Genomic DNA, 56,514 nt, shown 5'->3' with positions numbered 1-56,514 from the left:
TGTGCGCATGAATGGCGAACGCGACGCTGCACGCAATCCCGATCACGATGCCCATCAACAGGTCGGTCAGCAGCACGGCGGCGATCGTCACGATGAATGGTGCGAAACGCGCGAAGCCCTGTCTGGCGGCATCCGCGAACATCGACGGCTTGGCGAGCTTCAGCCCCGTGAAGATGAGAATGGCGGCGAGACTCGCGAGCGGAATCAGATTGATCACCGCTGTCAGCGCGAACACGCTCACGAGCAGCAACACGCCATGCACGACGGCCGACCAGCGGCTTTGCGCACCCGCTTCGACGTTCGCGGAACTGCGGACGATCACGGACGTGATCGGCAGGCCGCCGATCGCACCGGCCACGATGTTGCCGATACCCTGCGCCTTGAGTTCGCGATCCGGCTGCACGGGGCGTTTCTTCGGATCGATTTGCTCGACGGCTTCGAGACAGAGCAGCGTTTCCAGACTCGCGACGATCGCGATCGTCATTGCCAGACGCCAAACGTCCGGGTTCAGCAAGTGCGTCAATTCAGGCCAGTTGAACACTTTGTCCAATGCCGCAAACGAAGCCAGCGACGGTAGCGACACGCGATGCTCGAGTGGCGGCGCGAACGCCGGAGCAACGAAGTCGAGCAACAGCGTGAGCGCAATACCAAACAATACGACCGCCAGCGGCGCGGGCACATGGCGCACGAACGCGAAGCGTCGCGCGGCCCTCGTTTCCCAACTGGCAAGAATAGCCAGCGACACGAGCGCAATCGCGCATGCGGCCACGGACATCGCGCCGAACGGCGTGACGATCGTGCCACTCGTGACGCTCGTCACACTCGCGCTGCCGTCTGCCAGACCTGCCGCGAGCGGCGCCTGTTTGATGATGAGCAACAGGCCGATCGCCGCCAACATGCCCTTGATGACGGAAGACGGCACATAGGCGGCAAAGCGGCCCGCCTTGAGCAGGCCGAATCCGAACTGCATGGCGCCCGCGAGCAGAACCGCGATGAGAAATGAGGAAAAACTGCCGAGCCTCGTCATGCCGTCGACGACGATCACAACGAGTCCGGCCGCCGGACCGCTGACGCTCAGATGCGAACCGCTCAGCAAAGCGACGACAAGGCCGCCGATGATGCCGGAAAGCAGGCCGGCGATCGGATCGACGCCGGATGCATTGGCAATGCCGAGACACAACGGAAGTGCGACGAGAAAGACGACAGTGCCGGCAAACATGTCGCGGGGAAACGATGCAAACTGTTCGCGTAGATTCATGATGATTGTGTATCCAGACGTTTCGTACAAGCGGAAGATGAGACAGGCACTCGAAACAGCGCAAGTCGGTTACCTGAATTTAACGGCCACAGGGTGCGTGTACATGACTGACAAATGAGAAGTCCGTCACTTACGCGTGACGGTTAATGAGCTTGATGAAACAGGGCTGTGAGCGAGCGAAGGGGCGAACGGGACGCTCTGACGGATGTCGGTGCCGTTGATGCTGAACAGGCCGCTCCGGTAAAGACCCGGAACGTGTCTCCAAGTAGTTTTATCGTGCCGATTCGACTGCGCCATGTGTGGGCATTGGCATGGGTTCGCCCCCCCGACGGGCCGCTCGCTCATGAACGAACACAGCGGCGAACTCGGTGCGTCGGGGGCTCCTGCTGTGAGCACGGCATCTATGCCGACACTCCCACGCACGCTCGCCCAAACGACTGACGCGGCGAGCAGACGAACTCCCGCGCATCATCTCGGATGGGCATGGCAGGTTCGCTTTGCCACGTCAGCGGCGGCGCCGTACTCAAGAGCCGGCATCACGAACCTGCGTAGATGTTGCAGAAACTCACCGGCCCAACGCAGTGCGGATTGCCGTCAGGCATCGGCAGTCCGTGCGGCGCGCCGCCGGATTCATGCGACCCTGCCGGCACGCCGCCTTCGTCGCTCTGCACCGATTGTGTCGCGGCCTTGGCCTTTACGTTGTGGGCGAAACTCGGATGCACATCTGGATAGGATGACTCAGTAACGTAGCGCAAGCCATTGGCCTGTGCTTCGGTGAGTTGCTGTTTCACCTCGGCACGTGTCAAGCCCTGAGCCTGAACAGCAGAAGCAACAAGTACGGCAGAAGCCAGGGCAAGACTGATGATCGATTTCATATGCGACTCCATTAGTGTCGAATAATGCCGCGCATGCGCGCGGATTGTTGCGAGAGACAACGACGAGAGGAACACGCACGTCTGCCGATTACTCGAGATAGCGTTGGGATTCGGCAAAGAGTGCCTTATTGCGCTCGATAGTCCGTTTGCTCGGCGGATAGTCGGCTTCGGTCGTCGGTATGAGACCATCCTTATATGCCTGAAGCAGCTCCTGGCGAACTTCAGCGCGTGTCTTTCCCTGAAGCGCCGGTTTGACCACCGGTGCCGCACTCGACGACAGAGTGGTTTGCGATACGCTACCGTAACTCCCAGCTTGCTTGACGGGTGCATGACCGGGGGACGCCTGCCCCACGTCTGCTAAAGCCAATGGGGATAAAAAAGCGCCAAGCAGACCAATAACAAATACTTCTCGAACCTTCATCTGAACCTCCTTTCAATCCGGTGTCGTTATTGACTCGACTCCAGTTTGGCGCGCGGAGGAAACGTCAGGATGATTGCAAGATGATGTTTTTGTCAGGAGGCCGCGCGGTCATACGCGCGTCACATGTTGCTGCCCGCGTTGCCAATGGTTTGTGTGTCAGCGGGGGTTCGCCGATGCGACGGTTGATGCGCGAGATGTGCGCTGCGAAGGGACAGGGAGAAGTGGAGCACTCCATCGCCTGCCCCGGCGAACGCGCGAACCAACTCGCGCCGAACATCCCGCGAGTCGATATGTCCGAAAAGAAGAAGCGTCAGATAAGAAACGTTAGGATGTTCAGCGCTAACAAAGTGGGGGACGCCGATTCTCTCCAGTCATCGGTAGCGGCGTTTGCGCGACCGCTCACCGGACTTCTGACTCCGCCTCCGCAGCGAGGGCCGCCTGAACCGAAGGACGTTCGTCCAGGCGATGCATGAATTGACTCAGCCGGGGCCATTGATGCAGGTCAATATTGAGGTGCTCGGTCCAGCGAACGACCACGAACAGGTATATGTCCGCCACCGACACTTTGTCACCAAGCAGGTAATGCCTACTATCCGCGAATAGTGACTCGACAAAGCCGAGCCGCGCAGACACTTTGGCCCTTGCTCTGGTTTCTCCCTCCGGAGTCTCGGGATGGAACAGCGAACCAAACGCTTGATGCAGTTCAGCCGCGATATAGATCAGCAACTCGTGCAAGCGGGCCCGCTCCATTGTTCCCACGGGCGGCACGAGATCTGTGCCCTCGCCCAGGTACAGTGCAATTGCCGCTCCTTCAGTCAACACCTCGCCGTTGTCAAGCTTCAGAGCGGCTACATACCCCTTGGGATTGATCGCAAGAAAATCTTCTCCGTTCTCAGTGAGTTTGGTCGCGAGATCGACCCGCTCCAGTTCGAACTTGACACCCAGCTCGCGTAAGATGATGTGAGGGGAAAGAGAACATGTTCCGGTCGCAAAGTACAGTTTCATCAGGCATCCTTGTGATTGCAAAGTGCCTGCAACGATGCCACATTCGATTACGTGAGGAAACCCTCTTTCTTTCAGTTACCAGCAATCTGTGGTAACCATTTGGTAACCTCGAATCCGCGAATGGAGGAAAGAATTTGTCTCTGAAGCTCAGAAAAAACCGCTCACCAGCACCTGAAAACATCTGCCCGCTCAGCAAGTGTATGGCCCTGCTCGGGGGCGCCTGGACTACGGAAATCATCTGGTGTCTAAGTGCCGCACCACGCCGATTCAGTGAACTCCGTGTGGACATTCCCGCGATCTCAGCCAAGGTCCTCACAGCACGTTTGCGGGATCTCGAAAAAAAAGGGATTGCCAGCCGGCAGGTCATGCCGACATCTCCGCCGTCGGTGGAATACAGCCTCACCGCCTTGGGCGCCGAATTTCTGCCCGCCATCGCAGCCATAGCCAAGGTAGGTGACAAGCTAAAATTTCCTTAGAAGCCGCGCACGCAGGCCGGCCGTCAAATGAAATGCGGGGCGGGCGCGACCCATGCGCCCGCCTTGCGTGAAGTTCTTGAATCGGGTGAATCGGGTAGATTGCACAACTCACACCACTCCCGTCACCAACGCCACTCGTATCACTTGCGCCAACGCAACGGCCGGCGCAAGTGATGGCGCTCCAGCCTCACACCCGCGCCCGCATGCAAGAAAGACGGCATGCCGCCCAACTCGACGCCCGCGGCGCGCTCGCGCTCCTCATCGGCTTCGACGGTCTTGCTGGTGTCGATGAAAAGCGCCGCCAGGATGCCGACCGCGAGCAGTCCCGCGGAGATGTTGAACGGCACGTTGTAGCTGCCGGTTTTCTCGATCAGGTAGCCGAACACCACCGGCGACACCATCCCCGCGACACCGAAGCCCGTGTTCATCATGCCGCCGGCCGTGCCCGCATACTTGCCGGCGATGTCGAGCGGCAGCGTCCACAACACCGGGTTGGTGATTTCGAGGAAAAAGAACGAAGCCGACAGGAACCACACGGCCGTGAGCGGATTGGTGGCGGACACCATCGGCAGCAGAAACACCAAGGAACCGCCCATGCCCACCACCAGCACCGCACAGCGCGCAAAGCGCAAGCGGCCCGTGAGCTTGTAGAGCTTGTCCGACACGACGCCGCCGAGCGTGTCGCCAATCACGCCGGCCAGCAGCGGCAGCGCGGTGAAAAGCGCGAGTTGCTTGAGATCGAATCCACGCGACTCACGCAGATAGGACGGCAGCCACGTCAGATAAACCCACAGCAGCCAGCCATAGCAGAAGTCGACGAACGTGACGAGCCACATGCGGCGCACAAGCTTGCGCCACGGCGTGGCCGCATGTTTGGCGCGGTCGCAATCGCCGGCGCGGTAGCCGATTTCCGCGGTTTCCTCCGGCGTGATGCGCCGGTTCTGTTCCGGCGAATTGGTGAACACGAAGAGATAGAGCACGGTCCACGCGAGGCTCGCGATGCCGAGCAGGATGAACGCGTCGCGCCAGCCGCCGGTCGCCACCACGGCCAGCACCAGCGGCGGCGTGATCGCACCGCCCAGCCGCGCGAAACTGTGCGTGATGCCTTGCGCAAAACCGCGCTCGGCCACCGGCATCCAGTAGGTGAAGGCGCGCGTCGCGGTAGGAAATGCACCGCCTTCGCCGATGCCGAGCGCGAAGCGCATCACCACCAGCATGGTGACGCTGCCCGCGAAACCCGTGGCGAGCGTGGCCACGCCCCAGATCAGCGACAGCACGGTGAGCACCAGTTTCGGCCCGTACTTGTCGGCGAGCCAGCCGCCGATGATCTGCATCGCCGCATACGGATAAGCGAAGGCCGAGAACACCAGCCCGAGTTGAACGGTCGTCAGGCCCATCTCGTGACGAATCAACGGACCGGCGACCGCGATGTTCACGCGATCGATGTACGAGATGAAGTACATCAGGCACATGACCGCCAGGATGATATGGCGTGTCTTGACACGCCGGATACGCGTTTCCATGCTGTCTCCTATCTATTGTATGTATCGATCTCTACCGCACTGCGACCGGGAAGCGGCGCCCCGTCAGGTGGGTACCAGCTTGAGCCGCTGCACCTTGCCGGAAGGTCCGCGCGGCAGTTCATCGACGAAGCGAAACTCTTTCGGTGTCTTGTAGCGTCCGAGTTCGCGCAAGCAGTGCTCGCGCAGATCCGCCGGATCGGGCGCGCCGCGGCCGTCGCTCGTGCGCGGCACCACGAAGGCGACGATGTCCTGGCCGTAGGCCGGGTCGGGCACGCCGACCGCCGCGGCATCCAGCACGTCGGGATGACGCAACAGTGCTTCGTCGATTTCGCGCGGCGCAATGTTTTCGCCGCCTTTGATGATCAGTTCCTTCGCGCGGCCGTTGATGTAGAAGTAGCCGTCCGCGTCGCGATAACCGAGGTCGCCGGTGCGCAGCCAGCCGTCCGAAGTAAAGGCAGCGGCGGTCTCTTCGGGCCGTTTGTAATAGCCGCCCATCACCTGTTCGCCGCGCAACACCAGTTCGCCGCATTCGTTGGCGGCGCACTCGCGCCCTTCGCGATCGATTACCTTCGCCTCGCCGCCCGAAGGCAGGCCGATGCTGCCCACGCGCCGCCGCTCCATTTCATACGGATTACTGAAAACCGGTGCGGCGGTTTCCGTCATGCCCATGGTTTCGATCACGCCGATCCCGAAGCGCGCCTCGAACGCGCGATGATGATCGGCGGGCAACGCGGCCGACGCGCTGCGGCAAAACTTCAGCGCCGACAGATCGTAGGTGCAGGCTTCGTCGGCGTTGAGCAGATAGGCGACGATCGTCGGCACCACGTTGATCCACGTGCAGGCATGCAGCGCGACGTCGCGCCAGAACGTGCGGGCCGAGAAGCGCGACGTCATGACCGCCGAGCCGCCATGAAACAGCGGTGCGAGCAGCGTCACGACCAGGCCGTTGATGTGATAGAGCGGCAATGACGCGAGCACGCGATCGTCCGATGTGAGCCGGTGTTCGGCGCTGATATTGCGTGCGTTCGCCACCAGGTTGCGATGCGTCAGCAGGACGCCTTTGGGCGTGCCCGTGGTGCCCGAGGTGTACATCAGCAACGCGACGTCGTCGGCTGTTGGTTCGTGGGCCGTCGCGCGGTCCGTCACAGGTCGCGGCGCGCCGCCGCGCTTCGCGAGCGGCGGCGCCGTGGCAGTGCTCGCGCCATGTGCCGCGGCTTCGACTAACGCAGGTTCATGCTTCGCCAGCGAAGGCGGTTCGGCATCATCCGGTTCGGTCTGGATCAGCGCAATTTCGCGCGTCAGCCCGGCGGCGCGCAATTCGGCGACTGCCGCGCCGATCACCGCATGCGTGTCGCTCGCGGCGAAGATCATCCGCGTGTCGGAGTGATCGACGATATAGCGCACCTGCGAGGGCTGGCACAGCAGATTGAGCGGATTGGCAATCAGTCCGCTGTACATGGCCGCAAGCAGCAGACGAGCCGTCTGAATGCCGTTGCCCATGAACACGGAAATGACTTCGCCCGGTTGCAGACCCGCTTCCCTGAAGCGTGCCTCGAGCACGCGGCAATCGTCGCGCAGTTCGCGAAACGTCAGGACGGTCGCGCGCCGATCGGGGACCGGTGTTGCATCGTCGTCGAGTGCGGCGAGCAGGAAGGGCTTGTCCGGATGCTGCGCGGCGCGCTCGTCGATCAGCGCGCGAAGAGTGGCGGGCGTGTTCATCGGCCGTACCTCGCGAAGAAGTCGCCGAGCAATTCATCCGTTTCCGGCACGCGCTCTTCGATCGGATAGGCGACCCGCGTGGTGTTCAGATAGTGGCGGAACCCCAGATTGCCCGAGAAGTTGTTGCGGCCCCACGTGCCGCAGCCCATCGACAGCGAAAACGGCAAGCCGTTGTCGAAGTTGCCGCCGGTGGCAAGGCAATGCGCCTGATTCACGATCACGCGCGCGACGGGCAAGCTCACGCCGAGCTGGACCGCTTGCGCGGCATCGCTCGAATGCAATCCGACCGAATGGCCCGCGCCCATGTAGGCGTAGATGCGGCGCACGACTTCCGCCGCGGCATCGAAGCCGGCGGCGCGATACACGGTGAGGACCGGCGCGAGTTTCTCGCCTGAGAACGGATAGTCGCTGCCCGCCCCGCTTTCTTCCACCATCAGGAAGGCGGGATGACGCACGGCGACTTCCTCCAGACCCGCCACGCGCGCGATCACCTCGGCGGATTTAGCGGTGCACTGTTCGGAGAGCTTGCCGTTGACCCACATCGCCGCCTGCAGGCGGGCCTTTTGCGCGGCGTCGAGCAGTACGCCGCCGCACGCGGTCAGTTCGGACAGCATCGGCTGATAGACGGCGTCTTCGATCACGACGCTGTTTTCGGACGAACAGCTTGTCGCGTTGTCGAAGGTCTTCGAGCGCAGGATCTTGCGCGCCGCATCATGCAGATCCGCGGACGCCGTGACGATCGAAGCCACGTTGCCCGCGCCCACGCCGAACGCTGGCGTGCCGCTCGCGTAAGCCATGCGCACGTTCGCCTGGGAACCGGTGGCAACGACCAGATCGCACTGTCGCATCAACGCAGCGGTCGCCGCCTTGCTGATCGGCGCGGGCAGCATCTGCACGAGGTCGGGATCGATGCCGGCCTTCGCGAATTGCGCGTGAATGAACTCGATCAGCAGCGCGCAAGACGAGTAACCTTTGGGGGACGGCGCGACGATTACTGCATTGCCGCATTTGAGCGCGTTGATGATCTTGTTGGCCGGCGTCGCCGCCGGATTGGTCGATGGCGTGATGGCCGCCACCACGCCGACCGCGCGTGCGATCTCGACGAGGCCGCTTGCTTTGTCTTCCAAAATCACGCCGGTGGTCTTTTGTCCGTGCAAATCGCGCAGCAGGCCCAGCGTTTTGCGATAGTTCTTGCGGAACTTGTCGTCGGCGTTGCCGAGGCCCGTATCGTGCACCGCGCGTTCCGCCAGTTGCCGGTTGCGCTCGGGCTCCATGATGGCCCACGCGGCAGCGTCGGCGGCGGTGTCGAGCGCCTGTTGTCCTGCATGCTCGAAAGCGCGCTGCGCCGCGCGCGCCTTCGCAACGAGCGTGGCGACCATGCGCTCGGCTTCGCCGTCCGCATGGTGGCCCGCGATTTCGGCTCCTGTGGCCCTGACGTTCATATGGGTTCGCTCCGCGTGAATAGATTGATTGCAGTGCTATCAATCTAGCCAGCCGCGCTTAGGGCGAAGTCCCGTTTTTCGAGCTATCCATTGCAGTGGGTTCGCCAGCATCGGAAAACGCAAAATTCGGTACTTTCCACAGTCCCGAAAAGCAATGAAGTCGATGCAAAATCAACTCTGTGAATACGCTGGCGAGGGAGTGGGATGTCGACGTCAAACCAGTCGAATGCAGCCGCGGTGCGCGCGTTTCGCGTACTCGAAACGCTTGCCGAAGCGGGCAGCCCGCTTTCGATGACGGAGCTCGTCAATGCGCTCGGTCTGCCCAAGCAGACCGTTCACCGCATCCTCGTGCAATTGATGGATGCGTGGCTCGTCACACGCGGCGCGGGCGATCGGCTTTACGAATGTTCGCCACGCGTGCGCATGCTCGCGGTCAATGTGCTGATGCATGCGGGACCGGCCGCCGCGCGTCATGTGCTGCTCGAACAACTGGTGGCGAAAATCGGTGAGACCTGCAATCTGACCATGCTGTCGGGCAACGATGTGGTTTACGTGGATCGTGTCGAAACCGAGTGGCCGCTGCGCATGCATTTGCAGCCGGGTTCCCATGTGCCGCTGCACTGCTCGGCGAGCGGCAAGCTGCTGTTGAGCTTTCTGCCGAAGGACCGGCGCGAACGCGTGATCGAGACATTGCCGTTGCGCGGTTATTCGGAACGGACGATCACCGATCGCGACGCACTGCGCAAGGAATTGACCACCACGCGGCGGCGGTTGCTTGCGATCAACAACCAGGAACATCTGCAAGGGCTGATCGCGATTGCCGTTCCGGTGATGCTGGATCGCAATCGCGCCTGCGCGGCAATTGCCGTGCAGGCGCCGGTGGGCAGAGTCACGCTCGACGATCTGCTCGCGTTTGTGCCTGATTTGCGCCACGCGGCGGAAGAGACGGCGAAGACGTTTCGGGAATGACGCCGCCTCAGGCCACGGTGGTTTAGCAGCGCGGCAGCGCGGCAGCGCGGCAATGCGTCACGCGCCGCGCTCCTACGATTCAAAGCGGGTACAGAATCACGACCGCGCATGCACCACCGAATCGAACGCGCCCACCCGCCTCCTCTCTATCGCCCGCACCGACAGCGCCGATATCAAAGCCGAGAACAGCACATACGCGCAGACAGTCCATGGCTTACCGCCGTTCAACCGCATCAGGATCGTCGCGATGATCGGCGTGAGCCCGCTCGCGAAGATACCCGAGAACTGATACACGAACGAGATACCCGTATAGCGCACTTCGGCGTCGAACAGTTCGGCAAACAATGCCGCCTCCGGGCCGTACACCATCGCGTAGAAAATGCCGAACGGCACCACGATGGCCGCCCAGATCAACAGCGTGTTGGCCGGCTGCATTTCGATAAGCCAGAAAGCCGGAAACACCGACACGCCACAAATCAGCGAGCCCCAGAAATACACCCGCGCGCGGCCGAGCTTATCCGACATGCTGCCGAACAGCGGGATAAAAAGGCACATCACGCCGGCCGCGATCATCACGCCGAGCAAGGCATCGGTGCGGCTCATCGACACGTGCTGCGTGAGGTAGCCGATCGAGAACACGGCGAAGATGTTGAAGAACACGCCGTCGATATAACGCGCGCCCATGCCGAGCACGACGGCGCTGCGATAGCGCGTGATCATGTCGACGAACGGAATCTTCGCTTCGCGCCGATTGCGCTTGAGCGCGAGGAATTCGGGCGTCTCCATCACCTTGGCGCGAATGTACAGGCCAATCAGAACCAGACCGAGCGACGCGCCGAACGCGATCCGCCAGCCCCACGACAGGAAGGCCGTTTCGGGCAATAAGCGTGAGAGCGCGGCGACCATCCCCGATGCGAGACAGAGTCCGATCGACAAACCGATCTGCGGCAGGCTCGCGTACAGGCCGCGCTTTTCAGGCGGCGCGTATTCATACGCCATCAGCACCGCGCCGCCCCATTCGCCGCCGAGCCCGATGCCCTGCAGCACGCGCAGCGACAACAGCAGGATCGGCGCCCAGATGCCGATTTGCGCGTATGTGGGAACGAACGCGACGCCCGCCGTCGAAATCCCCATGATGATGAGCGTCAGAATCAACGCCGATTTACGCCCGATCCGATCGCCGAAGTGACCGAATATCACGCCGCCCAAAGGCCGCGTCACGAAGCCCACTGCAAAGGTCGAATAGGCGAGCAGCGTCGATACGAGCGGATCACTGGCCGGAAAATAGAGCTTGTTGAATACGATGCCGGCGACCACGCCGTAAAGAAAAAAGTCATACCATTCGACGGTTGCGCCGATCACACTGGCGAACGCAACGCGCCGGATAGCGCGGGGATCGATTGCCATAGCAGCAGCTCCTCAGTGGACGGCCATGCCGCGCGTATCGACACGTGCCTGGCCGATAACCCCAGTTGTCTCCTCCGGGGCGGTTTATGTGCAGACCGCGAAACGTCCATTACCTGACGACCCGCGACTGCGTATTGCGGCGGACCTCGCCCGCCGTCGTGTTGCACCTGCTACTTCAATTGCTGGATCAAGCGGCTACTTTCGCCGCGGGCGTCGTCGCCACACCTCGATCGACACCGCTTGCGTCGTGCAGAATCATGTCCGACGCTTTTTCGGCCACCATCACGATCGGCACATTCGTATTACCCGACACGAGCGTCGGCATGATCGAACAATCGACCACGCGCAACCCCTGCGTGCCGTACACGCGCAAACGTTCATCGACCACCGCGAGCGGATCGCCCGCCGGTCCCATCTTCGCTGTACCAGATGGATGGAAAATTGTCTGTCCGTACTCCCGGCAGAACTCGAGCAGTTCGTCATCGGTTTGTGCGTCCGCGCCGGGCCGCACCTCGCGTTTCATCAATCCGGCCATCGGCTGCGCCGCCGCGACGCGGCGCGCGAAACGCACGCCGCCGATAGTCGTGCGCCGATCGAGATCGGTGTTCAGATAATTGGGCTGAATGGACGGCGCCTCACGCGGATCGGCGCTGCGAATGCGCACCGCGCCGCGCGATTCCGGGCGCAACTGACAGATCGAGTACGTACAGCCGGGAAAGTCGTGGACGTTGCCGCCCGCGGAATCCGCCGACAGCGTCGAGAAATGGAACTGGATATCCGGTGTCGCCGATTCCTCAGGCAGCGCGCGACAAAACATGCCGCCCTGGTTGATGCCGACCGCGAGCGGGCCGCTGCGCATCAGCGCCCATTGCAGGCCCATCTTGGCGCGGCCCGTCCATGAGCGCAGTTGATCGTTGGTCGTGATCGGCTTCGTCACTTCATAGATCAGACGGATTTGCAGATGGTCCTGCAAATTCTCGCCGACGCCCGCGCGATTGGCCACCACGGGAATGCCGAACTCGCGCAGCAGCGCAGCCGGTCCCACGCCGGACAGTTGCAGCAATTGCGGCGACTGCAATGCGCCAGCGGTCAGGATCACTTCGCGATTGGCGTGCACTTCGCGCAACTCGCCGTGTTGCCGATACTGCACGCCACATGCGCGGGTGCCTTCGAAAAGAATCTTCGAGGCCATCGCGTCGGTTTCCACGTGCAGGTTCTGGCGCTGCCGTGCGGGTTTGAGATAAGCAACAGCCGTCGAGCAGCGAAACCCGCGGCGCGTGGTCAGCTGATAGTAGCCGACGCCTTCCTGATCGCCCGTATTGAAGTCATCGATGCTTGCCACGCCTAACGAATTCGATGCCGCGATAAACGCATCGACCAGTTCGTGGCGCTGTTTGATCGTCGAGGCCCACAGCGGCCCGCCGACACCACGCGTTGGCCCTTCGCCCAGTTCGTTATGCTCCAGCCGTTTGAAATACGGCAGGCAGTCTTGCCAGCTCCAGCCGCGATTGCCGAGCCGCGCCCAGTTGTCGTAATCGTCCCGTTGTCCGCGCACATAGATCAGACCGTTGATCGAACTGCTGCCGCCCAGCGTGCGGCCGCGCGGCCAATAGAGCCGGCGATTGTGCATGTTCGGATCGGGATCGGTATAGAAGCCCCAGTTGTAGACCGGGTGGAACATCGTCTTGCCATAGCCGATGGGAATATGAATCCACATGAAGCGGTCGGCGGGGCCGGCTTCGAGTAGACACACCGAGTAGCGGCCGCCTTCGGAAAGCCGGTTCGCCAGCACGCAACCCGCGGATCCCGCGCCGACGACGACGAAGTCGAATCGGTCTGCCATGTGACCTGTCTCCTGCATGTTTTATAAAAAACGGTATGTTTCGTTGAAATTTATGTTCAGCCCGTTTCCTGTTCAAGAAATTCCCGCTACTATCGGCTCATCTGAAACAGAAACAGCGTTTTTTGTTTCACTTTTAGAAATGACCGGCCGGCACGCGCGACGTACGCGGACGTCGGACAGCCACCGATCGACAGCCAGGAAGCGTATGCAAGCACTTTGCTCGTCCCCACGTGGAGAACCTCTCGCCGAGGATTCACGGGCGCTGCGCGCATTGGCCGTGCTCGAGCAACTCGCGGGCGCGGGACAGCCGTTTTCGCTTTCGCAACTCTCGCTGCGCCTGCACATTCCCAAGGCCACGCTGATGCGGCTGATCGAATCGCTCGAAGCGCAGGGCTACGTGATGCATCTGCCTGATTCACGCGGCACGGACCGTGGCATCACACTGGGTCCGAAAGCGGCGCAACTCGCGCTCACCACGCTATCCAACAACACTTTCGGACGCGCCTGCCGTTCGCTGCTGCGCTCGCTGGTGGACGCACTCGGGGAAACCTGCAACCTCACCGCGCTCGACCGCGACACCGTGCTCTATCTCGAACGCGTGGAGACCACTGAGCCGCTGCGCCTGCATCTGCAGCCCGGCACGCGCGTGCCGTTGCACTGCACTGCGAGCGGCAAGCTGTTTCTGTCGCAGATGCCACCGGCCGAGCGCCGCCCCGTACTCGCGCGGCTGACGCTGGAACGCAGAACGCAGGGCACGCTGACGGAACTGAATCTGCTGGAAGCGGAACTCGACCGGCTCGCCGCGCGCGGAATCGGTATCGACAACGAGGAGCTGGTGCGCGGCATGGTGGCGGTTGCGGTGCCGGTGCGCGATGCCGCGGCGGGGCATGTGCTGGCCGCGCTGGCGATTCACGCGCCGACCGCGCGCGCGAGTCTGAACGACCTGCTCAAGGCCGTGCCGAAGCTCAAGGATGCAGCGTTGAAGCTGGCTCCTCTGTTATCCGCCGGCCCTTCCACGGAGCATCCGTACCATGAGCGCTGAGGCCTTTCCCATGAGCGAACCGTTGGACGCGGCAGAGTCCCCAACCCGCAACGCCAAGGCCGGGCGGCCTGAAGCCGGGTTGTACAATGACGCCGATCCATTTTCCGGAACGGCAGGCATGACCAAAGCGGATACTCCGACGCTGCGCGCGTTTGCATTGCTCGAACACCTCGTCAACTCGGACGGCCCGGTTTCGCTTGCCGACATCGCGCAAGATGTCGCGCTGCCCAAGGCGTCGCTGCATCGCATGCTCGCTTCGCTCGAGGCGGGCGGGCTCGTGATCCGCGAGCCCGGCCAGAAGAACGCGTACGTGATCGGGCCGCGGCTCGCGCAGCTTGCGTTGGGTGTGGTGAGGCATTCCGGCGCGCGGCGCCTGCGTCATGCGATCCTCGCGCGTCTGGTGGCCGATCTCGGCGAGACCTGCAATCTCACCATGCTGCACGAAACCGAGGTGTTGTACCTCGACCGCATGGAAGCGCCGTGGCCGTTGCGCCTCGATCTCAAACCCGGCTCGCACGTCCCCGCGTATTGCAGCGCGAGCGGCAAGCTGCTGCTCGCCATGCTGCCGCGCGAACAACGCTCGGCGCTGGTGCGCGCGCTGAAGCTCGAACGCTTCACGCAGAACACCATTACCGATCCGGAACTGCTGGAGGCGGAGCTCGACCGCACCGCGCACAAACGCATTGCGATCGATAACGAAGAGTTTCTGGCCGGCATCGTGTGCGTAGCGGCGCCGGTGGTCGATGAGAACGGCACCTGTATCGCCGCAATCGCCGTGCATGCGCCGGTCTCGCGCGCACCGCTCTCGCGCGCGCTCGAATTCGTGCCGCGTCTTCAGGAAGCCGCCAAGGAACTCGCGGCAACCTTCTGATGCGTGGGCGCCCTTAACGCGCGTCTTTGACTTCAGACGCGGTTAAGGCGCGGGCTTCTGCTTGCGCACGAGTTCGGCCAGCAGGCGCACGCCGGCGTCGATCTTGTCGAGCTTGATCGCCGAAAAGCCCATCCGGAAGCAGTTCTTCTGCTCCAGCCCGTCCATGAAGAACACGCCGCCCAGTTCGATCAGAATGCCGTGCTGTTCGGCGTCGTCAGCAAGACGCACTGCGTCGAGCCAGGGCGGACCTTGCACCCAGCACGACGCCCCGCCCGTAATCGGGATGTGACGCGCTTCAGGCAGGTACTTGTCGAGCGCCGCCATCAGCGCCAGCGCGCGCTCGCGATAAGCGTGGGCCAGCCGGCGCAGCAGCGCGTCGTGATGCCCGAGCGAGAGAAACGTCGCGAACGCGCGCTGAATGTAGGCCGCCGGATGCCGCACCATGAGCCGGCGCAACGCGCGCAATTCCTGCACCAGTTCGCGCGGACCGACGATATAGCCGAGCCGCAAGCCAGGCGCGAACGTCTTCGACAGACTGCCGATATAGATCACGCGGTCGGCCTTGTCCAGACTCTTGAGCGCAGGATGCGGCAGGCCCGAAAAATTGTTCTCGCTTTCGTAGTCGTCCTCGATCAGCACGAAGTCGTGCTTCTGCGCGAGTTCCAGCAAGGCATGCCGGCGTTCGATCGGCATGGTGGCCGTGGTCGGACATTGGTGGCTCGGCGTCACGTACACGTAGTCGCATTGGGCGAACAGGTGCGCGTCGTCGACCGGGCGCACGCCGCCTTCATCGACCGGCAGCGGTATCAGTTGCGCGTTGCGGTTCTCGAAGATATTGCGCGCGTCCGGATAGCCGGGGTTCTCAAAGCCTACCGTGGTGCGTTCGCGCGCCAGCAGATCGGCGATCAGATATAACGCCTGTTGGCAGCCCATCGTGATGACGATCTCATCCGGCATCGCAAACACGCCGCGCCGGGGCAGCACGCGCGTGCGGATCTGCTGGATCAGCGTGTCGTCGTCGCGGCCGATCAGATCGGGCGCCCAGTTGCGGATCTCCATCACCGACAGTGACTTCATGCAGCATTCGCGCCAGTCGTTGGTCGGAAAGAGCGACTGGTCGAATTGCCCGTAGATAAAGGGAAATTCGTAATCCTGCCAGTTGCCCGGCTTGACGATGTTGCGCTGCGCGGACGGCCGCCGCTGGACACGCTGAGCCCAATCGGGGCGCGCGCTCGCATGCTCCTGCTCGCTGCCGGGCACCGTCTGCGCCGCTTTGAAGCCGTGGCGGCCCTCCAGCATCGCCGGATTGACGAAGTGCCCGCTGCGCTCGCGCGAAATCAGATAGCCCTCCTCCACGAGTTGCTGGTACGCCAGCACGACCGTATTTCTCGCGACGCTCAGTTGATCGGCCAGTTCCCGGCTGGACGGCAGCGCGGTCTGCGGCGGCAGCTGGCCGTCCAGAATCGCGGCCACCAGCATCTGGCGGATTTGCCCCTGCAGGCTCATGTTCGAGTCGCCCGGACGCTGAAAACGCTGCGTCCAAAGCGCCGTCGCTGTACGGCTGGACATGCTTCCTCCTGAAAGTGAAAGAGCCGCGCCAGTCACGCCAACGCTGCGCGTGACGGCCTTCTGCCGCGTGAGCGGCGACGGCGCGGGCCGGCCAGAACGGTTCGGCGCGCCGATGTGGACTCAACGATCGGCGCCGTCTGGCACTAACTTGCTCTATTTTTTAATGACGATACTCGACTCACCCCGTCCAAGACGATTGGGACAAGCACCCCTCGTGGTCATACGAGTTCCATGCTCCACCGGCAGCCGCTGTTGAAACCCGTTGTTTAAACCGCCGATCAAACCGCTGTTCATACCTATTGTGAGACCTATTATGAAACGCCATAAAAACTCGACATTGCGGCCGTGGTTCCAATGGACGGCGCGCTGCGTCCTTTCGCTGGTTTGCGCCGCCACGGCATGTTTCGCCACGACGCCCGCCCAGGCGCAAGACAAGGAAATCACGATTGCCTACCAGCAGATCGTCGACCCGTGGGTGGTCGGCATCGCGAACGGGTCGATCGAAAAGGCCACGGGTTACAAGATCAACTGGCGGCAATTCGAATCCGGGGCAAAAGTGGCGACCGCGCTCGCATCCGGCGACGTCAAGGTCGGCGTGATCGGTTCCAGCCCACTCGCGGCGGCCGTGAGTCAGGGCCTCGATCTGCAACTCTTCTGGATTCTCGACAACATCAACCAGGCCGAAGCGATGGTGGTGCGCAACGGCTCCGGCATCACCAAGCCCGCGGACCTGAAGGGCAAGACCATCGGCGTGCCGTTCGTTTCGACGACCCACTATCACACCATGTTCGCGCTGCAGCACTGGGGCATCAATCCGTCCGACCTTAAGATTCTCAACATGCAGCCCAATCAGATCGTCGCGGCCTGGTCGCGCGGCGACATCGACGCCGCTTATGTGTGGGACCCCGCGCTCGCCGAACTGAAGAAAAGCGGCAAGGTGCTGATCACCTCCGGCGACCTCTCGAAACTCGGCAAGCCGACCTTCGACGGCATTGCGGTCGATCGCAAATGGGGCGAGGAACACAAGGATTTCATGGCCAAACTCGTCAAGGCGATCGCCGACGCCGACCAGCAATACCGCAGCAATCCTTCGCAATGGAACGCGAGCTCGCCGCAAGCCGCGGCCATCGCCAAGATGATCGGCGGCTCGCCGGCTGACGTGCCGGCCTCGCTGGCGCTCTATGCGTTCCCCACGCTCGAAGAGCAGGCCTCCGCGCAATGGCTTGGCGGCGGTACGACGAGCCGCGCCGCGCTCGCGCTGAAGGACACGTCGGAATTCCTGAAGAGCCAGAAGCAGATCAGCACCGTCTTGCCCGACTACTCGAAATTCGTGACGCCGGCCTATGCCGAAGCAGCCGCTAAACTGAAATGACGTAACCGTGATTCTTGGGGATAGGGAGGCAACATGGAAAACATGACTGTCAGGAACGTGAGCGTGGTGTTTCCGGGGCGACGGCCCGGCCAGACCGTCCAGGCGCTCGACGATATCAACCTGACCATCCGCTCGGGTGACTTCGTGGTCGCGCTGGGCGCATCCGGCTGCGGCAAGACCACGCTGTTATCGCTAATGGCCGGTTTCATCGCGCCGAGCCGCGGCGAATTGCTGCTCGGCGGCGAACCTATCGCGGGGCCGGGGGCGGACCGCGGCGTGGTGTTCCAGAAGCACGCGCTATTGCCGTGGCTCAACGTGATCGACAACGCGGAATTCGGCCTCAAGCTGCAAGGCGTGCCGCGCGCGCAACGGCGCGAAATTGCCGTGCGCAATCTCGCGCTGGTCGGCTTGCAGGACTTCCACAAGCACATGATCTATCAGCTCTCCGGCGGCATGCAGCAGCGCGTCGGCATTGCCCGCGCGCTCACCTGCGATCCGGCGATGCTGCTGATGGACGAACCGATGGCCGCGCTCGACGCGCTCACTCGCGAGACCATTCAGGAGCTTCTGCTCGACGTCTGGAAGAAGACCAACAAGATGTTCTTCTTCATCACGCACAGTGTGGAGGAAGCACTGTTCCTTGCGAGCCGGCTCATCGTGATGTCGCCGCGTCCCGGCCGTATCACGCATACCTACGAACTGGACTTTAACCGTCGTTTTCTCGAAACGCGCGACGCACGGGCGATCAAATCGAGTCCCGATTTCATCGCAATGCGCGAGCAGGTTCTCAACATCATCTACGGCGACGAGAAGATGCATGCCGCCGAGGCCGGAGTCGCTCATGTTTAGTTCTAAATCCGCTCATGCCGTGTTGCACGGCGAGGCCGCGCAAATGGAGACGAACTCGCCGATCCAGCCGCCCCGCAGACCGGGCCGTGGACCTCGTATGCTCGCGAAGAAGCCCGCCCGACCCGGCGACACGTTCGGCGTGCCGGGACAAGGCAGCAGCGTCGCCACGAGCCTGATCACGGTCGCCGCGTTCATCGCGCTCTGGTTCGCGGCGACCAATCTGCACTGGATCAAGCCGCTGTTCCTGCCATCGCCGCAGGCCGTCTACGCGAAGTTCATCTATGTCGCCACGGAGGGCTTCGCCAACTCGACGCTCGCGCAGCACACCGGCATCAGCTTGCTGCGCGTGTTCGGCGCGTTCGCGCTCGCCTGTGTGACGGCAATACCCGTCGGCGTGATGATGGGCGTGTCCCGCTTCGCGCGCGGTGCGTTCGATCCACCGATCGAGTTCTACCGGCCGTTGCCGCCGCTCGCCTATTTGCCGCTCATCATCATCTGGTTCGGCATCGGCGAATTTTCGAAGGTGCTGCTGATCTATCTGGCGATCTTCGCGCCGCTCGCGATTGCGGCGCGCGCAGGCGTGCGCTCGGTGTCGATCGAACAGATTCATGCCGCCTATTCGATGGGCGCCTCGCGTACGCAAGTGGTGCTGTACGTGATCCTGAAGTCGGCGATGCCGGAGATCTTCACCGGCATGCGAATCGGCATCGGCGTGGGTTGGACGACGCTGGTGGCCGCTGAAATGGTCGCCTCGAACAGCGGCCTCGGCTTCATGGTGCTCAACGCGGCGGAATTTCTGGCGAGCGACGTGGTGATCATGGGGATCATCGTGATCGGCTTCTTTGCGCTGTGCTTCGATTTGCTGATGCGTTATATCGAGCGCGTGCTGGTGCCGTGGAAAGGGAAAGTTTGACAACGCTGCACGTATGCTGCTGACAAGGGCCCTTCATTGGGCCCTTGCTCTTTTCCGGACGCGCCGTAGACGCGCCGCGCTGGACTCAGCGACTCCCCCGCACTGGCTCTACCCCGCTGCCGTCCCCAACGGCACTATCGACCTCAACGGTAAGACATTTACCTTCCACGATCGTCAATCCAGCCAGGGGGCCGCGTGAACGCCATTTTCAAACCACGGATGCCTTCCGCAGTCCGGCACGAAGCCATGCGCATCGGCGGTGAAAGGGTCACGCGCGCTGAGGTCATCGAGGTATTCAACCCCTATACGCGCGAACTGGTCGGCACGGTTCCCAAAGCCACCGTGGACGACGCGCGCCACGCTTTCGAGTATGCGCATGCGTATCGCGCCAAACTCACACGCTATGAACGCGCGCAGATCCTGCGCCGCGCGGCGGATATCGTGCGCGAACGGACAAACGAAATCGCCGACCTGATCACCGCGGAATCCGGGCTCTGCAAAAAGGATTCGTTATACGAAGCGGGCCGCGTCAGCGACGTATTGGTTTTCGGCGCCAATGAAGCGTTGAAGGATGACGGCCAGATCTTCTCCTGCGATCTGACGCCGCACGGCAAACAGCGCCGCGTCTACACGCAGCGCGAGCCGCTGCTCGGCGTGATCTGCGCGATTACGCCATTCAATCATCCGATGAACCAGGTGGCGCACAAGATCGTGCCGTCCATCGCGACCAATAACCGGATCGTCGTCAAGCCGTCGGAAAAGGTGCCGCTGTCCACCTGCCTGCTCGCCGAGACTCTCTACAGCGCCGGTCTGCCGCAACAGATGCTGCAGGTGGTAACGGGCGACCCGAAAGACATCGCCGACGAACTCATCACGAACCCGCGCGTCGACCTGATTACGTTCACGGGCGGCGTCGCCATCGGCAAATACATCGCGAACAAGATGGGTTACCGGCGCGCGGTTCTAGAACTGGGCGGCAACGATCCGATCATCGTGATGGAAGACGCGGACCTCGACGAAGCGAGCACGCTGGCTGTTTCCGGCTCGTACAAGAACTCGGGGCAGCGCTGCACCGCCATCAAGCGGATGCTCGTGCATGAGGCGGTGGCGGAGCGCTTCGTCGAATTGCTGGTGGAGAAGACCCGCGCAATACGCTACGGCGACCCGGCCGATCCCGCCACCGACATGGGCACCGTGATCGACGAAGACGCGGCGAAGTTCTTCGAAGCGCAAGTCAACGACGCCGTGCGCCGCGGCGCGAAGCTGCTGCTCGGCAACGTGCGCCGCGGCGCGCTCTATTCGCCGACCGTGGTCGATCACGCCACGCCGGATATGCCGCTCGTTCGCTATGAAACCTTCGGGCCGGTTTCGCCGGTCATCCGTTTCCGCGATATCGACGAAGCGATCCGACTCTCCAACTCCACCGATTACGGCCTGTCCTCGTCCGTCTGCACGAACCGGCTCGACTACATCACGCGGTTTATCGCGGAGCTGGAGGTGGGCAGCGTGAACGTGCGCGAGGTGCCGGGCTACCGGCTCGAACTGACGCCGTTCGGCGGCATCAAGGACTCGGGGCTCGGCTACAAGGAAGGCGTTCAGGAAGCGATCAAGAGCTTCACTAACGTCAAAACTTACTCGTTGCCGTGGCAGTAAGGCCGCGGCAATGGCCGGCGCTACCAAGACGCAGACTGCATCCTCACGAAACACTACATTTATTTGATACAAAACGTTCCATTTATTTGAATTTTTGTTGACTGACGCAAACCGCTGGCCTACATTTCAGACACCAAGCATTTTTCGGTATTTTTTGTTCCACTTATCTCGAAGAGCTGGAGACACCCCATGAGCGAGCAGAATCCTTCCCCGCGTGACGCGACCGCCGACAACCGTGCCAGTGGCCCGCAGGCCATGACGCCGTCGGAAGCGTTTGTCGAAACCCTGGCGGCCAACGGCGTGACCGATATGTTCGGCATCATGGGCTCCGCCTTCATGGACGCCATGGACATCTTCGCGCCGGCCGGCATCCGCCTGATTCCGGTCGTGCACGAGCAAGGCGCCGGTCACATGGCCGACGGCTATTCGCGCGTCTCAGGGCGTCACGGCGTGGTGATCGGCCAGAACGGCCCGGGCATCAGCAACTGCGTCACCGCCATTGCGGCGGCCTATTGGGCGCACAGCCCGGTCGTGATCGTTACGCCGGAGGCCGGCACCATGGGCATCGGTCTGGGCGGCTTCCAGGAAGCCAAGCAACTGCCCATGTTTCAGGAGTTCACCAAGTATCAAGGCCACGTCACCCATCCGGCCCGCATGGCCGAATTCACCGGCCGCTGCTTCGACCGCGCGATGGCGGAAATGGGACCGACCCAGCTCAACATCCCGCGCGATTACTTCTATGGTCAGGTCAAGGTGGAAATTCCGCAGCCGCAGCGTCTCGATCGCGGCGCGGGCGGTGAGCAACGCCTGAACGAAGCGGCCGAGCTGCTCGCGCAAGCCAAGTTCCCGGTGATCATTTCCGGCGGCGGCGTGGTGATGGCCGATGCGATCGAAGAATGCAAGGCGCTCGCCGAACGTTTGAACGCGCCGGTCGTCAACAGCTATCTGCACAACGATTCTTTCCCCGCCAACCATCCGCTGTGGTGCGGCCCGCTCGGCTATCAAGGCTCGAAGGCGGCCATGAAGCTGCTGTCGCGCGCCGACGTCGTCATTGCACTCGGCTCGCGCCTCGGACCGTTCGGCACGTTGCCGCAGCACGGCATGGACTACTGGCCGACCAACGCGAAGATCATCCAGATCGATGCCGATCACAAGATGCTCGGCCTGGTGAAGAAGATTTCGGTGGGCATCTGCGGCGACGCGAAAGCAGCCGCCGTCGCGCTGACCGAACGCCTTGCGGGACGCAAGCTCGCAAGCGACGCCACGCGCGAGGAACGCGGCGCTCAGATCGCGTCCGAGAAAGCCGCCTGGGAAAAGGAACTCGACGACTGGACCCACGAGCGCGACGCCTACAGTCTCGACATGATCGAGGAGCAGAAGCACGAACGCACGCCTGGCGGCGGCACCTATCTGCATCCGCGCCAGGTGCTGCGCGAGTTGGAAAAGGCCATGCCGGAAGACGTCATGGTCTCGACCGACATCGGCAACATCAATTCGGTGGCCAACAGCTATCTGCGCTTCAACAAGCCGCGCAGCTTCTTCGCGGCGATGAGCTGGGGCAATTGCGGTTACGCGTTTCCGACCATCATCGGCGCCAAGGTTGCCGCGCCGCATCGTCCGGCCGTGTCGTATGCGGGCGATGGCGCATGGGGCATGAGCCTGATGGAAACCATGACCTGTGTCCGCCACAACATTCCGGTAACGGCCGTGGTGTTCCACAACCGCCAGTGGGGCGCGGAGAAGAAGAACCAGGTGGATTTCTACAACCGCCGCTTCGTCGCCGGTGAACTCGACAACCAGAGCTTCGCGGCGATTGCCCGCGCAATGGGCGCCGAAGGCATCGTGGTGGATCGTCTCGAAGATGTGGGCCCGGCGCTCAAGCGCGCGATCGACGCGCAGATGAATCACGGCAAGACCACCATCATCGAAATCATGTGTACGCGTGAACTCGGCGATCCGTTCCGCCGCGACGCGCTCTCCAAGCCGGTGCGCATGCTCGACAAGTACAAGGACTACGTCTGAGCGTGTTTTGCGGCGCGCGCGGCCTCCGTGTTCAAACGGACCTAGGCCGCCGCGCACACTGGCCGGAAGCAGCGCGCATTCTTTTCACGCGCGCTGTCTCCGGCTTCTTCGTTCCAGGTTCTCGCTATTTCTCCACTCGGCCACGCTATGAAAGCCATCAACCGCATCATTGAACAAGCGCGCCGTTCGCCGATGCGCATCGTGCTGAGCGAGGCCGAGGATCCGCGCGTGCTGCAAGCGGCGCAGCGCGCGAGCCTGGAAGGCATTGCGCGCATTCTGCTGGTGGGCGACGCCACGCGTTTCCGCGAGGCCGCCGCCGGCTTCGACGTCGATCTATCCGGTATGGAACTGGTCGACCCCGCCACTTCGGCGCTCGCACCGTTATACGCCGACGAACTGTTCGCATTGCGCAGCAAGAAAGGCATGACGCTCGAACAGGCGCGGGTAGAAGTCCTCAACCCGCTATGCTTTGCGAACCTGATGGTGCGCCTCGGCCATGCCGACGGTTCCGTGTCCGGCGCGGTCAACACCACCGCCGACGTGGTGCGCACTGCGATCCAGATCATCGGCATTGCGCCATCATTCAAGCTCGTCTCGAGTTTCTTTCTGATGATGCTGTGCGAACCGTTCCACACGCTCAAGGGCGGCCTGATCTTTTCCGACTGCGCGCTCGTGGTGGAACCCGACGCCGCCCAACTCGCCGAGATCGCGATGGCAGCGGCGGACAGCGCAAAAAGCCTGCTAATGGACGAGCCGCGCGTGGCCATGCTGTCGTTTTCGACGAGCGGCAGCGCGCATCATGCGGCAGTCGACAAAGTGGTCAATGCAACCCATATCGTGCAGGAACGCCGCCCGCATCTCGCGATCGACGGCGACGTGCAACTCGACGCGGCCATCGTCTCCGAAATCGCGCTGCGCAAGGTCAAGCATTCGCAGGTGGAAGGCCACGCCAACGTGCTGGTGTTTCCGAGTCTCGAGGCGGGCAATATCGGCTACAAGCTGGCCGAGCGGATCGGCGGCGCGAAGGCGATCGGCCCCTTGCTGCAAGGCCTGCGCAAGCCCGCCAACGACCTCTCGCGCGGCTGCAGCGCGGACGACATCTATTACGTCACCGCTGTCACCGCGGTCCAGGCGCAAGCCGCGCTGACGCATCCCGACGCCCTCCTCACGCCGTCCCATTCATGATCGTTCAGAAGTTGCTGCCTCTGCTCGCGCTGATGGGCGTCGCGAGCTATTTTCAAACCATCACCGGCTTCGGCCTGAGCATGATCGTGATCGGCGCCGCCAGCGGCCTGGACCTGGCGCCGGTGACCAGTCTCGCCGCGTTGCTCAGCCTCGTGACGCTCGCCAACAGCGCGACTGCCTTGCCCGGCAAACTGCATCACATCGACTGGCGGGCGGTCGGCGCCGCTACGTTGGGCATTCTGCCGTCGGTCGTAGCGGGCGTGCTGGTGCTGAATCTGTTGAGCACTGCGGCGTCCAGCATGTTGCAACTGCTGCTGGGCGCCGTGGTGCTGTATGGCGGCTTAAGCGCGGCGCTGCGGCCAACGCCGCTCGCTTGCCGCTCAGGAGACGGAAGTTTTTTTGTCAGCGGCCTCTTTGGCGGTCTGCTGAGCGGGATGTTCGGCGTATCCGGGCCGCCGTTGATTTTTCAGTTCTATCGCCAGCCGCTCTCGCTCGTGCAGATCCGCTACGCGTTGATTCTGATTTTTACGGTGACTTCAACCATTCGCACGCTGTTCAGCGCGTACCTGGGCCAACTCGACGCCGATGTGTGGATGCAGGCCGCGTTCGCAGTCCCGGTCGTCGCGCTGATGACGCTCGTAGCGCGGCAGTATCCGCCGCCGCTGTCGAGTGTGGTGACGCGCCGCATCGCGTACGCGATTCTGGTGGTGATCGGCGGCTCGCTGATCCTGCACGCGTTGCAGCAGCTGCTCCGCTAAGACGCCGCGGACACAAGCGGCCTAGCGCCCTAGCGCCGCGCCCCGATCCAGCCAACGAGTTCCGCAAACAACGACATGTCAGGCGGCGTGGACAGATCGACCGCGAGGCAACGGCGGTAATACGGACTGAGATCGAGTCCGACGCCAAGGCCCAGCAACTCGACATCGCGCGCGGCTTCGTTGCGTTCGACGACCTGCTTCAGGTGATTGTCGAGATAGTAGGTGTCGTTGACCTGAGCGGTGGCACTGTCCATCGGACTGCCGTCCGAGATCACGACGAGAATCCGCCGCGCCTCGGCACGCGCTCGCAGCCGCGTGCAGGCCCAGTCGACCGCTTCGCCGTCCACGCCTTCGCGAAACAGATCGGCCTTGAACAATGCGGCGATGTCGGCGCGAGCGCGCCGCCAGCTCGTCGCCGCATCCTTGAAGATGAGATGAGCGACCTCGTTGAGCCGCCCCGGATGAGACGGCCGGCCGCCGGCCAGCCAATCTTGCCGCGCGCGGCCGCCATTCCAGGCGCCGGTCGAGAAACCGAGCACCTCGCTGGCGACGCCCGCCTGATCGAGCGCGCGAGTGAGCACGTCCACCAGCAGCGCCACCGGCTCGATATACGTGCGCATCGAACCCGAACAATCAATGAGAAAGCTCACCACGCAATCGGCGAGCGGCTTGTACCGCTCGAGCAGAAACAGACGCCGCTCGGCCGGCGAACTGACCAGCTGCGCGAGACGCCGGCCGTCGATACGGCCGCGCTCTTCGCCGAACGACCAGCCGTCGCGTTGCGGCACGGCGAGCGCCGCCTTGAGCGCATACGCGAGTCGCGGCACGTTGATGCGCTGCGCGGCAATACGCTTGTCGAGCTGGTCGCGGTATTCGGCCAGCAACTCGCCGCGGATGCGCGAGCCCGGCATGAACTCACGATCGTAGCGCGTGGTGTAAGCCAGGTAGCGATGCTCCGCGTCTCTGAGCACGCGGCTGTCGCCGGTGGCGGCAAGGCCCATGTCGAGCTGCTCGCCTTCGTCGGTATCGAACCAGAGCGCGAACATGGCGCGCACGGCTTCGTCGTCTTCGGGCGCCGGCTCGTCGTCTCCCTCGACGGACTGTGCACGGGCGTCACGCATCATCTGGCCGACGAGACGGGCCAATTCGAGCGCATGAATGGCAAACTCGCCCTGCTCCGTTCGATGCCGCCGCAGCGCCGCGAGCGGCACGCCCAAGGTCGGTGTGATCGCGGCGCGGGTGGCTTCGATCAGACCTTCTGTTTCTTCCAGCACGGGCCAGCCTGACAGACGCGACCAGACGATCTGCGCCACGGTGTAAAGCAGAATGCCGAGATGGCCGTCGGTCAGTCCCGTGCGATAGAAAGCGCGCGACCATGTTTCGAAGCGATGGCGCAGATTCTGCGCGAGTCCCGGCATGCTGGCCGGCGCTAGCGCTTCGCAACGTAATTGCTCGAACAGTTCGAACAGGAGTCGCTCCACCGGCTCGGCCGGTTCGCCTGGACACAGACTCGCGTGGAGCTTCGCGTCGGAATGCGTGAGGCGTAATGCTGCGCCGTCCGCGGCGCCGCGCAGGGAACGCAGATCATCTGGTTGCGCGTCCATGCGCAGATGCGGCGCATGCAGATGCACCGGACGCAGACCACGATATAAACGGCCGGCGCGGTAATGCAGCTCCGCGTCCCCGGTCAACGCGCGCACCGCCGCCGCGCACAGGTTCTGACGCTGTTCGGCGCGGCGTGCTGCTTGCCGCTCGGCAGGCGTCATTGCGGCACCGTCGAGCGCATCTCGCGCTCCGCCGCGCTTTCCAGTTCCCTATCGAAGCAGCGCTGGAAATACTCGGCCACGATGGGCCGCTCTGCTTCGTCGCACTTGTTGACGAAGGTCAGGCGAAACGCCATGGCCGGATCGCGGAAGATCTGGCAGTTTTCCGCCCAGTCGATCACGGTGCGCGGCGACATCAGCGTGGACAGATCGCCAGTGGCGAAGCCTTTGCGCGTTAGCTCCGCCACGCTAATCATCGACTCGATCAGCGCGCGGCCGGTCTCGTCGGCGAGTTCGGGCACGCGCGCCAGCACGATGCCGGCTTCCTCGGCACGCGGCAGATAGTTGAGCGTGGCGACCACGTTCCAACGGTCCAGCTGCGCGTGATTCAACAACTGCGTGCCGTGGTAAAGACCGTTCAGATTGCCCAGGCCGACCGTGTTGGTCGTAGCGAACAGCCGGAAATACGGGTGCGGATGAATCACGCGGTTCTGATCGAGCAGCGTGAATTTGCCGTCGCGCTCGAGAATGCGCTGGATCACGAACATCACGTCGGGACGGCCCGCGTCGTATTCGTCGAAGATCAACGCCATGGGACGTTGCAGCGCCCACGGCACGATACCTTCCTGAAATTCGGTGATCTGCACGTCGTCGCGCACGATGATCGCGTCTTTGCCAACGAGATCGAGACGGCTGATATGCCCGTCGAGATTCACGCGCACGCACGGCCAGTTCAGGCGCGCCGCCACCTGTTCGATATGAGTGGATTTGCCGGTGCCGTGCAGGCCCTGCACCATCACGCGGCGCTCGCGCATGAAGCCGGCGAGAATCGCCAGCGTCACTTCTGGATTGAAGCGATACACCTCGTCGATTTCCGGAACGTGGTCGTCCCTTTCGCTAAAGGCCGGCACCATCAAGCCTGAGTCGATGCCAAACAGCGTGCGCACCGAGACCATCCGGTCTGGCTTGCCTGTCACGATATCGGTCACTGCGGTCTCCTCGCACTTCGTCACGACGAAGGCCGGCGCTCAGCAAGCTGGCAGCGCGGCCTTGTCGGTCCATCATACGCACTTTCTTTTTTCGATACAAATCATCTCGTTTTTTAAAACGATGGCGTAACGCTGATTTCAGTGGTGGTGCCGGTATTCCAGCGTGTCCGGTTCGCGAAACCCGGCATCGGGTTTGCGGACGCGCAGCAGATAAGCGAGCAGCAGCACGCCGAGGCTCGCGACTCCGAACCACAACGGTTGACGTTGCTCGGGAATAAACGCCATCGCTACCAGAATGCCGACCATGCCGATGATCGCGACCCACGTGAGGTACGGGTAGCACCACATCCGGACGCGCAGCTTCTCCGGCGCATCCCGTTCGATGCGAGCGCGCAGTTTCAGTTGAGAGATCGCGATCAGCACGTAGACGAAAATCGCCACCGTGCCGTACGAATTCACGAGGAAGGCGAAGACGGTGTCCGGCGACACATACGACATCACCACCGACGCATAACCGAACACGGTGCCGATCAGAATCGCGCGAACCGGCACGCCGCGACGATTGACCTTGGCGAGCGCGGCGGGCGCGTCGCCGTGGCGTGTCAGCGCGAAGATCATCCGCGACGCGGCGTAGAGCCCTGAATTGAGCGCGGAGAGCACCGCGGTCAGCACGATGGCGTTCATGACGCTGGCGGCGGCGGGAATACCCATGGCATCGAGCGCGCTCACATACGGCGTCGCCATCTTCGGGGAATTCCACGGCACCAGCGCGACGACGAGCAGAATCGAGCCGACATAAAACACCAGCACGCGCGTGATCACCGAGTTCGTCGCTTTGGCGACGGCCTTGGCCGGCTCCTGCGCTTCGGCCGCCGCGATCGTGACGATCTCCGCGCCGAAGTAAAAGCCCGTGGCCGCAACCGCGCCGCTCAGCACGGGTCCGATTCCCTTCGGCATCAAACCGCCGTGCGAGAGCAGCGTCGGCAGAACGGCGGTGACGTGCTTCGCCGCGGGCCACAGTCCCAGCACATACATGCCGCCGAGAAACAGGAACACCATGATCGCCGCGACCTTGATCGACGCGAACCAGAACTCGAATTCACCGTAACTGCCGACCGAGACGAGGTTGGTCGCCGTGAGCGTGACCAGCAACACGAGGCTGATCGCCCACGCGGGAACGTCGGGCAGCCAGAACTGCACGAGTTTCGCCCCGGCCACGGCCTCCACCGCGACGACGATGACCCAGAAATACCAGTACATCCAGCCGGTCAGAAAACCGGCGAGGTTGCCCGACGCGCGCTTGCCGCCGAACGCGAGCCGCGCGTATTCGTAGAACGAACCGACGGCCGGCATCGCGCAAGCCATTTCGCCGAGCATCCGCATGACCAGCACGACCAGCGCGCCGGTGATCAGAAACGACAGCACGGCCGCGGGGCCGGCCTGTTGCACGACCACGCCGCTGCCGACGAAGAGCCCCGCGCCGATCACGCCGCCGAGCGCGATCATCGTCATGTGGCGCTGTTTGAGGCCCGCCTTCAATTCCGTTGTGTCTGTAGATCGCTGCATGTCACCTCCAATTCCGTTATCCGATCGCGGACCGGGCCGGCCTGCTTTCGCGGCCGCCCGAGTCCTATCGTCGTCAATACTGGATGGGGCGGGACGCCCATGCGTCCCGCCCAGGATTTTTATGAAGCACCGCGCGACTCTCGTGCGTGGTGCAAGTGTGCGCTGTTTGGCGCGCCGTTTGCGCAGCGCGAGCGGCAAGTTGCTAGCGCCAAGTTGCAAGTTCAGCGCCGCACGGCGCGTAGGCGATTTTCGTCCTGCCGCATCAAGGCTTTTCGTCGCGCCGGAAATACAGTTGATACAGCATCCGCTGGCCGATTCGCCGGAATGGCGCGAACGGGTGCCCAGGCAACGGCGAGGTGAAGATCGGCAACGTCTGTTTCGCGCCCTTTCCCGCGATACGTTCAGCGAGCCGCCGCCCGGCCTGCTGCGAATACGACACGCCGTTGCCGCCGTAGCCAAGCGCGTAGTACACGGTCTGCATTGGATCCGGCTGATACACGCGCGGCATCATGTCGTGGCTGACGTCCACCCAGCCCCACCATGAATAATCGATCGCGACGCCGCGCAAGGCCGGAAACTTGCGCAACATGCCTTCCACCAGCAGATCGTAGTGGCGCGAATTGGGCGCGTCGGCGCCGGTGATCGCGGAACGGCTGCCGATCTGCAAGCGGTTGTCCGGCAGAAAGCGATAGTAGAAGCGCAGCGTGCGCGTATCGGTCAGCACCTGGGTCGTGCGAAAGTTGCACGCGTCGATTTCCTGCTTCGTGAGGGGCCGCGTGACCATCGAATTCGACAGGATCGGCATGATGCGGCTACGCAGCGAGTTGTGCAGTGTTTGCGCCGTATACGCGCCCGTTGCAATGCCGACCGCGCGCGCGCGCACGATGCCGCCAGGCGTGCGCAAATGATGCACGCCGTTGATCGTTTCCCAGCCGAGCACCGGGCTCGCCGGATGCACCTTGGCGCCCGCTTCGCGGGCCAGCCGCAGATAACCGAAGGCGAGCTTCAACGCATGAATGCCGATGCCTTCGGGCTCGTGCAGCGCGCCCGCTGCTTCGTGATCGTTGACATATTCGCGCTGGAAGGTCTGCTTGTCGATCAACTCGGACGGATAGCCGAACACGTCCTTCCAGACCTTGGCCTCGGCGGCGAGCTTCTGCATGATGCGCGGCCGGTGCGCGATCAGAAAGTGGCCACCGGGTTGCGGATCGCAATCGATCTCCGCGACCAGCGACTTGAAGTTGTCGAACCCTTCCTGAATCTCGTCGTGCATTTTCAACGCGACGTCTTTACCCCAACGCTCGATCCATTGCGAACGCGACAGCCGGCCCGAGGCGTTCTGACCTTGGCCGCCGTTGCGGCTGCTGCAGCCCCAGCTCGTCTTGTTGGCTTCCAGCACGACCGCCTTGATGCCGTGCTCCCGCGCAAGACAGAGCGCCGTGGCGAGCCCGGTATAGCCGCCGCCGATAATCGCCACGTCCACGTCGACGTCCGCCGTGATCGGACCGTCGTCTTCGGGCGGCGTGCCCGCGGTCGCGACCCAGTAGGTCGGCGCGTATTGCTTGCCCCAGCCCGGCCCGGGCGACACCAGCGGGTCGTACGCCGGATCGTAGCGCGTATCGTCTTCGCGGCCGGACGGCATGCCTTGCGCGACCCGTTCGATTTCACTGTGCTCCATGTGAAGCTCCCGATCAGCGTGCGAGGTTCTGCTTCGGACGTTCCTTGCGGAAGGCCCGCTTGACAGCGATGAGGCCGTCGCGGAATTCGAACAGGTCGCAACCTTCCGCCTCGATGCGCCAGCCTTCCGCGTGCGTTCCCGTGAACACCCACTCGGACACGCCGCGCTCGCCGCTCACGTAATGGCGGCCTTGCCCCCAATGCGCGTCGGGAAAGGTCTTGAAGACGGCTTCGAAAGCCGCACGCGTCGCCTCACGGCCCACGAAGCGCGTGCCGAAGACTTCCGGACCGCCCGCTGCATCGAACACGCAATCGTCGGTCATGAAAGTCATCAACGCGTTTGCGTCATGACGATTGAACGCATCGGAAAACGCGGCCAGCGTTTCGGCCGTGACGTGCTGCAGCGGGGTCTGTGTTTGAGCCATTGCTTTCTCCTCCTGGATGACTATCGCTTTCGCGTTCGTTTCGATAAGGCATGAGACGCCGCCGGTGGCCGGCGATTTCGTGAGGAAATTGTAGGCAGGGGGTTTTTTAGCCGGTAGGTCCAGTGAGGTGCTTTCGCCTGGTGCAGCGCGCCGTGACGCGGATCTCGCAGCGTCTGCGGCATCTGCTGAATTGGACTCATCGACTCCCGTCAACTGGCTCTATGGTTCTGTTTTTTTGTTCGGCAACACTGAGGGCATTGGCCACATGCTGCGAGGAGTTAACGTGCTCAAACTGTTTATCGGACTCGGCATTCCTTATCTTGGCGTGGTCGGCCTGCTGCCGTGGGTGGCGTCCGTCGATCGCTTCGTGTTGGGCGTGCCGTTCATCTACGCCTGGATCTTCGCGTGGTTCATCCTCACCTCGGGGTGCCTGATGATCTGCTGGCGCGTGTTCGACTGCCGCCACGACGAGTCCCACCCGCAAAACAGCTAAAGGAGTGTCCGGATGGCCACCGCAGTCTTTCTCGGCTTCCTCGCTTTCTCGCTTTACCTCGCGATCCGTTCGAACAAGGGACGTGGTCCGCAAAGCGTGCATGACTTCTTCGTGGCGTCGCGGCAGTTCGGCGCCTACCTCGTGTTCTTCCTCGCGGCCGGCGAGATCTACAGCATCGGCACGATGGTCGGTTTTCCGGGCGGCATCTATGCGAAGGGACCGACCTACGGCGTCTGGTTTCTCGGCTACATTCTGCTGGCCTATCCCGTCGGCTATTTCATCGGCCCGAAGATCTGGCAAGCCGGCAAGCGCTATAACGCGATCACGCTGCCCGATCTGTTCAAGGGGCATTTTCAGAGCCGCGCGCTCGAACTGATCGTCGCGGGCTCCGCGATTGTCTTTCTGCTGCCGTGGGGGCAGTTGCAGTTCACCGGACTCGTCGCCGCGTTGAACGGACTCGGGTGGAACTTCAAACCGCTGTACCTGATTCTGTTCGCGGCGTTGCTCGCCTTCACCTACATTGCGATCGCCGGCGTGCGGGCATCGGCTTATATCGCCGTGCTGAAGGATATCCTGATGGTCGTCGCGATCGTCGTCACCGGCGTTGCCGTGTCGATGGAAGTCGGCGTGACCGACGTCTTTCATGCCGCCAGCCAGCATGTCAGCAATCGGATGAACTCGCACCAGTTGACCTTCTCGATGAGCACCATGCTGTTCCAGTCGCTCGGCTTCTACGTCATGCCGTTCGCGGTGCAGAACTTCTTTACCGCGAAAAGCGCGAACACGATCCGCCGCACACAGGTCGCGATGCCGCTTTACATGCTGATGTATCCGTTTCTCGTGGTCGCGTCGTACTACGCGATCAGTCAGAACCTGCATCTCGCCTCGCCAAACGAAGCGTTCTTCGCTGCCGCGATCCGTTTGCTGCCGGGTTGGCTGCTCGGACTCGTCGCGGCCGGTGCGTCGCTGTCCGGTTTGCTCGTGCTGGCCGGCATCTGTCTCGCGATCGGGCCGATCGTGACACGCAATCTGCTGCCGGGCATGCCGGAAGCTCGCCAGAAGACGAGCGCGAAAGTGGTGATCGTGCTGTATCTGCTGGTGTCGATCGTGATGACACTGCTCACGCCGAATCTGATGCTCACGCTGATCAACACCACGTATTACGGCGTGACGCAATTCTTCCCCGGCGTGATCGTGGTTCTGTTCGGATTGCGCGTGCGGCCGTCCGCGATTGCCTCCGGCATGTTGACCGGGCAGTTGCTGGCGATCATCCTGTACGTGCTGCAGATCGATCTCGGCGGCTTCAATCTGGGGCTGGTATGCCTCGGCGTGAACCTGCTGGTGCTGACCGCCGTGAACCTCACCGCGAAACCGAGCCGTGCGCACGCGCTCAGTTGAAACCGGGCTGAAACGAACTTCAATCACCGACCTATGACTCAACGAGAAGAGAAGCGCCCTACACAAGTCTTCGTCGCGAAGAAGATCGTGACGATGAATCCCATGCAACCCTATGCGACGCATGTGGCGATTCGCGACGGCAAGATTCTCTCGGTAGGCGGCGCTGACGACGTGAAGCAATGGGGCGATGCCGAAATCGTCGATACGTTCAGCGATAAAGTGTTGATGCCCGGCTTCGTCGAAGGCCACTGCCACTTGATGGAAGGCGCGATGTGGGACGCCGTCTATGTCGGCTACTACGACCGCCGCGGCCCCGACGGCCGGCGCTGGCCTGGCCTGACATCGCTGGACGCCGTGATCGAGCGCCTGAAGGCGGCGCAAGCCGAAATGACGTCGGCCGACGCTCCGCTGCTCGCATGGGGCTTCGATCCTATCTTCTTCGGCACTCAACGCCTGAGCGTGCGCGAACTGGACACCGTGTCAGCCGAGCGGCCCATCGTGATCCTGCATGCGAGCGTGCACCTGATGAACGTCAATTCGCCGATGCTCGCGCGCGCCGGCATCGATGAAGAAACGGATATCGACGGCATCGACAAGGACGAAAGCGGCCAGCCGACCGGCGAGTTGCAGGAGTTCGCCGCCATGTTCCCGGTCTACCGCGTGATCGGTGCCGGCCTCTCGATCGCCGCGAGCGAAAGCACGCAGGCCATCTGGAACTTCGGCCGCGTCGCGCAACTCGCCGGCGTGACGACCGCGACCGATCTGGTCAACGACTTCTCCGAAACCGGTAATCGCAATCTGCGCGAAGTGACCGCGAGCGCGGATTTTCCCGTACGTATCGTGCCCGCCTTCGCGCCGCAACGCAGCCCTGAAGGCGGCGCCCAACGGGTGCTCTCGGCGATGGAAACCGCCACGCCGAAGCTGCACTTCGGGCCCGTCAAGTTTATCGTCGACGGTTCGATTCAGGGCTTCACCGCGCGCCTGAAATGGCCCGGCTATCTGAACGGCAAGCCCAACGGTTTGTGGCTGATTCCGCCGAGCCAGTTCGTCGAAGTGTTCACGCCGTTTCACGAAGCGGGCCTGCAACTGCACGTGCACACCAACGGCAACGAGGCGACCGAACTCGTGCTCGACGCGTTCGAGCGGCTTCTCACACTTCATCCGCGACGCGATCACCGGCATACGCTGCAGCACTGTCAAATGGCGGACGCGAGCCAGCTCGCGCGCGCGGCGAGCCTCGGCCTGTGCATCAATTTCTTTTCGAACCACCTCTATTACTGGGGCGACGCGCACTATACGCAGACCATGGGCGCGGACCGCGCGAATCGCATGAACGCGGCGGAGTCTGCGCGCCGCCTGGGCATTCCGTTTGCGTTCCATTCCGACGCGCCCATCACGCCGCTCAATCCGCTCTTCACCGCATGGTGCGCGTCGCAGCGCGAAACCGCGTCGGGGCGCGTGCTCGGTGCGAACGAACGCGTGCCGATCGCCGACGCGTTGCGCGCGATCACGCTCGGCGCAGCTTACACGCTCAAGATGGATCACCTGGTGGGCAGCATCGAAGTCGGCAAATTCGCGGACTTCGCGGTGCTCGCCGAAGACCCCGCCGAAGTCGCGCCGCAACGTCTGAAGGATCTGGAAGTGTGGGGCACGGTGCTCGGCGGCCGCATTTTCCAGGCGCCGGCGGGATGAACGCGATTCCGCTCGTCGTCATCGGCGGTTATCTCGGCGCCGGAAAGACGACGTTGCTCAACCATATTCTGAGCAATGCCGGATCGCGGCGCATCACCGTCCTCGTCAACGACTTTGGCTCGATCAATATCGACGCTTCGCTGATCCGCCAGCGCACCGACGACGTGATCAATCTGGAAAACGGCTGCGTCTGCTGTTCGATCGGCGGCCGGCTGGTCGAGGCGCTGCTTGCCATAAGTTCGCGCACTGACGCGCCCGATCTGCTGATCATCGAAGCGAGCGGCGTCTCCGACCCGGTGCGTATCGCGCAGATCGGCTTGCTCGATCGCGCGTTTCGTCTGGACGGTATCGTCGTGCTGGTCGATGCGGAGCGCGTCGAAGAAACGCTGGCCGATCCTTATGTCGGCGATATCGCGCAGCGGCAGATCGCGGGCGCCACGGCCATCGTGCTGAACAAGATGGATCTGCTTGGCGAGCCCGCGCGCGAGGCTGTCAAAGCGCGCGTTGAAGCGCTGGCGAACAGCCGTGTCATCGTGCAAGCGACGCACGCAGCCGTGCCGCTCGGCCTGGTCTTCGAGGAGGGGCATGCACTACCCGCGCGCCCTATCGGCGCGATGCCACTGTCCGCCTCTCCTACCCCGCGCGATCTGTGCAGCTTTTCATTTGTCACCGACGCGTACCTGAGCCGCAAGAAACTCAAGGACGCGCTGCGGAGTTTCTCTGCGAAGCTGTTGCGTGCGAAAGGTTTTGTCCGACTGGAGAGCGACGGCGCATTGCATGAACTGCATGTGGTCGGCAACCGCGTGGTGATCAGCGCGTCGCCGGCCCGCACTTCCGCTCAATCGCAGATCGTGTTGATCGGCATGTTCGGTCGCGAAGACGAGTCGAATGCGAGAGCAGCGCTCAAAGCCGCTGAAATCGGTGCATGAATCCGGCCAACCGGACGCACGCCAACAAAGCTAACGCCTCAACTCGGAGACAATCTTCTCCGCCAGAAAATCGCACGGCGGGCGATTCGAAGCCGTGCTGCGCGCCAGCACCATTTCAAGCGCGGTGATTTCGGGCAAGCCGTGCGCGCGCCCGAGCAGCGTGAAGTGTGCCGGCACCGCGCAGCGCGCGAGCGGCACGATCGCGAGCCCCGCCTCGGCCATCGACAGCAGACCCAGCAGACTCGGACTTTCATACGAGGTGCGGTAGGGAATCTTCGCGCGCTCCAGGCTGCGAATCGCGTTCTCGCGCGCGACGCTGCCCGGCAGGAACACGGCGATCGGCAACGGACGTTCGCGCCATATTTCATCGGCGCTCGGCGCGGCCGCCCACTCCATGGGTTCATGGCGAATGAATTCGCCCGACAAACCCTTGACTCGCGTCGCGCACACCAGATCGACGGAACCGTCTTTCACCATCGGCGCGAGCGCGACGCTCGGCAAACCGACGACCTGAATCTCCACCTTCGGATAGGTCGCGGAAAACTTCTTGAGGATCGGCGGCAGCAGCGACGACGCGTAATCGTCCGGCACGCCGATGCTCACGCGCCCCGTCACGTCCGGCCGAACCACCGCCGCCCAGGCTTCGTCTCGTAAGGCGAGCATGCGGCGAGCGTAGGTCAGCAGGACTTCGCCGTCTTGCGTGGGCACCACGTTTCGCGGCTTGCGCACGAACAGCGGCTTGCCCAGCGCGGTTTCGAGCGTCTTGATCTGCATGCTCACCGCCGATTGCGACCGATGCACGACCTCCGCCGCCCGGCTGATATTGCCGGTATCAGCGACGGCGACGATTATGGTCATCACGTCCAGGTCGAGAGCTTTCAAGGGGTTGGTATCAGAAAAATAGATAGATTCGATCAATATTACGCGATTTTCTAAAGTTGCGACATGGGGCATAGTGGCCGCAAAGGAGCCAGTCCATGAACGCCCGTACCGACCTCTCAGTGCTTGCCGTACCCGAACTGTCGTTTGCGACCATCGCATCGGGCATCTGCGTGCCGTATGTCGAGTGCGGAGAAGGCGAGCCGCTCGTGTTCGTGCACGGCTCGCTGTGCGACTACCGCTACTGGAACGCGCAGATGGCGGCGCTCTCGCAGCATTTCCGCTGCATCTCGGTGAGCCTGAGCCACTACTGGCCGGCCAGCGAGGCGTGCATTCAGGGCGAGTTCGGCTGGCAGACGCATGTCGGTGAACTGGCCGAGTTCATCGAGGCGATCGATCTTGGGCCCGTGCATCTGGTCGGTCATTCGCGCGGCGGCTGTGTCGCGTTTCATGTTGCGCGCGACTATCCGCGGCTCGTGAAAACGCTGACGCTCGCCGATCCGGGCGGTCCGCTGCAGATCGACGGCATGCCGGACGCGACGTTGCCGGCCACGACCAATGTGCTGCGCGCGCGCGTTGCTGAACTCATCGAGAGCCAGCAGATCGACGCGGGCCTGGAGCTTTTCGTCGACTCGGTGAGCATGCCCGGAGCGTGGCGCAAGAGCCCGACTGCGTTCCGCACCATGGCGATCGACAACGCGGGCACGCTGCCCAAGCAGCTCCGCGATCCGTTGCCCGCCTATTCCCGCGAAACCGCGCGCGGCGTGAAGTGCAGGACGCTGCTGATCGATGGCCAGCGCAGCCCGCGCATGTTCCGCAACAACGTCGACAAGCTCGCGGAGTGGATCGACTATGCGGAGCGGCAAACCATCGCCGGTGCGTCGCACGGTATGAATGTGTCGAACGCTGGCGCATTTAACCGGCTCGTGCAGGCGTTTGTGAGTTTCTGATTGCGGCGCGGCTTGGCGTTCGGCGTTCCGCGGCTCGGTCGTCGAGAACGTTAGCGATCGAAAGTGCCGCGATATTTCTCGTCGGCATCCGAACGCGTGTTGATTTCGACGAGAACGCCACCGGGCACCTCGCAGAAAAACCGCGAGCCGCGTTCATGCTTGAACACGCCGGTCTTCATCACGACGCCGGCGCCGGCCATCTGCTCGTAAAGCGCGCGAACCTCGTCGAGAGAAGCTAGCTCGAAGCCGATATGAAAGTTGTGCGGCCACTCGACTGGATGGTCGGCGGCGTCATCGATCACGATGTCGAAGCCGGGGCGTTTCAGAAACCAACTCGTCCCTCGCGCGGCAACCGTACAGCCTAGGTGGTCCTCGAAAAAGGTGGCGGTGGCGCTCACGTCGGATGAAGGGAAGCTTACGTGATTGAGCTTCATGCTGGTAGCGATATCGGTCATGTCGATCTCCGTTGAATCGGATCGCTCGCTGCGTTCCGTACGGAGGATGTTACGAGTAAAAGCTCACATTCCATACTCGCATCGCCCGGCTTGCGCTATCGGCGGCTCAGGCCCGTGCGACGGGCGTTTCCGGACATGCGGCGCCAACTTGCGCGCGGCTTGCTCACGTTTTCTCGCCCGTCGATCAGAGCACGAGCCGATCTTTAGGCCGCCTGCGAGACGAGATCTCGCAGAACGGTTTCCAGTTCCACTTCGCCCTTGACGATGTCGACTGGGTCGCCTTCAAAACAGATCCATCCTTCATTGAACCCGTCGAGCATACGCATACGCGGCAGCGGCTCCTTCATACCTTGGGATCGAAACAGCGCGTCCCACGTTTCGCGCGGCACCGCCTCCGCACGAACCGGGCGACCGAGCACCTGGGCAAATGTCTGCGCCAGATCGTTCGGGCTCACGCGTTGCCCTTCCAACTCGACGACACGCACGCCGCGCCAGTTTTGTAGAAGCAATTGCGCGGCAACGCGGCCGACGTCAGCAGTCGCGACCATCGGCACGGCCTTGTCGAGCGGTTGCAGAAAGCTGGAGATCACTCCGTTGTCCCGCGCCGGCGCAACGTCCCATGCTGCGTTTTCCATGAACCAGCCGGGACGCAAGAAAGTCACGGGCATCGGCAAATCGCGAAGCGCCTGCTCCATCAGCGTAAGTTGCGTGAGCAGATTGGTTTCAGTGGCGTGCGCGCCGATCGTCGACAGGCAAACCACCTTGCCGGGCGCCGCCGACTGAAGCGCACCGCGCACGGCGTCAATGACAACACGCGCTTCGGGAAAGCCGGGCGACGGATCGAACTCCGGCGGCGGCAGAATGAAGACGCCTTGCGTGCCCTCGAAAGCGGCGGTAAGCGACGCCGCGTCGTCCATGTTGGCGGTCACCACTTCACATCCGCGTTCAGCCCACGAACGTGCCCGGGTGGCATCGCGTACAACCGCGCGCACCGGCTGGCCCGCGGCGAGCAACGTGCGCGCCACCGCGCCACCGACCTTTCCTGTTATCCCTGTGATTGCATACATTGCAGCTTCTCCTCGCGTAGATAAATAACGTTGAAACGCACTGTCGGGATGGATTGTGGGCAAACGCGATGAGAAACTAAATGACACGAATGACACTTGTGAAGTGACTCGTGGTTACTAATGCGGCATAGTGCGGTTTTGACGCACTGTGCGGAGGCAGCCAATGGCCAGGATGCAGCGCCCATGAGATCGTCCAGCGAGAATCTCTCTAGCGGTATCAGCGTATTTGCCGCTGTCGTCGATGCGGGGACGTTCGCGGCCGCTTCCGAATTGATGGGTATGTCGCCGCCCGGCGTCAGCCGCGCCATCGCTCGACTCGAAAAGCGGCTCAAAACACGGCTCTTCAATCGGACGACTCGCGCCGTTTCCCTCACTGAAGAGGGCCGGCGCTTCTACGAGCAGGTCATGCCGCACTTGCGGGGCATGGAGGAAGCGGCCGCAGCCGCGGCAGGAGGCGCCGCGACAGTGCGCGGGAAGCTTCGCATCAATCTCGACCCGGTTTTCTCGCGAATCATTCTGGGCCCGAAGCTCGACGAATTCATGGATGCGCACCCTGAGCTCGAACTCGAACTCATCGCCAGAGATCAGCTCGGCGATCTCGTCATGGACGGCTTCGATCTTGCCTTGCGATTCGGCGAACCTCGCTCATCCAGCCTGATTGCGCGAAAGCTCCTCGACACCGCGGTGGTCACCGTCGCATCGCCCTCGTACCTCGCTCGCCGGGGGCGGCCGGCGGAGCCTCAGGAACTGGGACTCGGGATACACAGGTGTCTTGAATTCCGGAACCCGGATACCGGCAAACCGTATCCGTGGGAGTTTCATCGCAAGCGCAAGAAGATCGTTGTCGAGACGAATGGACGGCTTACGGTGAACGATCCAAGCGCGCTCCTCAACGCGTGCCTGGCCGGCTCCGGCGTCGCGCAGATGCTTCTGCTCGGAGGCGAGCATCTGATCCGGGAGGGGCGGCTCGTCAACCTGTTCCCGGACTGGCCGGACGAGCGCTTCCCGCTCTATGCGTATCATCCGTCGCGGCACCACACGCCGGCCAGGACAAGAGTATTTCTCGACTTTATCGTCGCGTTGACGAGAACGGGTTAGAAAGCTGACGACAGACGCGAAACGACGCCCGATGGCTCAATCGAATTGCCGATTCTTGGCTCTACCGACTAAGCCGTGCGCGGGGTATCGTGAGCGTCGTTCCTCATGGAGACGCCTATGCCCGCCTCGCTTCGCTTCGTTCACCTCGACACGCCCGAGTTACTGCTTCCCGCATTCGACATCATGCGTCAGTTGCGCCCGCATCTCACCGACGCGCACGCGTTCGCCACGCAGGTGGCCAGACAGCATGCCGAGGGCTATCGCCTGCTCGCTGCGTCCGACGCGAGCGGCATCGTCGGCCTCGCCGGTTATCGCACCCTGACCAATCTGCTGTACGGCCGCTTCGTCTATGTCGACGATCTCGTGGTGGATGGCAAGCTGCAGCGTGACGGCATCGGCGCGCAACTGCTCGGCGCGGTACGGCAGATTGCGCGCGAAGCCGGTTGCGCGCAATTCGTGCTCGACACGGGTTTGCACATGCCGCTTGCGCAGCGCTTCTATTTCCGCAATGGGCTGCTCGCGCGAGGCATGCACTTCGTCGAACCGCTCGCCCCTCTTTCCCCTGCTGGCGCGTTCACCTCATGAGAATCTTGCTGATCAATGCCAGCCCGCATGGTGAAGCGAGCCACGGCTATCGTTTGGCCGACGAAATCGTCGGCATGCTGCACGGGCACGCCGCACCCGCCGCCTCGGCCATTACCGTGGTCGAGCGCGACCTGGCGGCCGCGCCGCTGCCGCCGATCGCCCGCGATTACGCCCGCGCCGTTACGTCGCGCACGCCGGATACGGCGCATTTCGATGTCTCCGAGCAACTGATCGGTGAAATCGAAACCACGGATGCGCTCATCATCAACACGCCGATGCACAACTTCACAGTGCCGGCAGCGCTCAAGCTGTGGATCGATTACACGCTGCGCATTCATCGCACGTTCGCCTCGACGCCGGACGGCAAGGTTGGACTGATGCGCGACCGGCCGACCATCGTCATCGTCGGTTCGGGCGGTGTGCATAGCGGTGAACGCGCGCGGCAGCCTGATTTCCTGACGCCATATCTGCGCTACGCGCTTGGATCGATCGGCATCCACAGTGTGCAGTTTCTTCTTTTGCAGGGGCTTGTGATGGGCGAAGCGACGGTGGCCGAAGCGCTCGATGCGGCGCGCGTCCAGCTTGCCAGCGAAGCAGTGTTCACCTCGCTTGCCTCGCAAGCGTCCGAATGCGCGAGGACGGTGGTGGGTAGCGCTGCACGGAGCGCATAGGGCATGGCGCACGCCGGACGAAATGCGATGCCAAAGCGTTTCTGCCGGCTCGTGCGAAAGCGTGCCGTGCCGCGTTGTGTCTATTCGAAACAGGGACACCTGTCCCGTGCTTCAACCGTCCAGACACGCGCGCAACGTTCGCGCGAGACGGCCCGCTTCATCGGCATCGGCGATGTTCGCGAAGCCCATCACCAGGCCGCGCCGCGTACGCCGCGCCCGGCTACTCGCGTGCCAGATCGAAAGCGGCAGCACCGCGAGCCCCGCCTCGCGCGCACGCGCGGCGACGGCGACATCGTCGACCGGGCCATCGGGGCCTTCGGCGAACTGCACCGCGAACTGAATTCCACCCGGCGGCAAATCGACGATCAGCCGTTCACCAAACGCCTGCTCCAACGCATGCACGATCAGTACGCGCCGCTCGGCGTACAACGCACGCATGCGCTTCAGATGCCGCGCAAAATGCCCCTGCGCAATGAAATCCGCCACTGACGCCTGCAACAACGTCGGCGACCCGGCGTTCATGCTGTGCGCCACCTTCCCGACGCGCTCGACCGCGCGCTCCGGCACCACCACATATGCAAGCCGCAATCCCGGAAACATCACCTTGCTGAACGTGCCGCAATAGATTACGCGATCGCGCCGGTCGAGACTCTTTAAAGCCGGCAATGGCCGGCCCAGATAACGGAACTCGCTGTCGTAGTCGTCTTCGATGATCCAGCGGGAAGCCTTCCCTGCCCACTCCAGCAGCGCCATGCGTCGTGCGAGCGACAGCGTGTGCCCGAGCGGGCTCTGATGCGACGGCGTGACCACGGCGAAGCGCGCCTGCGCATCCAGCAGCGTGCCGCGCTTGACGTCGATGCCTTCGCCATCCACCGGCACCGGCACGAGCTGCACGCCGGTCTCGGTCAGAAAATCGCGCGCGAGCAGATAGCCGGGATCCTCGAACCACACGCGATCGTCCGCGCGGGCGAGACTGCGCAACACGAGTTCGAGCGTCGCGCGGTAGCCGCCGGTGACGAACACCTGTTCCGGCAAACAGGTCACGCCGCGCGACAGCCCGAGATACGTGGCGATATGTTCGCGCAGCGGCCGGTAGCCGGACGGATCCGGATACGCCAGCATCGCGCGTTCACCGCTGCGCGCACGCTGTGCAACGAGCCGGTTCCATACCTTGCGCGGAAATGCGTCGAGCGCGGGCAGCCCCGGCTGCAACGGCCGCGGCTCGCCGCTCATGGCGACCGTGAGGGCCGCCTGGCGCGGCGCCGCTCGACCACCGCGCGGTTCAGGCGACGGCTGCGGCGCGTCTGCGCCCGCAGTGCCTTGCCTGGCGCGCGCGGCCTGAACGCCTTGCGCCCGCGACGAGCGCGTCACCGAGGCCGGCAGCGACGCCGATACGAACGTGCCCGCCGCGCCGCGCATCTGCAGGTAGCCCTCGTCGACGAGAATCGTGTAGGCGAGTTCAACGGTGCCACGGGCTGTGTTCAACTGCGTGGCGAGACCGCGAAGCGCGGGCACGCGATCGCCGGGACGCAGATGCCCCGCGGCGATCGCGGTTCTGAAACGCTCGCAGATCTGCAGATAGATCGGCAACTGCTGCCGCCGGTCGATTTCAATGGTCAAAGCGGGCGTTGGAACGGTCATGACAGTCTCGCGGACAAGGGAAGCAGCAAACGGTTTGTACTAGTTGGATCGTCGATTCTTGGCACTTTCCCATCGACCATGATTCTTCCACAATGGCCTCACGCGATGAGACGGCGGCGAACCATTTCGCGCGATACGACACTCGCCGGGCGCCCCGCGTTCATTTACGCTCATCTGGAGAATTTGCCATGAAAATCGTCGTAATCGGTGGGTCCGGCCTGATCGGATCGCGTCTTGTCACGCTGCTGGGCGAAGCGGGCCATGAAGCGCTCGCCGCGTCGCCGCGTACCGGTGTCAACGCTGTGACCGGCGAGGGCCTGAACAACGCGCTGGTGGGCGCGGACGTTGTCGTGGATGTGACAAACGCGCCGTCATGGGAGCCGCAGGCGGTACTCGACTTCTTCCGCACGTCGGCGCGCAATCTTGGCAGGGCCGAAGCGGCTGCGGGAGTGCGCCACCACGTGGCGCTCTCCATCGTCGGCTGCGACCGCTCACCGAAGAACGCGTATTTCGCTGCCAAGGTCGCGCAGGAGGAATTGATCCGCGCAGCCGGCGTGCCGTACACGATCGTGCGCGCGACGCAGTTCATGGAGTTCATCGGCGGTATCGCGGATTTCAGCACGGTCGACGGCACGGTGCGTATCGGCGAAGGATTGTTTCAGCCCATCGCCGTGGACGATGTCGTGGCCAACCTCGCGCAGGTCGCGCTCGCTGCGCCGCAAAACGGCACGGTCGAGATTGCCGGCCCGGACCGCGCACCCTTCGCGGAGATCGTCTCGCGTTATCTGAAGTCGGTAGGCGACGCGCGCCCGGTGGTGACGGATCGCGATGCGCTGTATTACGGCGACCGCGTCGAGGAACAATCGCTCGTGCCGCTCGGCGATGCACGGATTGGCCGCGTCAGTCTCGACCAGTGGCTCGCGCGCGCAAAGAACGGTTGATTGCAGGTTTAAGCGAAACCTGAATCAACGTGTCCGCCTTTCATGCTGATCGGAGCGGTTGGTCCGATCGGCTTCGAAACCGAATGAAAAATTTTCTGGGTCAAGCATGAGCAAGTCGCACAAGGTTGTCGTCGTTACCGGCGCGTCGCAAGGCATCGGCGCCGAAGTCGTCACGGCGTTTCGCAAGCTCGACTATCGCATTGTCGCGAACTCACGGTCGATCAAGCCGTCCGACGACCCGAACATCCTCTGCATCGCCGGCGATATTGGCGACCCGGCAACCGCCCGTCGCGTCATTACCGAAGGTGTCGCGCGATTTGGCCGGATCGACACGCTGGTGAACAACGCCGGCATTTATATCGGCAAGCCTTTCACCGAACACACCGTGCAAGACTACGCCGCGGTGGTGAACGTGAATATGACGGGCTTTTTCCACATCACGCAGCTCGCCATCGCCGAAATGGAAAAGCATTCGAGCGGCCACGTGGTCAGCGTCACCTCCAGCACCGCCGACAATGCGATCAGTGGCGGCTACTCGGTACTGGCAGCCCTGACGAAGGGTGGCCTGAACGCCGCCACGAAGTCGCTGGCGATCGAGTACGCGAGGAAAGGGATTCGCGTGAACGCCGTCGCACCGGGGATCATCAAGACGCCGATGCATGCGCTGGAAACCCATGAAGCGCTGGGCGCCTTCCATCCACTCGGGCACATGGGCGAGACGAGCGATATCGCCGATGCGATTCTGTTCCTCGATTCCGCACCGTTCATTACGGGAGAGATCCTGCACGTTGACGGCGGCCAGAGCGCCGGTCGTTAAGCTCATTGGGCACCGCAAACGCGGTGCCCTTTTGTTTTGCTGCCCGCTCCCTTGAGCCGGCCTCAGTCCAGCAATCCGCCGACGCAGAAAAAAGACATAGCGAATTTCGCTCACTTCCCTTGACATCCGTTTAGATGATGACTAACATCTAAATCAACAGGTCGTCTCGGAGCCAGCACCATCATGAGGAAATCGAGGGTCGAAACCGCCGAAACCCGGCGTCGAATCGTCGACGTGGCAGCCCGCAAGTTTCAGCTCAACGGCATCAACGCGACGGGCCTGGCCGACGTCATGTCTGAAGCCGGGCTCACACACGGTGGCTTTTACCGGCACTTCGAATCCAAAGATCAGCTGGTTGCCGAAGCCTGCGCAACCGCGGCGACCAACATCGTCGCTACGCTGGAAGAAGCGGCCAGCGAGAGCGACGTCGAAGATGGTTTTCGGGCCATCGTCGAGCGATATGTATCAACCGGTCACCGCGACAACGTCTCGGGCGGCTGCCCGCTTGCGGGAATGGGCAGCGAGTTGTCGCACGGCGACGAGAACACTCGTGCGGCCGCCTCTCAAGGCTTCCGCGAGCTCGTTGAGGTCGTAGCGAAGCGCCTGGATCCTCAGCGGTCTGAGTCAACGGAATCGAAGGCCGTCTTTGCGGTAACGGCGATGATCGGCGCCATCACCATGGCCCGGATTCTCACGGACAGCGACGCTTCGGCATCGGTTCTGCAGCAAGTCAAACAACATCTCGACGCGATCTAGGCGATTGGCAATCCCGACCATCGCTTAAACATTTATCCGTTTGTGTGCATATACACATAAAGAAGAAAGACCTACATGTCGCTGCCAGATCAGGCATCGATATGCGCCGCCCCCGGCACTCGCCAAGAGTGCGCATACCTTGAGAATGGAGCATCGACATCATGCAACAACGCAACTATCTGGTAACAGCGGCCGCTGGCAAGACTGGCGTGCACACCGTCCGTCACCTTCTTGAAGGCGGTCACGGCGTTCGCGCCCTTGTCCACCGCGAGGACGAAAGAAGCGCAGCGCTTCAGAAGGCCGGCGCCGAGGTCATCGTGGGCGATCTTCTGGAACACGACGATGCGATACGCGCCACGGAAGGCGTTTCGGGTGCCTACCTCTGCTATCCCGTGCGTCCCGGGTTCATTCAGGCAACCGCATACTTCGCGGACGCGGCGCGGCGCGCAAATCTCGACGTCGTGGTGAACATGTCGCAGATTTCCGCTCGCGAAGACTCGAAGAGTCACGCAGCCCGCGATCACTGGATCGCAGAACGTGTTCTGGACTGGTCGGGCGTGCCGACCGTGCACCTCCGTCCGACATTCTTCTCGGAATGGCTGACGTTTCCGTGGGTGCGCGACTCCATCGTGAAAGAAGGAAAGATTGCGCTTCCTTACGGCAACGGACGCCATGCACCGATCTCCGCCGAAGACCAGGCGCGAGTGATCGCCGCGATTCTCGCTCAGCCCTCAACGCATATCGGCAAGACGTATCCGCTGTTTGGCCCTGTCGAACTCAGCCAGCAAGAGATCGCCGACGCAGTCGGCAAGGTGTCGGGCCGCAAAGTCGTCTACAGCCCGACAAGCATCGAGGACTATCGCAAGCACCTGGAAACATACGGTCTGCCCGAATTCATGATCCAGCATTTTCTGGAAGTGGCAATCGACTACCAGAACGGCATCTTCGCCGGTACCAACGACGTGATCGAAAACATCACCGGACAAGCGCCGCAAACAATCGACGCATTTGTCGCCGCCAATCACGAGGCGTTCCAGTAAGCGCATCGCTCAGCCTGAATCGTTAGAAGGAACCGTTATCATGAAACTCAGTGGAAATACGATCTTCATCACCGGCGGCACCTCGGGTATCGGCCGTGCACTTGCAGAGGCGTTTCATCGTAAAGGCAACAAGGTGATCGTCAGCGGACGCCGCAAGGCCTTGCTGGATGACGTCGCCAACGCAAATCCGGGCATCGACACGGTAGTGCTCGATGTCGACGACCCAGCGCAAATTCAAAGTGTCGCGAATGAGTTGATCACGAAATATCCGTCGCTCAATGTCGTCATCAACAATGCGGGAATCATGCCGTTTGACGATGTAAGCGGCCCCTTCGACGACGCGCAGGCGGTGCATTTAATCAGCACCAATCTGCTTGGACCCGCGCGGATCAGCGGTGCATTTGTCGAACACCTCAAGACACGACCGGCGGCGGTCATCATCAACAATAGCTCGGTTGTCGCGTACATTCCGATCGCAACGGCGGCACTCTACTCGGCAACCAAGGCCGCCATTCACTCGTACTCGCTTTCTCAGCGTTTTGCGTTGCGCGAGACTTCCGTTCGCGTGTTGGAGATTACTCCGCCTTGGGTCGACACGGACCTTGTGCATAAGAGCGGCGATCCGCGAGCGATGCAAGTCGAGCCGTTCATCGCGGAGATAATGGCGCTTCTCGAAAGCGCGACGACCGAAGTCGTCGTAGAAGCCGCCAGGCAGTTGCGGACCAGTGCGGGGCCGAACGAGCACGGCGTCGTGGATTATTTTAATCAGATGATTTTAGATAATCCGCTGCCGACTTCCTGAGGGATGTTCTATCCGCAGCCCGCGACGTGGCGCGCCGACACGGCCGCCGCGATTTGCGCCGCTCACTCGTCAACGACGTTATCTACATCCCACGATGAATGGTGCCAGCAGCGCGCGTGGCTTTTGGAAAACGTCACGAGATGATGGTCACGTTTGTGCGCTGTGTGCCTGTAGCCGATCTACGCTTCAACAATCGTCGCGTCAAAGTCTTCATCGACGAAAGCGACGAGAAACTCTTCCGGCATCAGCCACGAATCGACGCTGACCGTCTTCGTATCAATGTCCACGTTGACCTTCGCGTCAGCGTCGACGCTCCTCATTGCATGTTCGAGACCCGGAATATCGTCGGAGCGAATTTCATCTTTAACCGAGAATTTCATTTTTCACTTCTCCAGTAGATAACGTTTATTCACTGCCGCCTCTACCTGTTTCGCGTTCGACGAAACTTCGCGGCGAGCGAGCGTCTTGCCACATCAGTTTGTTGTCCGCACCATTCGTCTTTCTATGCTTCATGGTCCGACACAACCGAATGTAGGCGCCTCGCCTCAAGTTTCGAATACCCGCACCGTACAAACAGTCTTGCGCAGCGGGAACAAATCGATAATCAAGCGCTTCCCATCACTTTCCGTGTATTCATTGCGTTGATTGCTGGCTGCGCTTGAGCCACGATAAATCCCCACCGAGATCGCGGTCCGCCACTATGGTGCAACCCGATCGCGCTCACCCAGGAAAATTTTGTGAATATTGCCCGGATACACCCAGTCGCGAGCCTGACGCTCGATGAGATCCATAAATGCGGGCGGACCACTGCAGTAGATCTGAGTTTTCGCCTGCGCTGGGCTTATCGCGTGAGAAGTTGCCTGCTCCAGTCGGTCAACATCCAGACCAAAATGGTGATAAACCCTGCTTTCGCTTTTGAGCGCGTCTAGCTCTTTTCGAAAGACTGCACGCTCAGGAGACCGGGCAAAGTTGTGCAACTCGAATTTCTGTCCCGCCAACGCCAGCCGTTTCGCGATCCCTGCGATCGACGCAGCGCCAACACCTCCCGCAAACAGCAACGATTGTGTACGACCGTCCAAAATAACCGTAGGACTGCGTGTCGTCACGATGAACGCCTCGTCGCCTTGACTCAAAGAAATGTCTGCTGTTTTCGCGTCCGTGTCGCCATCGTCGTGTCTCACGGCAATGACGTATGCACGCGGCCGAGAAGTAAAACGGCACAGGGGATATATTTTCTCTTTGCAGATGACATCGTCGCGAACAAGTGTGACGCAAGATCCATCGTCAAACGACGGAAGCTCCGATTTGCATCTGGTTTGAAGTTCAACGGCGTGATAACTCTCGGCAAGTTGCCATTTCCGTGTAACGACGACTGAGAGGAATTTGTCGTGCATGTCTTCTCCAATAGGACCTTCGCCTCCCTCGAGCGGAAGTTCGTCGGTGTATGGATTGCATGAGATGGCCGGTCCAGCAAACTGCTGGAGGGTGGTTGAACGTCAGATTCAGGTTAGGGCGGAAGGCAGTCACCAGCAAGGCGTTCAACGCGAATACCACCTATATAACCACGCTGATAAAGGGTAGCCGTTGGCTCAGTGCAGCAGATGGTCCCGCTGGCCGACCTGGCGAAACTGCGCGGTCGGCACTGACTGAGCGGCGCCTCCACCCGTACCGGACACCATCCCACAAAGCGTACCGGTACTGTACCGGCAACCCTCGCTAGAATGCTCCAACGTCCTTTCGACCGACACCGGAGCTTGCCATGTCATACCTCAGTCTCAGCGCGCTGCCCGCCGGCATCCTGTTCGCGCTCGTCACCACCATCACGCCCGGTCCGAATAACACGATGTTGCTGGCCTCCGGGGTGAATTTCGGATTTCGGCGCACGTTGCCGCATCTGTCCGGTATCAGCGCCGGCGTCGTGCTGTTGATGCTATCGGTCGGGATCGGTCTGGGCGAAGCCTTCGTGCATTTTCCCGTGCTATACACGGTGCTCGAGGTCGCGAGCGTCGCTTATCTGCTGTACCTCGCGTGGAAGATCGGCACCTCGGGCGAGTTGAAGATGAAGAAAGGCGAGCGCCGGCCCATGAAGTTCTACGAAGCAATCGCCTTCCAATGGGTCAATCCGAAAGCATGGATGATGGTGCTGACTGCCGCCACGACGATCCATCTCAGCGAGAGCTACAGCATGAACGCCATCGCGATGGCGGTGATTTTCTACGTGATCGGCTTTCCGTGCATCTGCCTGTGGGCGGGTTTCGGCACCGCCATGCGGCAGGTGCTGTCGGATCCGAAGCGGCTGCGCATCTTCAATGTGGCGATGGCGCTGCTGCTGGTGCTGTCGCTGTATCCGATCGCGCTGAAGCTGATCGGGCAGAGCGCGTGAACGTGACGGCGATGGTCCGCATGCCACGACGTTAGCATGCGGACTCCTCGCTAGAAATGATCGACGGCTGCACAGCCAATCGAATTCGACCGTAACGCGCGACACGGCTGGCTCAGCATCTCATTGTCTAGCCAGCCAAACCTCGAGCTGGCCCGCTTTGACGTTGGGCGCCTTCGCCCTGATGGCGTCTACCTTGCCGTACTGGGCACCCAGCAATTCAGCCACATGCTCCGCTCCGGCCTGGTCGGCGTCCTGGAAGTACTTGACGATCGACCGGTCCGGCGTTTTGGCAAGAGACTCAACGCCGTTCGCAACCGGCAGGCCGGCCTTCTTTAGAATGTCCTTCGCCTTATCGCCCACGCTCCGATTGTCAGCCGTATTCTGCTGTATGTAGATGATGGAAGGACCACTCGTACTGGCTGGCGCCGAGGGTCGCGGGGGCGGTGCGGGGGCTGCGGGCGAAGCGCTGGCGGTGAGCGCCGGGGTCGTTGCCGGCGCGTGAACCAGTTCCAGAATCTGCAGGAATTCTATTGGCTGTGCGTCCGTAATGCCCAGCGTGGCTTTTCCCCCGTCGGCGTTGATATCGAAAGTCGCGATTTTCTTGACTCCTGCTTTCACCAACCCGCTTGTATCAACGGTTGTGGAAAAGGCCCGTTTCCCCGACACGTATCCGCGAACAACATATAAATCGTCTCCGGCAGATGCCAGCGCACTGGCGCACTTTGGCTCCGCGAGTCCCTCCTTGAAGCTACTCTCCGATACCACCTGCAGTTGCGCATCGAGAATGGAAAATGAGAATGACGACGCGTTCGAGAGTTTCACATCGAACGACGCAAGTGCTTGAATGAGCGAACTATCCAGCCCGACGTCCCCCGCTATCGACTTGCTGATCTGGTAGGTGGTGAATACACTCGGCATCCCATTCTTGGGCGGCGTCGAAAACTGGCAGGACGAATCGTTGTAGGGAAGCCAGGGACCATGCGTTCGATAGACGGACCCGATGCCACTTTCCGTCGTCGTAACAAATATCTGCGTCGTGGAGCCCGTTGCGGGAACGTGCAGCACGTTGCGCACGCGCTCGGCCAGCCCTTCGTTCAACACATCGTAATTCGCTACGGCCGCGACATCCGAATGTTCGTTTGCCTCCTGAGTCGCGGGCGTTTTCGAGCAGGCAGTTGTTAGCAGTCCGATGGCAATGAAGACGGCGTAGCAGCGTGGACTGGCTTGATTCATTGAGCGCTCCCTTCCGCTTTTCTCCGAGGCAATCATAGTCTCCGTGCGAGCAAATTTAAAGCCTTCGCGGCGCCGGCTTCGATCGACCTGCGGTGCGCAGGATCATCGCAAACTCGAATCTCCCCATTCCCACGATTCCGGGTGACGCCTGAATGGCTCCCCGAATCAGGGCTTCAGTATGTGCGGTACAGCACATAGTCCGAACACTACCGCTCAGGAAAAGTACTTACGGCTGTCCTCTGTTTATTGACCTATCGTTCCTTTCATTCTTCTGCGGGGTCGCTGAAAAGTGGCCTACAGGCGAGGCATGAAAGTCCGGACAGCAACCCGGACATTTGCTTCGGCATCCTGTATTCAAGATCGATGATCCGGCTGGATAGTAGTCAAGCTCGATCCAGGGTTTTCTTCTCGCAGCAAGGTCGACGCTAACCGGCTACCACGTGAACTTTGCATATCGTTGAACGGACGACCCTGCCTGTATCGCGGCATTCCGCACGGGCCGCATGGGTGTCCAAGGTTATTTGATTGCGCTGTCCGCAGGCACCTTCCTCGAGCAGGACAGGGTTCCGACGGTCGCCAGCGCATGGAGAAACGCCATGCAAATTGTCCGTTACTTCATCCTGGCAGCGCTTGCGCTATTCCTCTTCAATCCCAATCCCTGTTGGGCGCAGACCGACAAATCAGCCACCGATGCAGCAGCATCTCAAGCGGCAGGGTCAACGCCTGAGGCCGCCAGCGTGCCTACGGTCGTCGTCAGCCGCGCGTACTTGATGAGCGTGCTCAACGCAAGCGACGTCAAGGGTGCACCATCCGATGTCACTCTGCCCCGGGATCAACTGATGCGTCTGCAGGGCAGCGCCACCGGCGTTGAGCAGAGCAGGCTCATCAAGGAACTCATTTACTGGAGCTTCCTGTTCGTCACGGTTGGCCTGGTCATTATTCTCATAGTGGCCGCACTCGTGCGCACCGCATTCTGGAGGCACGCTGCTGAACTGGGACCGCAAAAATGGCGCGATCATCTCCTGCAGCTTCCGCTGGGAGCGCCGGAAGGCAGTATCCGTGCACTGTTATCGCTCTTCGTTGTTACGTTCGGGATCATTGCATTGGCTCTGCAAAAATATCTCGACATCAGCAGCCCGGAAGCATTGACGAGTTTCGTCACGGCCGTCATAACCTTTTACTTCACGTCGCGTGCAAGCGAGCAGGCTCGCAAGGCAGCACTCATTTCTCAGGAAACGCTGAGCGACACGGTGGACAAGAACAATGTGGCGCTCCAGCAGGCCAATAAAACCGCCGTCGACGCACAGCAAAACGCCGTCGACAAACTGCACGACGTCTCGAAAGAGGTTCTCAAAAATTCGGCCGATGCCACCAATACAGCGCTCGAAACAGTCTCGCGCTCATACGATCAAGCTGCAGCCGCAAACCTTACGGGCGACTCGGGAGACGTCGTTGCAACGCTCACGTCCAAACGCGATCAGTTGCAGAACATTCAGCAAATAGCTCGCGCGGTGGACGGGCTCGGTCTCGGCACGGACATCCTGCCGCGTGTCGCCGACACGGTATCGTCCATACAGGGTCTGCTGGACACGATCAACCCGCTGCTGACCTCGAAGCCGGACGCCGCCACGGTCACCAAGGTCCTGGGCGACGTCAGTACGAAACTACCCGCGCTCGCGGCAACGGGATTACCCGGCGTGCTCGCGGAAGCCACGGCGGTTCTCGGCGACGTTGCCGGTCTGGTACTCGCCGGTCTGCCGGCAGGCCCCGTCGGCATCGTCGGCGGTATTCTCGTTTCGGCTATTCGGCTGGCGAGCGACGCTCCCAAGATGGCGCAATTCAAAGGCGCACTGCTGGGCCAGCCCTTCGACCCCGTGCTGCTGCCGTCCACGACTGACCCGTCCGTCGCACAGGCGGCGCTGGAAAGCGCGCCACTCATGCTGGAGCATTTCGCCAACGCGGACGACCCGGCGAGAATGAAATTGATGGGACTTGCCATCCGGAAGAAACCGGACGGCACGCTATACACCTCGGATGAACTTGCCGCGCTTTGCGCCACGGAAGTCGGCAACGGAACATCGGCGGAGTTGCCGCCAAGGAGTACGGAATCTATCTCGAACGAGGAACTGACCCAGGCATTCGACCAGTATCGGGGAGCGCTCGTCCATCTGGGCGCGCTCGCTCAGCTAGCCGGCAGTGTGGCGATTTCTCTTCCGGACGATCCGGGCAAGCCCGTATCCATCGACTTCAAATCCATCGTCAATGCGGCGATCCAGGCGTCCGCCAATCCAAAGGCCGCGGCACAGATCGAAAAACTCGTTTTCCTCGGCGAAGCTCTCAGCAAGGCGCACCTCGATCCGGCGAAGACGACTCAACTGGTATTCGATGCGCTCTCGCTTGCCGCCAAGGATGGCCTCGTTCAGGACAAGGAGACTGTCGAATGAGCCCGCACAACGATTCTGCAATGCCCGCTGGAAGAATGCCGGGCCACCTCTATGCGACCCTTTGCGTCGCGGCATTGCTGACAGCGGGGTGTCCACTACCCGACAGGTCCGGCGCAAACAACGGACAGCCGGCAGCGGACACCTCCGCGACGCTACCCTGCAACGACGCTAGCAGGACGTGCACGCAACGTTATATCCAGCGCGCCAGCGGCTGCGCGAGTTCCGCCAACAGCGGCAACAAACAGAATGACGACGCCGCGCGGCAGTGCGCATTGGAAAATTACGGCGCCGCGTTGAAGCATGTTCCAGCTACAGGCGCGGATGACCTTCGTACGGACGCTTTGATCGGCCTCGCGGACTCGCTCAAGGCGATCCGCGATAACGCCGCACCGCAAACGGACAAAACCTCCGTAGTGAAAGCGCTTGATTCGACGATCAGCACGCTCGATACGTCACCCGGAGGCCGCCCCTACGCGCAGTACTTTCGTGCAGATGAACTGACAGTCGCAGGACGTGACGAAAGCTTGCCACAGAACGAGGCCTGCGCTCGCCTGACCCAGGCAAGGAGCACGCTGGCGAACACCGGTACAGATGCGAAATTGAGTGGACGAGTCAATTCATTACGAGATTCCATTGACTTCTTCCTGCAAAAGCGGAGGTGCGAATAATGCCCGACCTGACCAGAAATCTGTGGTTGAGCGCGCCCATGATGCGTGGCGGCGATGTTGCGCAGGCCCAGGACCGGCTGAAACACTTCGGCGCCGTGATTGCAAGTGACGGACTATTCGGCAAAGCCACACGGGACGCCGTGTTCGCCTATCAGCGGCAAAACAATGCGCTGCAGCCTGACGGTGTCATCGGGCGACAGACGTGGGCGGCGCTGTTCGGAAATGCCGACGCGGTTCTGCCTGACCGCGTTGCGTCGGACATTCTGGATAGCTCGGCAAAGAACGCGCTTTCGTCATTTCACCGCCATTACGCGTCGAGTGTGGAATGGCGGCTCGACCCGACAGGGATCGTCATCAACGGTGAAGCGGGCGCCGCATTCGGGAAAGAGGAAACCGCGACCGTCGACACGATCATGAACAATTTCGGCAAGGCTCTGGCGACCGTGCTCAGCAAGGTGCATGTGCCGATAGAACTGGTGATTGCGTGTATCTGCGCCGAGAGCAGCGGCAATCCGTTGGCGGTGAGAAAAGAGAAAGGCTGCAGCACGGTCGACCCGGCGCTGACGCCATCGCGCATTTCGGTCGGGCTCATGCAGACCTTGCTCAGCACAGCGTCGAGCGTGCTGAACGGAGACGTCGGCGTGAGCGAGCTCAAAAACCCGCTGGTGTCGATTGAAGCCGGTGCCACTTACATGTGGCGCCAATCTCGCGAGACCCGTTTCGACCCGCCGCTCGCCGCGTGTGCTTATAACGCGGGAAGTCTGCGTTTCAATGGCAGCCCTAACAATCGATGGAAGCTGGTGCAATACCCGATTGGCACGTCGGCGCACGCGGACCGCTTTATCAGGTTCTTCAATGCGGCAATGAATTCGCAACACGTCACGCAAGCGTTGCAAGGCCTTGGGGACCGCGTCCCAAGCATGCGTTAGCGGCAACCTGACACGCCTGCCAGGCAGGCCGATCCAAGGAGCTTTTCATGAACCTGACCACGACCATTGAATCAATCCAGAAACAACTCGGCGTGTCCGTCGACGGAAAAGCCGGACCTGAAACATGGGCAGCGATCGGAGGGAAACTCGGCGTCGGCGCGAGTCCGGATTCGACCGACAAGGTGGATGACCGGAGCGAAAAAAACATCGCAACCCTGGTTCCTCAGGTGCAGGGTTATGCGCGTGCACTGGTTCACGCCGCGAGTTCGGTCGGAATTGAAATAAAAGTCATCAGCGGAACGCGGACGTTCGCGGAGCAAGACGCGCTCTACGCGCGTGGCCGAACGATACCGAACACCGATATCGTGACGAATGCCAGGGGTGGCCATTCGAACCACAATTTTGGCATCGCCTTCGACATCGGCGTATTCGAAAACGGTGCGTATCAGGGGCAATCGCAGAAATACAAAGCCGTCGGAGCGCTGGGCTCACAACTGGGGCTCACCTGGGGCGGCTCGTGGACGACGTTCCACGACGAGCCGCACTTTGAACTGAGGCCCGATTGGGCGAAGAACATGTCGGAGTCGCAGATGGTCGCCGCGCTCAACGACAGACACCAGAGCGGGAAAGATGTGTTTGCATAGTGCCAGGGTGCGTGCTACAACGCGCCCTGCCCCACCCGCTCGATGAAGCGCCACAACGCATCGTCCGTCGAATACGGTGCGTTGAAGCGGAACCAGGCGCTCTGGGCGTCGTCGGGACGGAAGTAGGAGCCCGGCGCGAGCCAGATACCGTGTGTGAGTGCGGCCGTCGCCACTTCGCCGGCCCGCTCCGCTTCGATCGGCAAGCGCGCCCACAAAAACAGTCCGGCGCGCGGCCGGTGAAACAGTTCCAGACCCAGCGAATCGAGCCGATCTTCAACGGTCGCGTGCACGAGTTTGAGGCGCTCGTTGACGGCTTCCACGTGACGCGCGTAGCGCCCCTCCAGCAGCACCTTGTCGACAATCCGCTCGATCGCCTCCGACGACGTCAAACCCACCGCCATCTTGGT

52 protein-coding genes (2 of these 52 running past the window's edge) are annotated in these 56,514 nt (G+C 62.0%); 29 read left to right on the top strand and 23 right to left on the bottom strand.

Annotated features, from left to right (window positions below; translation table 11 throughout):
- From ACFSNN_RS06460 to gstA, 4 genes are all read right to left on the bottom strand, one after another.
- Positions 1-1,258: the 5' portion of a SulP family inorganic anion transporter gene (locus ACFSNN_RS06460; RefSeq protein ID WP_134459824.1), read on the bottom strand. It extends 302 nt beyond the left edge of the window; 1,258 of the gene's 1,560 nt are visible here — the first part of the coding sequence; it begins with the start codon at positions 1,256-1,258; its stop codon lies beyond the left edge, outside the window.
- A gap of 536 nt (positions 1,259-1,794) precedes the next feature.
- Complete coding sequence (locus ACFSNN_RS06455; protein ID WP_166799315.1) at positions 1,795-2,133, bottom strand: DUF4148 domain-containing protein; 339 nt, start codon at positions 2,131-2,133, stop codon at positions 1,795-1,797.
- An 88-nt stretch (positions 2,134-2,221) separates the two neighbouring features.
- Positions 2,222-2,554: a DUF4148 domain-containing protein gene (locus tag ACFSNN_RS06450; RefSeq protein ID WP_134459830.1), complete on the bottom strand. Its 333-nt coding sequence runs from the start codon at positions 2,552-2,554 to the stop codon at positions 2,222-2,224.
- Positions 2,555-2,953: 399 nt separating this feature from the next.
- The gene (gene gstA, locus ACFSNN_RS06445; RefSeq protein WP_134459833.1) at positions 2,954-3,559 is read right to left on the bottom strand and encodes a glutathione transferase GstA; all 606 of its coding nucleotides are present in this window, start codon (positions 3,557-3,559) and stop codon (positions 2,954-2,956) included.
- A gap of 134 nt (positions 3,560-3,693) precedes the next feature.
- Here gstA and ACFSNN_RS06440 point away from each other — a divergent pair, with 134 nt between their 5' ends.
- Complete coding sequence (locus ACFSNN_RS06440; RefSeq protein ID WP_134459835.1) at positions 3,694-4,035, top strand: winged helix-turn-helix transcriptional regulator; 342 nt, start codon at positions 3,694-3,696, stop codon at positions 4,033-4,035.
- A gap of 140 nt (positions 4,036-4,175) precedes the next feature.
- Here the strand turns inward: ACFSNN_RS06440 and ACFSNN_RS06435 are convergent, their stop codons facing one another.
- From ACFSNN_RS06435 to sauS, 3 genes are all read right to left on the bottom strand, one after another.
- Positions 4,176-5,558, bottom strand: a complete 1,383-nt coding sequence (locus ACFSNN_RS06435; RefSeq protein ID WP_134459838.1) for an MFS transporter — start codon at positions 5,556-5,558, stop codon at positions 4,176-4,178.
- A gap of 63 nt (positions 5,559-5,621) precedes the next feature.
- Entirely contained in the window at positions 5,622-7,277 is a 1,656-nt protein-coding gene (locus ACFSNN_RS06430) for an AMP-binding protein (protein ID WP_134459840.1), read from the bottom strand.
- Positions 7,274-8,719, bottom strand: coding sequence for an acylating sulfoacetaldehyde dehydrogenase (gene sauS, locus ACFSNN_RS06425; protein WP_134459843.1), 1,446 nt, complete (start codon positions 8,717-8,719; stop codon positions 7,274-7,276). The genes ACFSNN_RS06430 and sauS overlap by 4 nt, the downstream gene beginning before the upstream one ends.
- A gap of 204 nt (positions 8,720-8,923) precedes the next feature.
- On the opposite strand from sauS, the gene ACFSNN_RS06420 reads away from it, so the two are divergent.
- Positions 8,924-9,688 (top strand): IclR family transcriptional regulator, encoded by a 765-nt coding sequence (locus ACFSNN_RS06420; RefSeq protein WP_106300702.1) that lies wholly within the window; start codon positions 8,924-8,926, stop codon positions 9,686-9,688.
- A gap of 96 nt (positions 9,689-9,784) precedes the next feature.
- Here ACFSNN_RS06420 and ACFSNN_RS06415 read toward each other — a convergent pair whose 3' ends face one another.
- Complete coding sequence (locus tag ACFSNN_RS06415) at positions 9,785-11,095, bottom strand: MFS transporter (RefSeq protein WP_134459845.1); 1,311 nt, start codon at positions 11,093-11,095, stop codon at positions 9,785-9,787.
- A gap of 187 nt (positions 11,096-11,282) precedes the next feature.
- On the bottom strand, positions 11,283-12,938 hold the full coding sequence (locus ACFSNN_RS06410) for a GMC family oxidoreductase (RefSeq protein ID WP_134459848.1): 1,656 nt from the start codon (positions 12,936-12,938) through the stop codon (positions 11,283-11,285).
- Between the two features lie 205 nt (positions 12,939-13,143).
- Between ACFSNN_RS06410 and ACFSNN_RS06405 the strand changes: the two genes are divergently transcribed.
- A complete protein-coding gene (locus ACFSNN_RS06405; RefSeq protein WP_134459851.1) occupies positions 13,144-13,980 on the top strand; it encodes an IclR family transcriptional regulator in 837 nt (278 codons plus the stop codon).
- A gap of 118 nt (positions 13,981-14,098) precedes the next feature.
- Positions 14,099-14,851 carry an IclR family transcriptional regulator gene (locus tag ACFSNN_RS06400; RefSeq protein ID WP_134465473.1) on the top strand — a complete coding sequence of 251 codons (753 nt, stop codon included), beginning with the start codon at positions 14,099-14,101 and terminating at the stop codon, positions 14,849-14,851.
- 42 nt (positions 14,852-14,893) lie between these two features.
- Here ACFSNN_RS06400 and pdxR (ACFSNN_RS06395) read toward each other — a convergent pair whose 3' ends face one another.
- Positions 14,894-16,420: a MocR-like pyridoxine biosynthesis transcription factor PdxR gene (pdxR, locus tag ACFSNN_RS06395; protein ID WP_134459854.1), complete on the bottom strand. Its 1,527-nt coding sequence runs from the start codon at positions 16,418-16,420 to the stop codon at positions 14,894-14,896.
- Positions 16,421-16,733: 313 nt separating this feature from the next.
- On the opposite strand from pdxR (ACFSNN_RS06395), the gene tauA reads away from it, so the two are divergent.
- From tauA to ACFSNN_RS06360, 7 genes are all read left to right on the top strand, one after another.
- On the top strand, positions 16,734-17,792 hold the full coding sequence (gene tauA, locus ACFSNN_RS06390; protein ID WP_134459857.1) for a taurine ABC transporter substrate-binding protein: 1,059 nt from the start codon (positions 16,734-16,736) through the stop codon (positions 17,790-17,792).
- Between the two features lie 33 nt (positions 17,793-17,825).
- A complete protein-coding gene (locus ACFSNN_RS06385; RefSeq protein ID WP_106300690.1) occupies positions 17,826-18,641 on the top strand; it encodes a taurine ABC transporter ATP-binding protein in 816 nt (271 codons plus the stop codon).
- A complete protein-coding gene (locus ACFSNN_RS06380; RefSeq protein WP_134459860.1) occupies positions 18,634-19,554 on the top strand; it encodes an ABC transporter permease subunit in 921 nt (306 codons plus the stop codon). The genes ACFSNN_RS06385 and ACFSNN_RS06380 overlap by 8 nt, the downstream gene beginning before the upstream one ends.
- A 219-nt stretch (positions 19,555-19,773) precedes the next feature.
- Positions 19,774-21,207 (top strand): phosphonoacetaldehyde dehydrogenase, encoded by a 1,434-nt coding sequence (phnY, locus tag ACFSNN_RS06375; RefSeq protein ID WP_134459863.1) that lies wholly within the window; start codon positions 19,774-19,776, stop codon positions 21,205-21,207.
- A 189-nt stretch (positions 21,208-21,396) separates the two neighbouring features.
- A complete protein-coding gene (xsc, locus tag ACFSNN_RS06370; RefSeq protein WP_208949535.1) occupies positions 21,397-23,229 on the top strand; it encodes a sulfoacetaldehyde acetyltransferase in 1,833 nt (610 codons plus the stop codon).
- A gap of 147 nt (positions 23,230-23,376) precedes the next feature.
- The gene (gene pta, locus ACFSNN_RS06365) at positions 23,377-24,414 is read left to right on the top strand and encodes a phosphate acetyltransferase (protein ID WP_134459866.1); all 1,038 of its coding nucleotides are present in this window, start codon (positions 23,377-23,379) and stop codon (positions 24,412-24,414) included.
- Complete coding sequence (locus ACFSNN_RS06360) at positions 24,411-25,172, top strand: sulfite exporter TauE/SafE family protein (protein ID WP_134459869.1); 762 nt, start codon at positions 24,411-24,413, stop codon at positions 25,170-25,172. Before pta ends, ACFSNN_RS06360 begins: the two co-directional genes overlap by 4 nt.
- A gap of 29 nt (positions 25,173-25,201) precedes the next feature.
- Here ACFSNN_RS06360 and ACFSNN_RS06355 read toward each other — a convergent pair whose 3' ends face one another.
- The 5 genes from ACFSNN_RS06355 to ACFSNN_RS06335 all read right to left on the bottom strand — a co-directional run bounded on the left by ACFSNN_RS06355 (position 25,202) and on the right by ACFSNN_RS06335 (position 31,592).
- Positions 25,202-26,938, bottom strand: coding sequence for a cobaltochelatase CobT-related protein (locus tag ACFSNN_RS06355; protein WP_134459872.1), 1,737 nt, complete (start codon positions 26,936-26,938; stop codon positions 25,202-25,204).
- Positions 26,935-27,924, bottom strand: coding sequence for an AAA family ATPase (locus ACFSNN_RS06350; protein WP_134459875.1), 990 nt, complete (start codon positions 27,922-27,924; stop codon positions 26,935-26,937). Before ACFSNN_RS06350 ends, ACFSNN_RS06355 begins: the two co-directional genes overlap by 4 nt.
- A gap of 138 nt (positions 27,925-28,062) precedes the next feature.
- Positions 28,063-29,490 (bottom strand): amino acid permease, encoded by a 1,428-nt coding sequence (locus tag ACFSNN_RS06345; RefSeq protein WP_134459878.1) that lies wholly within the window; start codon positions 29,488-29,490, stop codon positions 28,063-28,065.
- Between the two features lie 262 nt (positions 29,491-29,752).
- Positions 29,753-31,168 (bottom strand): NAD(P)/FAD-dependent oxidoreductase, encoded by a 1,416-nt coding sequence (locus ACFSNN_RS06340; RefSeq protein ID WP_208949536.1) that lies wholly within the window; start codon positions 31,166-31,168, stop codon positions 29,753-29,755.
- Positions 31,169-31,181: 13 nt separating this feature from the next.
- Entirely contained in the window at positions 31,182-31,592 is a 411-nt protein-coding gene (locus tag ACFSNN_RS06335; protein ID WP_012426255.1) for a nuclear transport factor 2 family protein, read from the bottom strand.
- Between the two features lie 283 nt (positions 31,593-31,875).
- Between ACFSNN_RS06335 and ACFSNN_RS06330 the strand changes: the two genes are divergently transcribed.
- Genes ACFSNN_RS06330 through ACFSNN_RS06315 form a run of 4 tightly spaced genes read left to right on the top strand, consistent with a single transcriptional unit; the run spans position 31,876 to position 36,104 of the window.
- Positions 31,876-32,085 carry a DUF3311 domain-containing protein gene (locus ACFSNN_RS06330; RefSeq protein WP_012426254.1) on the top strand — a complete coding sequence of 70 codons (210 nt, stop codon included), beginning with the start codon at positions 31,876-31,878 and terminating at the stop codon, positions 32,083-32,085.
- 12 nt (positions 32,086-32,097) lie between these two features.
- Positions 32,098-33,483: a sodium:solute symporter family protein gene (locus ACFSNN_RS06325; RefSeq protein ID WP_134459881.1), complete on the top strand. Its 1,386-nt coding sequence runs from the start codon at positions 32,098-32,100 to the stop codon at positions 33,481-33,483.
- 33 nt (positions 33,484-33,516) lie between these two features.
- A complete protein-coding gene (locus ACFSNN_RS06320; RefSeq protein ID WP_134459884.1) occupies positions 33,517-35,175 on the top strand; it encodes an amidohydrolase in 1,659 nt (552 codons plus the stop codon).
- The gene (locus ACFSNN_RS06315) at positions 35,172-36,104 is read left to right on the top strand and encodes a CobW family GTP-binding protein (protein ID WP_134459887.1); all 933 of its coding nucleotides are present in this window, start codon (positions 35,172-35,174) and stop codon (positions 36,102-36,104) included. The genes ACFSNN_RS06320 and ACFSNN_RS06315 overlap by 4 nt, the downstream gene beginning before the upstream one ends.
- Positions 36,105-36,134: 30 nt before the next feature.
- On the opposite strand, the gene ACFSNN_RS06310 is transcribed toward ACFSNN_RS06315, so the two are convergent.
- Positions 36,135-36,962 carry a LysR substrate-binding domain-containing protein gene (locus ACFSNN_RS06310; RefSeq protein ID WP_134465476.1) on the bottom strand — a complete coding sequence of 276 codons (828 nt, stop codon included), beginning with the start codon at positions 36,960-36,962 and terminating at the stop codon, positions 36,135-36,137.
- Between the two features lie 119 nt (positions 36,963-37,081).
- On the opposite strand from ACFSNN_RS06310, the gene ACFSNN_RS06305 reads away from it, so the two are divergent.
- Positions 37,082-37,933 carry an alpha/beta fold hydrolase gene (locus tag ACFSNN_RS06305; protein ID WP_134459890.1) on the top strand — a complete coding sequence of 284 codons (852 nt, stop codon included), beginning with the start codon at positions 37,082-37,084 and terminating at the stop codon, positions 37,931-37,933.
- A 50-nt stretch (positions 37,934-37,983) separates the two neighbouring features.
- Here ACFSNN_RS06305 and ACFSNN_RS06300 read toward each other — a convergent pair whose 3' ends face one another.
- Together ACFSNN_RS06300 and ACFSNN_RS06295 are read right to left on the bottom strand one after the other, a co-directional pair.
- Positions 37,984-38,388, bottom strand: a complete 405-nt coding sequence (locus ACFSNN_RS06300; RefSeq protein ID WP_208949537.1) for a VOC family protein — start codon at positions 38,386-38,388, stop codon at positions 37,984-37,986.
- Between the two features lie 203 nt (positions 38,389-38,591).
- The gene (locus tag ACFSNN_RS06295; protein WP_134459893.1) at positions 38,592-39,455 is read right to left on the bottom strand and encodes an NmrA family NAD(P)-binding protein; all 864 of its coding nucleotides are present in this window, start codon (positions 39,453-39,455) and stop codon (positions 38,592-38,594) included.
- Between the two features lie 183 nt (positions 39,456-39,638).
- On the opposite strand from ACFSNN_RS06295, the gene ACFSNN_RS06290 reads away from it, so the two are divergent.
- From ACFSNN_RS06290 to ACFSNN_RS06280, 3 genes are all read left to right on the top strand, one after another.
- Positions 39,639-40,553: a LysR family transcriptional regulator gene (locus ACFSNN_RS06290; RefSeq protein ID WP_134459896.1), complete on the top strand. Its 915-nt coding sequence runs from the start codon at positions 39,639-39,641 to the stop codon at positions 40,551-40,553.
- A 117-nt stretch (positions 40,554-40,670) separates the two neighbouring features.
- Positions 40,671-41,138 (top strand): GNAT family N-acetyltransferase, encoded by a 468-nt coding sequence (locus tag ACFSNN_RS06285; RefSeq protein WP_134459899.1) that lies wholly within the window; start codon positions 40,671-40,673, stop codon positions 41,136-41,138.
- Positions 41,135-41,809 (top strand): FMN-dependent NADH-azoreductase, encoded by a 675-nt coding sequence (locus tag ACFSNN_RS06280; protein WP_134459902.1) that lies wholly within the window; start codon positions 41,135-41,137, stop codon positions 41,807-41,809. The genes ACFSNN_RS06285 and ACFSNN_RS06280 overlap by 4 nt, the downstream gene beginning before the upstream one ends.
- Positions 41,810-41,920: 111 nt before the next feature.
- On the opposite strand, the gene pdxR (ACFSNN_RS06275) is transcribed toward ACFSNN_RS06280, so the two are convergent.
- Positions 41,921-43,450: a MocR-like pyridoxine biosynthesis transcription factor PdxR gene (pdxR, locus tag ACFSNN_RS06275; protein ID WP_134459905.1), complete on the bottom strand. Its 1,530-nt coding sequence runs from the start codon at positions 43,448-43,450 to the stop codon at positions 41,921-41,923.
- A gap of 188 nt (positions 43,451-43,638) precedes the next feature.
- Between pdxR (ACFSNN_RS06275) and ACFSNN_RS06270 the strand changes: the two genes are divergently transcribed.
- The 5 genes from ACFSNN_RS06270 to ACFSNN_RS06250 all read left to right on the top strand — a co-directional run bounded on the left by ACFSNN_RS06270 (position 43,639) and on the right by ACFSNN_RS06250 (position 47,806).
- Entirely contained in the window at positions 43,639-44,391 is a 753-nt protein-coding gene (locus ACFSNN_RS06270) for an SDR family oxidoreductase (RefSeq protein WP_134459908.1), read from the top strand.
- A gap of 106 nt (positions 44,392-44,497) precedes the next feature.
- Positions 44,498-45,208, top strand: coding sequence for an SDR family NAD(P)-dependent oxidoreductase (locus ACFSNN_RS06265; protein WP_134459911.1), 711 nt, complete (start codon positions 44,498-44,500; stop codon positions 45,206-45,208).
- 234 nt (positions 45,209-45,442) lie between these two features.
- Positions 45,443-45,964 (top strand): TetR/AcrR family transcriptional regulator, encoded by a 522-nt coding sequence (locus ACFSNN_RS06260; RefSeq protein ID WP_446686728.1) that lies wholly within the window; start codon positions 45,443-45,445, stop codon positions 45,962-45,964.
- 161 nt (positions 45,965-46,125) lie between these two features.
- The gene (locus ACFSNN_RS06255) at positions 46,126-47,004 is read left to right on the top strand and encodes an NmrA family NAD(P)-binding protein (protein WP_134459917.1); all 879 of its coding nucleotides are present in this window, start codon (positions 46,126-46,128) and stop codon (positions 47,002-47,004) included.
- A 40-nt stretch (positions 47,005-47,044) separates the two neighbouring features.
- A complete protein-coding gene (locus ACFSNN_RS06250; RefSeq protein ID WP_134459920.1) occupies positions 47,045-47,806 on the top strand; it encodes an SDR family oxidoreductase in 762 nt (253 codons plus the stop codon).
- A gap of 179 nt (positions 47,807-47,985) precedes the next feature.
- Here the strand turns inward: ACFSNN_RS06250 and ACFSNN_RS06245 are convergent, their stop codons facing one another.
- Both ACFSNN_RS06245 and ACFSNN_RS06240 read right to left on the bottom strand, forming a co-directional pair.
- On the bottom strand, positions 47,986-48,186 hold the full coding sequence (locus tag ACFSNN_RS06245; protein WP_134459923.1) for a copper chaperone: 201 nt from the start codon (positions 48,184-48,186) through the stop codon (positions 47,986-47,988).
- A 318-nt stretch (positions 48,187-48,504) separates the two neighbouring features.
- The gene (locus ACFSNN_RS06240; RefSeq protein WP_134459925.1) at positions 48,505-49,200 is read right to left on the bottom strand and encodes a ferredoxin reductase domain-containing protein; all 696 of its coding nucleotides are present in this window, start codon (positions 49,198-49,200) and stop codon (positions 48,505-48,507) included.
- A gap of 365 nt (positions 49,201-49,565) precedes the next feature.
- Here ACFSNN_RS06240 and ACFSNN_RS06235 point away from each other — a divergent pair, with 365 nt between their 5' ends.
- Positions 49,566-50,189, top strand: coding sequence for a LysE family translocator (locus ACFSNN_RS06235; RefSeq protein WP_012426235.1), 624 nt, complete (start codon positions 49,566-49,568; stop codon positions 50,187-50,189).
- Positions 50,190-50,309: 120 nt separating this feature from the next.
- Here the strand turns inward: ACFSNN_RS06235 and ACFSNN_RS06230 are convergent, their stop codons facing one another.
- Positions 50,310-51,422: a hypothetical protein gene (locus ACFSNN_RS06230; RefSeq protein ID WP_134459928.1), complete on the bottom strand. Its 1,113-nt coding sequence runs from the start codon at positions 51,420-51,422 to the stop codon at positions 50,310-50,312.
- A gap of 503 nt (positions 51,423-51,925) precedes the next feature.
- On the opposite strand from ACFSNN_RS06230, the gene ACFSNN_RS06225 reads away from it, so the two are divergent.
- From ACFSNN_RS06225 to ACFSNN_RS06210, 4 genes are read left to right on the top strand one after another with little or no spacing between them, the layout of a single operon-like run.
- Positions 51,926-53,866 (top strand): hypothetical protein, encoded by a 1,941-nt coding sequence (locus tag ACFSNN_RS06225; RefSeq protein ID WP_377689379.1) that lies wholly within the window; start codon positions 51,926-51,928, stop codon positions 53,864-53,866.
- Complete coding sequence (locus ACFSNN_RS06220) at positions 53,863-54,534, top strand: hypothetical protein (protein WP_134459934.1); 672 nt, start codon at positions 53,863-53,865, stop codon at positions 54,532-54,534. Before ACFSNN_RS06225 ends, ACFSNN_RS06220 begins: the two co-directional genes overlap by 4 nt.
- Positions 54,534-55,463 (top strand): transglycosylase SLT domain-containing protein, encoded by a 930-nt coding sequence (locus tag ACFSNN_RS06215; protein ID WP_134459937.1) that lies wholly within the window; start codon positions 54,534-54,536, stop codon positions 55,461-55,463. Before ACFSNN_RS06220 ends, ACFSNN_RS06215 begins: the two co-directional genes overlap by 1 nt.
- Positions 55,464-55,510: 47 nt before the next feature.
- Positions 55,511-56,107: a M15 family metallopeptidase gene (locus tag ACFSNN_RS06210; protein ID WP_134459940.1), complete on the top strand. Its 597-nt coding sequence runs from the start codon at positions 55,511-55,513 to the stop codon at positions 56,105-56,107.
- 14 nt (positions 56,108-56,121) lie between these two features.
- On the opposite strand, the gene ACFSNN_RS06205 is transcribed toward ACFSNN_RS06210, so the two are convergent.
- On the bottom strand, positions 56,122-56,514 hold the final stretch of the coding sequence (locus ACFSNN_RS06205) for an aminotransferase-like domain-containing protein (RefSeq protein ID WP_134459943.1). It continues 1,023 nt past the right edge of the window; the window shows 393 of its 1,416 coding nt (coding positions 1,024-1,416); its start codon lies off the right edge, out of view; it ends in the stop codon at positions 56,122-56,124.

The sequence above is a fragment of the Paraburkholderia dipogonis genome, from assembly GCF_042680985.1.
GTDB lineage: Bacteria > Pseudomonadota > Gammaproteobacteria > Burkholderiales > Burkholderiaceae > Paraburkholderia > Paraburkholderia phytofirmans.
Note: the sequence above shows the minus strand (reverse complement) of the source record. Positions and strands in the feature narration are given on the sequence as shown.

What these genes read in the sequence shown, in the direction of transcription:
- ACFSNN_RS06355 (WP_134459872.1), bottom strand. Translation starts at nt 26,938, where the DNA reads ATGACGCCTGCCGAGCGGCAAGCAGCACGCCGCGCCGAACAGCGTCAG.
- ACFSNN_RS06220 (WP_134459934.1), top strand. Translation starts at nt 53,863, where the DNA reads ATGAGCCCGCACAACGATTCTGCAATGCCCGCTGGAAGAATGCCGGGC.
- xsc (WP_208949535.1), top strand. Translation starts at nt 21,397, where the DNA reads ATGAGCGAGCAGAATCCTTCCCCGCGTGACGCGACCGCCGACAACCGT.
- ACFSNN_RS06235 (WP_012426235.1), top strand. Translation starts at nt 49,566, where the DNA reads ATGTCATACCTCAGTCTCAGCGCGCTGCCCGCCGGCATCCTGTTCGCG.
- ACFSNN_RS06230 (WP_134459928.1), bottom strand. Translation starts at nt 51,422, where the DNA reads ATGAATCAAGCCAGTCCACGCTGCTACGCCGTCTTCATTGCCATCGGA.
- ACFSNN_RS06340 (WP_208949536.1), bottom strand. Translation starts at nt 31,168, where the DNA reads ATGGAGCACAGTGAAATCGAACGGGTCGCGCAAGGCATGCCGTCCGGC.
- ACFSNN_RS06455 (WP_166799315.1), bottom strand. Translation starts at nt 2,133, where the DNA reads ATGAAATCGATCATCAGTCTTGCCCTGGCTTCTGCCGTACTTGTTGCT.
- ACFSNN_RS06295 (WP_134459893.1), bottom strand. Translation starts at nt 39,455, where the DNA reads ATGTATGCAATCACAGGGATAACAGGAAAGGTCGGTGGCGCGGTGGCG.
- pdxR (WP_134459905.1), bottom strand. Translation starts at nt 43,450, where the DNA reads ATGACCGTTCCAACGCCCGCTTTGACCATTGAAATCGACCGGCGGCAG.
- ACFSNN_RS06315 (WP_134459887.1), top strand. Translation starts at nt 35,172, where the DNA reads ATGAACGCGATTCCGCTCGTCGTCATCGGCGGTTATCTCGGCGCCGGA.
- ACFSNN_RS06325 (WP_134459881.1), top strand. Translation starts at nt 32,098, where the DNA reads ATGGCCACCGCAGTCTTTCTCGGCTTCCTCGCTTTCTCGCTTTACCTC.
- ACFSNN_RS06305 (WP_134459890.1), top strand. Translation starts at nt 37,082, where the DNA reads ATGAACGCCCGTACCGACCTCTCAGTGCTTGCCGTACCCGAACTGTCG.
- ACFSNN_RS06410 (WP_134459848.1), bottom strand. Translation starts at nt 12,938, where the DNA reads ATGGCAGACCGATTCGACTTCGTCGTCGTCGGCGCGGGATCCGCGGGT.
- ACFSNN_RS06300 (WP_208949537.1), bottom strand. Translation starts at nt 38,388, where the DNA reads ATGACCGATATCGCTACCAGCATGAAGCTCAATCACGTAAGCTTCCCT.
- ACFSNN_RS06400 (WP_134465473.1), top strand. Translation starts at nt 14,099, where the DNA reads ATGACCAAAGCGGATACTCCGACGCTGCGCGCGTTTGCATTGCTCGAA.
- ACFSNN_RS06380 (WP_134459860.1), top strand. Translation starts at nt 18,634, where the DNA reads ATGTTTAGTTCTAAATCCGCTCATGCCGTGTTGCACGGCGAGGCCGCG.
- ACFSNN_RS06290 (WP_134459896.1), top strand. Translation starts at nt 39,639, where the DNA reads ATGAGATCGTCCAGCGAGAATCTCTCTAGCGGTATCAGCGTATTTGCC.
- ACFSNN_RS06430 (WP_134459840.1), bottom strand. Translation starts at nt 7,277, where the DNA reads ATGAACACGCCCGCCACTCTTCGCGCGCTGATCGACGAGCGCGCCGCG.
- ACFSNN_RS06420 (WP_106300702.1), top strand. Translation starts at nt 8,924, where the DNA reads ATGTCGACGTCAAACCAGTCGAATGCAGCCGCGGTGCGCGCGTTTCGC.
- ACFSNN_RS06405 (WP_134459851.1), top strand. Translation starts at nt 13,144, where the DNA reads ATGCAAGCACTTTGCTCGTCCCCACGTGGAGAACCTCTCGCCGAGGAT.
- ACFSNN_RS06255 (WP_134459917.1), top strand. Translation starts at nt 46,126, where the DNA reads ATGCAACAACGCAACTATCTGGTAACAGCGGCCGCTGGCAAGACTGGC.
- gstA (WP_134459833.1), bottom strand. Translation starts at nt 3,559, where the DNA reads ATGAAACTGTACTTTGCGACCGGAACATGTTCTCTTTCCCCTCACATC.
- ACFSNN_RS06385 (WP_106300690.1), top strand. Translation starts at nt 17,826, where the DNA reads ATGGAAAACATGACTGTCAGGAACGTGAGCGTGGTGTTTCCGGGGCGA.
- ACFSNN_RS06285 (WP_134459899.1), top strand. Translation starts at nt 40,671, where the DNA reads ATGCCCGCCTCGCTTCGCTTCGTTCACCTCGACACGCCCGAGTTACTG.
- ACFSNN_RS06210 (WP_134459940.1), top strand. Translation starts at nt 55,511, where the DNA reads ATGAACCTGACCACGACCATTGAATCAATCCAGAAACAACTCGGCGTG.
- pdxR (WP_134459854.1), bottom strand. Translation starts at nt 16,420, where the DNA reads ATGTCCAGCCGTACAGCGACGGCGCTTTGGACGCAGCGTTTTCAGCGT.
- ACFSNN_RS06265 (WP_134459911.1), top strand. Translation starts at nt 44,498, where the DNA reads ATGAGCAAGTCGCACAAGGTTGTCGTCGTTACCGGCGCGTCGCAAGGC.
- ACFSNN_RS06415 (WP_134459845.1), bottom strand. Translation starts at nt 11,095, where the DNA reads ATGGCAATCGATCCCCGCGCTATCCGGCGCGTTGCGTTCGCCAGTGTG.
- ACFSNN_RS06320 (WP_134459884.1), top strand. Translation starts at nt 33,517, where the DNA reads ATGACTCAACGAGAAGAGAAGCGCCCTACACAAGTCTTCGTCGCGAAG.
- ACFSNN_RS06240 (WP_134459925.1), bottom strand. Translation starts at nt 49,200, where the DNA reads ATGCACGACAAATTCCTCTCAGTCGTCGTTACACGGAAATGGCAACTT.
- ACFSNN_RS06360 (WP_134459869.1), top strand. Translation starts at nt 24,411, where the DNA reads ATGATCGTTCAGAAGTTGCTGCCTCTGCTCGCGCTGATGGGCGTCGCG.
- ACFSNN_RS06435 (WP_134459838.1), bottom strand. Translation starts at nt 5,558, where the DNA reads ATGGAAACGCGTATCCGGCGTGTCAAGACACGCCATATCATCCTGGCG.
- ACFSNN_RS06280 (WP_134459902.1), top strand. Translation starts at nt 41,135, where the DNA reads ATGAGAATCTTGCTGATCAATGCCAGCCCGCATGGTGAAGCGAGCCAC.
- ACFSNN_RS06250 (WP_134459920.1), top strand. Translation starts at nt 47,045, where the DNA reads ATGAAACTCAGTGGAAATACGATCTTCATCACCGGCGGCACCTCGGGT.
- pta (WP_134459866.1), top strand. Translation starts at nt 23,377, where the DNA reads ATGAAAGCCATCAACCGCATCATTGAACAAGCGCGCCGTTCGCCGATG.
- ACFSNN_RS06335 (WP_012426255.1), bottom strand. Translation starts at nt 31,592, where the DNA reads ATGGCTCAAACACAGACCCCGCTGCAGCACGTCACGGCCGAAACGCTG.
- ACFSNN_RS06245 (WP_134459923.1), bottom strand. Translation starts at nt 48,186, where the DNA reads ATGAAATTCTCGGTTAAAGATGAAATTCGCTCCGACGATATTCCGGGT.
- tauA (WP_134459857.1), top strand. Translation starts at nt 16,734, where the DNA reads ATGAAACGCCATAAAAACTCGACATTGCGGCCGTGGTTCCAATGGACG.
- phnY (WP_134459863.1), top strand. Translation starts at nt 19,774, where the DNA reads ATGCCTTCCGCAGTCCGGCACGAAGCCATGCGCATCGGCGGTGAAAGG.
- sauS (WP_134459843.1), bottom strand. Translation starts at nt 8,719, where the DNA reads ATGAACGTCAGGGCCACAGGAGCCGAAATCGCGGGCCACCATGCGGAC.
- ACFSNN_RS06450 (WP_134459830.1), bottom strand. Translation starts at nt 2,554, where the DNA reads ATGAAGGTTCGAGAAGTATTTGTTATTGGTCTGCTTGGCGCTTTTTTA.
- ACFSNN_RS06225 (WP_377689379.1), top strand. Translation starts at nt 51,926, where the DNA reads ATGGGTGTCCAAGGTTATTTGATTGCGCTGTCCGCAGGCACCTTCCTC.
- ACFSNN_RS06310 (WP_134465476.1), bottom strand. Translation starts at nt 36,962, where the DNA reads ATGACCATAATCGTCGCCGTCGCTGATACCGGCAATATCAGCCGGGCG.
- ACFSNN_RS06270 (WP_134459908.1), top strand. Translation starts at nt 43,639, where the DNA reads ATGAAAATCGTCGTAATCGGTGGGTCCGGCCTGATCGGATCGCGTCTT.
- ACFSNN_RS06345 (WP_134459878.1), bottom strand. Translation starts at nt 29,490, where the DNA reads ATGCAGCGATCTACAGACACAACGGAATTGAAGGCGGGCCTCAAACAG.
- ACFSNN_RS06215 (WP_134459937.1), top strand. Translation starts at nt 54,534, where the DNA reads ATGCCCGACCTGACCAGAAATCTGTGGTTGAGCGCGCCCATGATGCGT.